This window comes from Streptomyces parvus, assembly GCF_014648875.1.
Classification (GTDB): Bacteria; Actinomycetota; Actinomycetes; order Streptomycetales; family Streptomycetaceae; genus Streptomyces; species Streptomyces parvus.
The window spans coordinates 1-57,113 of the sequence record NZ_BMRY01000012.1; the positions used below are offsets into that span (position 1 = coordinate 1).

The 57,113-nt window shown below is 70.3% G+C and carries 48 protein-coding genes, 1 rRNA gene, 3 pseudogenes and 1 riboswitch; of the genes and pseudogenes, 30 read left to right on the plus strand and 22 right to left on the minus strand.

Annotated features, from left to right (window positions below; translation table 11 throughout):
• The 11 genes from rrf to IE140_RS29745 form a co-directional block, all read left to right on the plus strand.
• Positions 1-77, plus strand: a 5S ribosomal RNA gene (gene rrf / locus IE140_RS29695); the annotation flags it as partial.
• 168 nt (positions 78-245) lie between these two features.
• The gene (gene clsA, locus IE140_RS29700) at positions 246-854 is read left to right on the plus strand and encodes a cardiolipin synthase ClsA (protein WP_150198312.1); all 609 of its coding nucleotides are present in this window, start codon (positions 246-248) and stop codon (positions 852-854) included.
• 112 nt (positions 855-966) lie between these two features.
• Positions 967-3,462 carry a mannose-1-phosphate guanyltransferase gene (locus tag IE140_RS29705; protein ID WP_032765831.1) on the plus strand — a complete coding sequence of 832 codons (2,496 nt, stop codon included), beginning with the start codon at positions 967-969 and terminating at the stop codon, positions 3,460-3,462.
• Positions 3,463-3,560: 98 nt separating this feature from the next.
• Positions 3,561-4,475, plus strand: coding sequence for a DUF881 domain-containing protein (locus IE140_RS29710; protein ID WP_189460854.1), 915 nt, complete (start codon positions 3,561-3,563; stop codon positions 4,473-4,475).
• Complete coding sequence (locus IE140_RS29715) at positions 4,472-4,804, plus strand: small basic family protein (RefSeq protein WP_003970459.1); 333 nt, start codon at positions 4,472-4,474, stop codon at positions 4,802-4,804. The genes IE140_RS29710 and IE140_RS29715 overlap by 4 nt, the downstream gene beginning before the upstream one ends.
• Before the next feature lie 20 nt (positions 4,805-4,824).
• Complete coding sequence (locus IE140_RS29720; protein ID WP_189460884.1) at positions 4,825-5,637, plus strand: DUF881 domain-containing protein; 813 nt, start codon at positions 4,825-4,827, stop codon at positions 5,635-5,637.
• A 190-nt stretch (positions 5,638-5,827) separates the two neighbouring features.
• On the plus strand, positions 5,828-6,607 hold the full coding sequence (locus IE140_RS29725; protein ID WP_109177857.1) for an FHA domain-containing protein: 780 nt from the start codon (positions 5,828-5,830) through the stop codon (positions 6,605-6,607).
• A gap of 42 nt (positions 6,608-6,649) precedes the next feature.
• A complete protein-coding gene (gene ftsR, locus IE140_RS29730) occupies positions 6,650-7,393 on the plus strand; it encodes a transcriptional regulator FtsR (RefSeq protein WP_150195527.1) in 744 nt (247 codons plus the stop codon).
• A 53-nt stretch (positions 7,394-7,446) separates the two neighbouring features.
• Positions 7,447-7,920, plus strand: coding sequence for a bifunctional nuclease family protein (locus IE140_RS29735; RefSeq protein ID WP_006123076.1), 474 nt, complete (start codon positions 7,447-7,449; stop codon positions 7,918-7,920).
• Positions 7,921-8,090: 170 nt separating this feature from the next.
• Complete coding sequence (locus IE140_RS29740; protein ID WP_093436060.1) at positions 8,091-8,717, plus strand: MerR family transcriptional regulator; 627 nt, start codon at positions 8,091-8,093, stop codon at positions 8,715-8,717.
• A gap of 146 nt (positions 8,718-8,863) precedes the next feature.
• On the plus strand, positions 8,864-10,312 hold the full coding sequence (locus tag IE140_RS29745) for a DNA polymerase IV (protein ID WP_093436062.1): 1,449 nt from the start codon (positions 8,864-8,866) through the stop codon (positions 10,310-10,312).
• Here IE140_RS29745 and IE140_RS29750 read toward each other — a convergent pair.
• Positions 10,231-10,605 (minus strand): PRC-barrel domain-containing protein, encoded by a 375-nt coding sequence (locus tag IE140_RS29750; protein ID WP_032778678.1) that lies wholly within the window; start codon positions 10,603-10,605, stop codon positions 10,231-10,233. The two genes, IE140_RS29745 and IE140_RS29750, sit on opposite strands and share 82 nt — an antisense overlap.
• 132 nt (positions 10,606-10,737) lie before the next feature.
• Positions 10,738-10,835: riboswitch (glycine riboswitch) on the plus strand.
• A 194-nt stretch (positions 10,836-11,029) separates the two neighbouring features.
• Here IE140_RS29750 and gcvP point away from each other — a divergent pair.
• Positions 11,030-13,915 carry an aminomethyl-transferring glycine dehydrogenase gene (gene gcvP / locus IE140_RS29755; RefSeq protein WP_150195529.1) on the plus strand — a complete coding sequence of 962 codons (2,886 nt, stop codon included), beginning with the start codon at positions 11,030-11,032 and terminating at the stop codon, positions 13,913-13,915.
• A gap of 119 nt (positions 13,916-14,034) precedes the next feature.
• Here gcvP and IE140_RS29760 read toward each other — a convergent pair whose 3' ends face one another.
• Together IE140_RS29760 and IE140_RS29765 are read right to left on the minus strand one after the other, a co-directional pair.
• Complete coding sequence (locus tag IE140_RS29760) at positions 14,035-14,241, minus strand: DUF5999 family protein (protein ID WP_032778489.1); 207 nt, start codon at positions 14,239-14,241, stop codon at positions 14,035-14,037.
• A 330-nt stretch (positions 14,242-14,571) separates the two neighbouring features.
• A complete protein-coding gene (locus tag IE140_RS29765; protein WP_006123068.1) occupies positions 14,572-15,156 on the minus strand; it encodes a hypothetical protein in 585 nt (194 codons plus the stop codon).
• Between the two features lie 482 nt (positions 15,157-15,638).
• Here IE140_RS29765 and IE140_RS29770 point away from each other — a divergent pair, with 482 nt between their 5' ends.
• Complete coding sequence (locus IE140_RS29770) at positions 15,639-17,144, plus strand: glutamate-cysteine ligase family protein (RefSeq protein ID WP_093436068.1); 1,506 nt, start codon at positions 15,639-15,641, stop codon at positions 17,142-17,144.
• Between the two features lie 200 nt (positions 17,145-17,344).
• Here IE140_RS29770 and IE140_RS29775 read toward each other — a convergent pair whose 3' ends face one another.
• The gene (locus IE140_RS29775; RefSeq protein ID WP_229826947.1) at positions 17,345-19,138 is read right to left on the minus strand and encodes a substrate-binding and VWA domain-containing protein; all 1,794 of its coding nucleotides are present in this window, start codon (positions 19,136-19,138) and stop codon (positions 17,345-17,347) included.
• 164 nt (positions 19,139-19,302) lie between these two features.
• Here IE140_RS29775 and IE140_RS29780 point away from each other — a divergent pair, with 164 nt between their 5' ends.
• Positions 19,303-20,103 carry a CPBP family intramembrane glutamic endopeptidase gene (locus tag IE140_RS29780; protein WP_150195532.1) on the plus strand — a complete coding sequence of 267 codons (801 nt, stop codon included), beginning with the start codon at positions 19,303-19,305 and terminating at the stop codon, positions 20,101-20,103.
• Positions 20,104-20,167: 64 nt separating this feature from the next.
• Here the strand turns inward: IE140_RS29780 and IE140_RS29785 are convergent, their stop codons facing one another.
• Both IE140_RS29785 and IE140_RS29790 read right to left on the minus strand, forming a co-directional pair.
• Positions 20,168-20,989: a PhzF family phenazine biosynthesis protein gene (locus tag IE140_RS29785; protein ID WP_150195534.1), complete on the minus strand. Its 822-nt coding sequence runs from the start codon at positions 20,987-20,989 to the stop codon at positions 20,168-20,170.
• Positions 20,990-21,290: 301 nt separating this feature from the next.
• A complete protein-coding gene (locus IE140_RS29790) occupies positions 21,291-21,686 on the minus strand; it encodes a RidA family protein (RefSeq protein WP_150195557.1) in 396 nt (131 codons plus the stop codon).
• Positions 21,687-21,803: 117 nt separating this feature from the next.
• Between IE140_RS29790 and IE140_RS29795 the strand changes: the two genes are divergently transcribed.
• Positions 21,804-22,775 (plus strand): helix-turn-helix transcriptional regulator, encoded by a 972-nt coding sequence (locus IE140_RS29795; protein ID WP_093810608.1) that lies wholly within the window; start codon positions 21,804-21,806, stop codon positions 22,773-22,775.
• Positions 22,776-22,868: 93 nt separating this feature from the next.
• Here IE140_RS29795 and IE140_RS29800 read toward each other — a convergent pair whose 3' ends face one another.
• Together IE140_RS29800 and IE140_RS29805 are read right to left on the minus strand one after the other, a co-directional pair.
• A complete protein-coding gene (locus IE140_RS29800; protein ID WP_150195536.1) occupies positions 22,869-23,987 on the minus strand; it encodes an NADAR family protein in 1,119 nt (372 codons plus the stop codon).
• Positions 23,988-24,063: 76 nt separating this feature from the next.
• Complete coding sequence (locus tag IE140_RS29805) at positions 24,064-24,633, minus strand: DinB family protein (protein WP_150195538.1); 570 nt, start codon at positions 24,631-24,633, stop codon at positions 24,064-24,066.
• Between the two features lie 34 nt (positions 24,634-24,667).
• Here IE140_RS29805 and IE140_RS36245 point away from each other — a divergent pair.
• A pseudogene (locus IE140_RS36245) lies at positions 24,668-24,775 on the plus strand (PadR family transcriptional regulator); the annotation flags it as partial.
• On the opposite strand, the gene IE140_RS29810 reads toward IE140_RS36245, so the two are convergent.
• Together IE140_RS29810 and IE140_RS29815 are read right to left on the minus strand one after the other, a co-directional pair.
• Positions 24,775-25,206 (minus strand): type II toxin-antitoxin system Rv0910 family toxin, encoded by a 432-nt coding sequence (locus IE140_RS29810; protein ID WP_093436088.1) that lies wholly within the window; start codon positions 25,204-25,206, stop codon positions 24,775-24,777. The pseudogene IE140_RS36245 and the gene IE140_RS29810 overlap by 1 nt on opposite strands.
• A 79-nt stretch (positions 25,207-25,285) precedes the next feature.
• Positions 25,286-25,480 (minus strand): hypothetical protein, encoded by a 195-nt coding sequence (locus tag IE140_RS29815; protein WP_093436091.1) that lies wholly within the window; start codon positions 25,478-25,480, stop codon positions 25,286-25,288.
• Between the two features lie 246 nt (positions 25,481-25,726).
• On the opposite strand from IE140_RS29815, the gene IE140_RS29820 reads away from it, so the two are divergent.
• The 3 genes from IE140_RS29820 to IE140_RS29830 all read left to right on the plus strand — a co-directional run bounded on the left by IE140_RS29820 (position 25,727) and on the right by IE140_RS29830 (position 28,565).
• Positions 25,727-26,269 carry a Clp protease N-terminal domain-containing protein gene (locus tag IE140_RS29820; protein WP_006123050.1) on the plus strand — a complete coding sequence of 181 codons (543 nt, stop codon included), beginning with the start codon at positions 25,727-25,729 and terminating at the stop codon, positions 26,267-26,269.
• Positions 26,270-26,414: 145 nt separating this feature from the next.
• On the plus strand, positions 26,415-27,440 hold the full coding sequence (locus IE140_RS29825; protein ID WP_150195540.1) for an EamA family transporter: 1,026 nt from the start codon (positions 26,415-26,417) through the stop codon (positions 27,438-27,440).
• A 165-nt stretch (positions 27,441-27,605) separates the two neighbouring features.
• On the plus strand, positions 27,606-28,565 hold the full coding sequence (locus IE140_RS29830) for a DMT family transporter (RefSeq protein ID WP_150195542.1): 960 nt from the start codon (positions 27,606-27,608) through the stop codon (positions 28,563-28,565).
• A gap of 71 nt (positions 28,566-28,636) precedes the next feature.
• Here the strand turns inward: IE140_RS29830 and IE140_RS29835 are convergent, their stop codons facing one another.
• Positions 28,637-29,347, minus strand: coding sequence for a pyridoxamine 5'-phosphate oxidase family protein (locus IE140_RS29835; protein WP_093436099.1), 711 nt, complete (start codon positions 29,345-29,347; stop codon positions 28,637-28,639).
• A 36-nt stretch (positions 29,348-29,383) separates the two neighbouring features.
• Here IE140_RS29835 and IE140_RS29840 point away from each other — a divergent pair, with 36 nt between their 5' ends.
• On the plus strand, positions 29,384-30,715 hold the full coding sequence (locus IE140_RS29840) for an aminotransferase class I/II-fold pyridoxal phosphate-dependent enzyme (protein WP_150195544.1): 1,332 nt from the start codon (positions 29,384-29,386) through the stop codon (positions 30,713-30,715).
• Here the strand turns inward: IE140_RS29840 and IE140_RS29845 are convergent.
• The gene (locus IE140_RS29845; RefSeq protein ID WP_189460859.1) at positions 30,706-31,782 is read right to left on the minus strand and encodes a DMT family transporter; all 1,077 of its coding nucleotides are present in this window, start codon (positions 31,780-31,782) and stop codon (positions 30,706-30,708) included. The two genes, IE140_RS29840 and IE140_RS29845, sit on opposite strands and share 10 nt — an antisense overlap.
• 74 nt (positions 31,783-31,856) lie before the next feature.
• Here IE140_RS29845 and IE140_RS29850 point away from each other — a divergent pair, with 74 nt between their 5' ends.
• Entirely contained in the window at positions 31,857-32,771 is a 915-nt protein-coding gene (locus IE140_RS29850; protein ID WP_093436104.1) for a LysR family transcriptional regulator, read from the plus strand.
• Between the two features lie 67 nt (positions 32,772-32,838).
• Here IE140_RS29850 and IE140_RS29855 read toward each other — a convergent pair whose 3' ends face one another.
• A complete protein-coding gene (locus IE140_RS29855) occupies positions 32,839-33,309 on the minus strand; it encodes a pyridoxamine 5'-phosphate oxidase family protein (RefSeq protein WP_093436106.1) in 471 nt (156 codons plus the stop codon).
• A gap of 118 nt (positions 33,310-33,427) precedes the next feature.
• Here IE140_RS29855 and IE140_RS29860 point away from each other — a divergent pair, with 118 nt between their 5' ends.
• A complete protein-coding gene (locus IE140_RS29860) occupies positions 33,428-34,099 on the plus strand; it encodes a cysteine hydrolase family protein (protein WP_150195548.1) in 672 nt (223 codons plus the stop codon).
• On the opposite strand, the gene IE140_RS29865 is transcribed toward IE140_RS29860, so the two are convergent.
• From IE140_RS29865 to IE140_RS29885, 5 genes are all read right to left on the minus strand, one after another.
• Positions 34,086-34,541: a Rieske (2Fe-2S) protein gene (locus IE140_RS29865; RefSeq protein WP_032765797.1), complete on the minus strand. Its 456-nt coding sequence runs from the start codon at positions 34,539-34,541 to the stop codon at positions 34,086-34,088. The genes IE140_RS29860 and IE140_RS29865 overlap by 14 nt on opposite strands.
• A 128-nt stretch (positions 34,542-34,669) precedes the next feature.
• Positions 34,670-35,659, minus strand: a complete 990-nt coding sequence (locus IE140_RS29870) for an alpha/beta hydrolase (protein ID WP_150195550.1) — start codon at positions 35,657-35,659, stop codon at positions 34,670-34,672.
• A gap of 53 nt (positions 35,660-35,712) precedes the next feature.
• Entirely contained in the window at positions 35,713-36,426 is a 714-nt protein-coding gene (locus IE140_RS29875; protein WP_189460861.1) for a C39 family peptidase, read from the minus strand.
• Positions 36,427-36,561: 135 nt separating this feature from the next.
• The gene (locus tag IE140_RS29880; protein WP_150197102.1) at positions 36,562-37,584 is read right to left on the minus strand and encodes a winged helix-turn-helix domain-containing protein; all 1,023 of its coding nucleotides are present in this window, start codon (positions 37,582-37,584) and stop codon (positions 36,562-36,564) included.
• A 159-nt stretch (positions 37,585-37,743) separates the two neighbouring features.
• Entirely contained in the window at positions 37,744-38,583 is an 840-nt protein-coding gene (locus IE140_RS29885; RefSeq protein WP_150197101.1) for a LysR family transcriptional regulator, read from the minus strand.
• 92 nt (positions 38,584-38,675) lie between these two features.
• On the opposite strand from IE140_RS29885, the gene IE140_RS29890 reads away from it, so the two are divergent.
• On the plus strand, positions 38,676-39,413 hold the full coding sequence (locus IE140_RS29890) for an SDR family NAD(P)-dependent oxidoreductase (RefSeq protein ID WP_093436121.1): 738 nt from the start codon (positions 38,676-38,678) through the stop codon (positions 39,411-39,413).
• A 20-nt stretch (positions 39,414-39,433) separates the two neighbouring features.
• On the opposite strand, the gene IE140_RS29895 is transcribed toward IE140_RS29890, so the two are convergent.
• Positions 39,434-41,374, minus strand: a complete 1,941-nt coding sequence (locus IE140_RS29895; protein ID WP_150197100.1) for an ATP-binding cassette domain-containing protein — start codon at positions 41,372-41,374, stop codon at positions 39,434-39,436.
• A 297-nt stretch (positions 41,375-41,671) separates the two neighbouring features.
• On the opposite strand from IE140_RS29895, the pseudogene IE140_RS36760 reads away from it, so the two are divergent.
• Positions 41,672-41,782, plus strand: a pseudogene (locus IE140_RS36760) (HipA family kinase); the annotation flags it as partial.
• 534 nt (positions 41,783-42,316) lie between these two features.
• On the opposite strand, the pseudogene IE140_RS29900 reads toward IE140_RS36760, so the two are convergent.
• Positions 42,317-42,919 (minus strand): annotated as a pseudogene (locus IE140_RS29900) (IS701 family transposase); the annotation flags it as partial.
• Between the two features lie 968 nt (positions 42,920-43,887).
• On the opposite strand from IE140_RS29900, the gene IE140_RS29905 reads away from it, so the two are divergent.
• The 6 genes from IE140_RS29905 to IE140_RS29930 all read left to right on the plus strand — a co-directional run bounded on the left by IE140_RS29905 (position 43,888) and on the right by IE140_RS29930 (position 50,052).
• Entirely contained in the window at positions 43,888-44,763 is an 876-nt protein-coding gene (locus tag IE140_RS29905) for a cupin-like domain-containing protein (RefSeq protein WP_268252799.1), read from the plus strand.
• An 83-nt stretch (positions 44,764-44,846) separates the two neighbouring features.
• Complete coding sequence (locus IE140_RS29910) at positions 44,847-46,658, plus strand: non-ribosomal peptide synthetase (protein ID WP_150197098.1); 1,812 nt, start codon at positions 44,847-44,849, stop codon at positions 46,656-46,658.
• 36 nt (positions 46,659-46,694) lie between these two features.
• Positions 46,695-46,892, plus strand: coding sequence for an MbtH family protein (locus tag IE140_RS29915; protein WP_093436133.1), 198 nt, complete (start codon positions 46,695-46,697; stop codon positions 46,890-46,892).
• 41 nt (positions 46,893-46,933) lie between these two features.
• Positions 46,934-47,773, plus strand: coding sequence for a DUF6071 family protein (locus tag IE140_RS29920; protein ID WP_150197097.1), 840 nt, complete (start codon positions 46,934-46,936; stop codon positions 47,771-47,773).
• An 86-nt stretch (positions 47,774-47,859) separates the two neighbouring features.
• On the plus strand, positions 47,860-48,852 hold the full coding sequence (locus IE140_RS29925; RefSeq protein WP_167533559.1) for a TauD/TfdA family dioxygenase: 993 nt from the start codon (positions 47,860-47,862) through the stop codon (positions 48,850-48,852).
• 171 nt (positions 48,853-49,023) lie between these two features.
• Positions 49,024-50,052: an SAM-dependent methyltransferase gene (locus IE140_RS29930; protein WP_150197095.1), complete on the plus strand. Its 1,029-nt coding sequence runs from the start codon at positions 49,024-49,026 to the stop codon at positions 50,050-50,052.
• Positions 50,053-50,181: 129 nt separating this feature from the next.
• Here the strand turns inward: IE140_RS29930 and IE140_RS29935 are convergent, their stop codons facing one another.
• Together IE140_RS29935 and IE140_RS36470 are read right to left on the minus strand one after the other, a co-directional pair.
• Complete coding sequence (locus IE140_RS29935) at positions 50,182-50,940, minus strand: GNAT family N-acetyltransferase (RefSeq protein ID WP_093436141.1); 759 nt, start codon at positions 50,938-50,940, stop codon at positions 50,182-50,184.
• 65 nt (positions 50,941-51,005) lie between these two features.
• A complete protein-coding gene (locus tag IE140_RS36470) occupies positions 51,006-56,852 on the minus strand; it encodes a non-ribosomal peptide synthetase (protein WP_189460863.1) in 5,847 nt (1,948 codons plus the stop codon).
• Positions 56,853-57,113 lie beyond the last annotated feature (261 nt).

Genomic DNA, 57,113 nt, shown 5'->3' on the forward strand with positions numbered 1-57,113 from the left:
CGAACCCGGAAGCTAAGCCTTTCAGCGCCGATGGTACTGCAGGGGGGACCCTGTGGGAGAGTAGGACGCCGCCGAACAATCATTGCGGGAAGCCCCGTGCCCTTGTGGCACGGGGCTTTTCTGCGTTTCCGGACCCGGAGGGCCTTTCCCCTAGGTCTACCCCTCCACCCCCCTGCCCCCGACTGTGGAAGCTGAGGGTAAGGTCAGGGGGCATCATTGGCACGTTCTTCACAGGAGGCTCCCGGGTGGAGGTTCAGGAGACCCGGGTCCAGACGGACCGGGTCCTCACCATCCCCAACATCCTCAGCATGGCTCGCCTTGTCGGGGTACCGCTCTTCCTGTGGCTGATTCTTCGCCCCGTCTTCGGAGGGCCCAACAGCGACAACTGGGCGCTGCTGGTACTGATGCTCAGCGGCATCAGCGACTACCTCGACGGGAAGCTCGCCCGCAAGTGGAACCAGATCAGCAGCCTCGGGCGGCTCCTGGACCCGGCGGCCGACCGTCTCTACATCCTTTCCACCCTGGTAGGCCTCACCTGGCGGGAGATCCTGCCGCTCTGGGTCACCGCGCTGCTTCTGGCCCGGGAACTGATGCTTCTCGTGATGGTGGCCATCCTGCGCCGTCACGGCTATCCGCCGCCGCAGGTCAACTTCCTCGGGAAAGCTGCAACCTTCAACCTGATGTACGCGTTCCCCTTGTTGCTGCTCAGCGACGGGAGTGGTTGGCTGGCCACAGTGGCCGCCGTTTTCGGATGGGCGTTCGCAGGATGGGGTACAACGCTCTACTGGTGGGCAGGGATCCTCTACGTGGTTCAGGTCCGCCGGCTCGTGAAGGCGGACGCAGTAGCCGATTGAGCTCGTTGATGCGGTGCCGTGCAATGTGGCCGGTCCGCGGCAGATGGTGTGCATGATGCCCCGACGGGCGAAGTCGGCTGACCGTCGTCTCTTCTAGGAGGACGTTTCCGACATGAAGGCCGTCGTGATGGCTGGTGGCGAAGGCACACGTCTTCGCCCCATGACCTCGAGCATGCCCAAGCCGCTCCTGCCCGTGGCCAACAGGCCGATCATGGAGCACGTCCTGCGGCTGCTCAAGCGGCATGGGCTCAGCGAAACCGTAGTGACCGTCCAGTTCCTCGCCTCCCTCGTCAAGAACTACTTCGGGGACGGCGAGGAGCTCGGAATGGAGCTCACCTATGCCAACGAGGAGAAGCCACTCGGCACCGCTGGCAGCGTGAAGAACGCCGAGGAGGCGTTGAAGGACGACACGTTCCTCGTCATTTCCGGCGACGCGCTCACCGACTTCGACCTCACCGACCTCATCGCCTTCCACAAGGAAAAGGGCGGGCTAGTCACGGTCTGCCTCACCCGGGTTCCCAATCCGCTGGAATTCGGCATCACCATCGTGGACGAGAACGGTCAGGTCGAACGGTTCCTGGAGAAGCCGACCTGGGGACAGGTCTTCTCGGACACCGTGAACACGGGCATCTACGTCATGGAGCCCGAGGTCTTCGACTACGTCCAGGCCGACACGTCGGTCGACTGGTCCGGAGACGTCTTCCCTCAGCTGATGAAGGAGGGCAAGCCCATCTACGGCTATGTCGCCGAGGGCTACTGGGAGGACGTCGGCACCCACGAGAGCTATGTGAAAGCCCAGGCGGACGTCCTGGAGCGCAAGGTCGACGTGGAGATCGACGGGTTCGAGATCTCCCCCGGTGTGTGGGTCGCCGAAGGGGCTGAGGTCCACCCCGACGCGGTGCTGCGCGGGCCGCTGTACATCGGCGACTACGCCAAGGTCGAGGCCGACGTCGAAATCCGCGAACACACGGTGGTCGGGTCGAACGTCGTCGTCAAGACCGGGGCCTTCCTCCACAAGGCTGTGGTGCACGACAACGTCTACATCGGACAGCACAGCAACCTGCGCGGCTGCGTCGTCGGCAAGAACACCGACATCATGCGTGCGGCCCGTATCGAGGACGGCGCCGTCATCGGTGACGAATGCCTGGTCGGCGAGGAGTCGATCATCCAGGGCAACGTCCGGGTGTACCCCTTCAAGACCATCGAGGCCGGCGCGTTCGTCAACACCTCGGTCATCTGGGAGTCCCGAGGGCAGGCACATCTCTTCGGCGCACGCGGGGTCTCCGGAATCCTGAACGTCGAGATCACCCCCGAACTGGCCGTACGCCTGGCCGGTGCCTACGCCACGACCCTCAAGAAGGGTTCGACGGTCACGACCGCCCGTGACCACTCCCGAGGGGCCCGCGCCCTCAAGCGGGCCGTCATCTCGGCGCTCCAGGCCAGCGCCATCGACGTACGCGACCTGGAGAACGTACCGCTGCCCGTCGCACGTCAGCAGACCGCGCGAGGCAGCGCCGGCGGCATCATGATCCGTACGTCGCCCGGTGTGCCCGACTCCGTGGACATCATGTTCATCGACGAGCGGGGCGCGGATCTCTCGCAGGCGCAGCAGCGCAAGCTCGACCGGGTCTACGCACGCCAGGAGTACCGCCGTGCCTTCCCCGGGGAGATCGGGGACCTGCACTTCCCGTCCAGCGTGTTCGACTCGTACACCGGATCCCTCCTGCGGAACGTCGACGTCGAGGGCATCGCGGAATCCGGGCTCAAGGTCGTCGTCGACGCGTCCAACGGCAGCGCCGGGCTCGTTCTGCCCAGCCTCCTCGGACGGCTCGGGGTGGACGCGCTGACGATCAACCCCGGGCTCGACGAGGCGCGGCCCACGGAGTCCGCCGACACCCGGCGGGCCGGTCTGGTGCGGCTCGGGGAGATCGTGTCCTCCGCGCGGGCGGCCTTCGGGGTGCGCTTCGACCCAGTGGGCGAGCGGCTCTCCCTCGTTGACGAACTGGGCCGGATCATCGAGGACGACCGGGCTCTCCTGGTCCTCCTCGATCTCGTCGCCGCCGAGCGGCGCAGCGGCCGGGTCGCCCTGCCCGTGACGACCACGCGCGTCGCCGAGCAGGTGGCGGCCTACCACGGCACCCAGGTGGAGTGGACGACCACCTCGCCCGACGACCTGACCCGGGTGGGCCGTGAAGAGGACACCATCTTCGGAGGAGACGGGCGCGGCGGGTTCATCGTTCCCGAATTCAGCAGCGTCTTCGACGGGACCGCCGCCTTCGTCCGGCTCATCGGGCTCGTCGCACGCACCCAGCTCACCCTGAGCCAGATCGACGCGCGCATTCCCCGGGCACACGTCCTGCGCCGCGACCTGGCGACGCCGTGGGCCGTCAAGGGGCTCGTCATGCGCCGGGTCGTCGAAGCGGCCGGAGACCGCAGCGTGGACACCACCGACGGAGTCCGGGTGGTCGAGGCGGACGGCCGGTGGATCATGGTCCTGCCCGACCGGGCGGAAGCCGTCACCCATCTGTGGGCGGAGGGCCCGGACGACGCCTCGGCCCAGGCGCTCCTCGACGAGTGGGCCGCGGTCGTGGACAGCGCGGGAGACTGATCCGAGAACGGTGCGCCGCGATGCCCCGGGCAGGGGGGCCGCGGCGCACCGGTGGGGCCATTCGGCGGCAGCCTTGATGACGTGCGACGATGTGCGGCATGTCGCAGCAGTCCCCCGATCGGAGCACCGCCCCGCCGCCCGCACGCCCCGACGCCTCCATGTCGCTGCTGAACAACGTGATGGACCACAGCCTCGACGACGGGTACGCGGAGGCCTCGGCGCGGCGCAAGGTCGACGGGAGCGCGGGGCTGCCCCGGACGCTCAAGTCGAAGCTCGGCCTCGCCGCCGGACTGGTGGTGGCCGCCTTGGTGGTCACCCTCGGTGCCGCCGAGGCGCGGATCTCGGCTCCGGTCGTGGCCAAGGAGCGCGAAGAGCTGATCGACCGCATCAATGCCGAGACGGAGGCCGCGGACACCCTGGAGTCGAACGTCGACAAGCTCCGCGCCGATGTGAGCGAACGTCAGCGCAAGGCTCTCGAGCAGCACGGCGGGGACCAGGGGCAGCTGGTGGCCCTGCTGGCCGGGGCGACCCCGGTCGAGGGCCCCGGTGTGAAGCTGATCGTCGACGACGCGAAGAACACCGACCAGGGAGGCGGCGGGCCCCGGGAGTCCTCGGGCTTCGCCGACACCGGACGGGTGCGCGACCGGGACATGCAGCGCGTCGTCAACGGTCTGTGGGAATCCGGCGCCGAGGCCATCGCCATCAATGGGCAAAGGTTGACGGCCCTGTCGGCCATCCGTGCCGCCGGCGACGCCATACTGGTCGACAACAGACCGCTCGTACCGCCGTACACGGTGCTCGTGGTGGGGGACGGGAAGAAGCTCGCGACCGCGTTCCAGGACAGCGCCGACGGCCAGTACCTGCAGGCGCTCAAGGAGAGCTTCGACATCCGCACCAGCATCTCCGACCAGGCGAAGGTCCAGCTTCCGGCGGCGCCGAGCCTGATCGTCCGTACAGCAGAGCCGAAGGCCGCCGGCAGTGGTGCGGCAGACACAGGGAAGGGCACATCGTGATCGCCGTACTGGGCCTCGTCGTGGGAGTCGTGGTCGGACTGTTGGTCCGGCCCGAGGTGCCGGCGGTGGTCGAGCCCTACCTGCCGATCGCGGTGGTCGCCGCGCTCGACGCCGTGTTCGGCGGACTGCGGGCCATGCTCGACGGCATCTTCGTCGACAAGGTCTTCGTGGTCTCCTTCCTCTCCAACGTCGTGGTGGCCGCGCTGATCGTCTTCCTCGGCGACAAGCTGGGCGTCGGCGCCCAGCTCTCCACGGGTGTGGTGGTCGTGCTCGGCATCCGGATCTTCTCCAACGCCGCCGCGATCCGCCGGCACGTCTTCCGGGCGTGAGGCCGATGAACAACGAGCCGATGAACAACGACGAGAACCCCCGCAGCCAACAGCCCGAGGGCGGCGCGTCCGCCGTCCCGGACGCCCCCGTGCCGCCGTCCCCGGCCAAGGAGGCGACCGGTCGGCAGCGGCTCAAGGCGGGCCTGTGGCCGCCGCGGCTGAGCCGTGCCCAACTGATCGTCGCCGTCCTGCTGTTCGGGCTCGGCCTGGGGCTCGCCATCCAGGTGCGGTCCACCAACGACGACAGTGCGCTGCGCGGCGCCCGGCAGGAGGATCTGGTCCGCATCCTCGACGAGGTCGACGACCGGACCCAGCGCCTGGAGGACGAGAAGCAGCGCCTGGACGACCAGCGCACCGAGCTGGAGAACAGCTCCGACCAGGCCGAGGAGGCCCGGAAACAGACGCTGGAGAAGGAACGCCAGCTCGGCATCCTCGCGGGCACCGTCGCGGCACAGGGCCCCGGCATCACGCTGACGATCACCGACCCCGCGCGTGCGGTCGCGCCCGACATGCTGCTCGACGCCCTTCAGGAGCTGAGGGCGGCGGGGGCCGAGGCGATCGAGGTCAACGGGGTGCGGGTGGTGGCCAACACCTACTTCTCCGGGGGCGCCGGGGACGTCCAGGTCGACGGGAAGAAGATCGAAGCGCCGTACGAGTTCACGGTGATCGGCAAGCCGCAGGATCTGGAGCCCGCCCTCAACATCCCCGGCGGCGTGGTCCAGACGCTGGAGAAGGAGCAGGCCACCGTGCTCGTGGAGCGGTCCGACGACATCGTCGTCGACGCCTTGCGACCGGCGCAGCGGCCTGACTACGCTCGGTCGTCCTCCCCGTGATCGGGGCGGGCGTGGGGGCCGGTCGACCGGGTCGGGCGGTTGCGGGGGGTCGCCGCACCGGATTGGTGGTGCGTGGTGGAAACTGTCGGGTGGATACGGACGTTGTGAAGATGTCCGGGTCGGCAGGTGTGTTCAATCAGGGTTCGTCCTGCCCCACGGGCGGGTCTATGTCGGTCAAGGGGAATCGCCCGTGAAGTTGTTTGCGAAGTTGTTCGGGAAGAGTGCACGCGAGGACAGCAACAGTGCTGCCCGCCACCGCGCTCCGCGCCACGCTCAGGGCGAGGAGCAGGAGGCGGAGCGTCCGCTCTTCCGCGACGAGGTGTCCGGAGCCCCGGGGGGTGACGGCGTGTCGGCTGTTGACCCTGCCGGTGCCGGACGCATAGGTTTCGGCGCACCATCAGCCTCGAGTACGGGTGGAGGGTTCACCCCGGAGGGCTCGTCGATGCCGGTCTGTACGAGGTGCGGTCACCGCAACGCGGAGGCCAGCAAGTTCTGCTCCAACTGCGGCACGCCGCTGCGGGGCGGCGTTCCCGAGCGTCCCTCGGAGACGACCTCCACGATCTCCATCTCCGGTCTCGAGGCGTACGAGGCGGAGGCGACCGGTCAGACCTCTCTGCCCTCGCTCTCCCCGGAGGCCCAGGCCGCGGTCGACGCGCTGCCCGCGGGCTCGGCGCTCCTGGTCGTGCGGCGCGGCCCGAATTCCGGCAGCCGCTTCCTGCTCGACAGCGATCTGACCACGGCCGGCCGTCACCCGCAGAGCGACATCTTTCTCGATGACGTGACCGTGTCGCGGCGTCATGTGGAGTTCCGCAGGAGTCCGGAAGGTAGCTTCACCGTGGGTGATGTCGGCAGCCTCAACGGCACCTACGTCAACCGTGAGCGCATCGATTCGGTCCCGCTGTCCAACGGCGACGAAGTCCAGATCGGAAAGTACCGCCTGGTCTTCTATGCGAGCCCGCGGGGCGTGTGACCAGCCCCCGGACTCCGTCCGGGGGGACCCCCAGGAAGGCCCATGCTGCGAACACCGACAGGCGGTGCCGGACACGGCACCGCCACCGCGGAAGCGCGACCGATGAGCATCGGAACGGTGCTCATCCAGCTGCGCGAGGAGTTTCCCGAAGTCACCATCTCCAAGATCCGGTTCCTGGAGGCCGAGGGGCTCATCGAGCCGCAGCGCACTCCTTCCGGATACCGGAAGTTCGCCCCGCGTGATGTGGAGCGCCTGGCCCAGGTGCTCCGGATGCAGCGGGATCACTACCTCCCGCTGAAGGTCATCCGGGAGCACCTGGACGCGCTGGCCCGGGGGGAACAGCCCGTTCTGCCCTCGCCCGGTGCGCAGCGGGACCTCGCCGACGGGGTGTGGGAGGCCGGCCCCGGTGCGCCGACCGCCGCCCGGATCGGGCGGGCCGAGCTGCTCGCGGCCGCCGAGGTCGACGAGGAGCGGCTGACAGAGTGGGAGTCCTACGGGCTCATCGTCCCGTCCCCTGACGGCGGCTACGACGCCGAGATAGTGACCGTCGCCAAGCTGGTGGCGGATCTGGGTCGTTTCGGTCTGGAACCACGTCACCTTCGGGCCATGCGGGCCTCCGCCGACCGGGAGGCGGGACTGGTGGAGCAGGTGGTCGCACCCCTGCGCCGGCACCGTAATCCGCAGACCAGGGCCCATGCCGAGGCCACCGCGAACGAGCTCGCCGAGCTGTCCGTACGGCTGCACGCGGCGCTCGTGCAGAGCGCTCTGCGCACCCGTCTGCACTGACCTCGGCGGTGCCCGACTACCCAAACATGGCGAGCACGTCCTAGGGTTGCTGTGTGAACGAGCTCGACGTTGTCGGTGTCCGGGTGGAAATGCCCTCCAACCAACCGATCGTTCTCCTGCGTGAAGTGGGAGGCGACCGGTACCTCCCCATTTGGATCGGTCCGGGGGAGGCGACCGCGATTGCCTTCGCCCAGCAGGGCATGGCTCCCGCCAGGCCGCTGACCCATGACCTGTTCAAGGATGTCCTCGAGGCCGTGGGCCAGGAGCTCACCGAGGTCCGCATCACGGACCTGCGCGAAGGGGTCTTCTACGCGGAGCTCGTCTTCGCCAGCGGAGTCGAGGTGAGCGCCCGGCCCTCCGACGCCATAGCGCTCGCCCTGCGGACCGGCACGCCGATCTACGGCAGTGACGGCGTGCTGGACGATGCGGGCATCGCGATCCCCGACGAGCAGGAGGACGAGGTGGAGAAGTTCCGCGAATTCCTCGACCAGATCTCTCCGGAGGACTTCGGTACGAACAGCCAGTGACCGTCCCGCAAGGGGGTGCCGTCAGCGCATCCGACAAGCCTTTCCCGGAAACAAGACACGGGAAACCACCCTCAGGGTGATTATCACTCGGCGTGCCGAGTGTGGCGATCGTTGACGCACCCCGAGTGACTGCCTACCTTCGAGTGGGCAGGTCAAGGACGGAGGTCGGCGTGAGAAGCAGCGGCGACGGAGCGGCGGCGGGTGGGCCGTATCCGCAGCACGGCAGTGGAGCCGACCACACCATCAGGCAGCCGGTTCAACCGGCGGCGGTGGCAGCGGGCGGTACGGCAGCGGCGAGCAGTGGCGACGACATCGGCTATCGCGGCCCGACGGCGTGCGCGGCGGCGGGGATCACCTACCGCCAACTGGACTACTGGGCGCGCACGGGGCTGGTCGAGCCCAGTGTGCGCCCGGCCTACGGGTCGGGGACCCAGCGTCTCTACAGTTTCCGGGACGTGGTCCTCCTCAAGATCGTAAAGCGGTTCCTGGACACCGGGGTAGCGCTGCAGAACATCCGCACCACGGTCCAGCATCTGCGGGACCGGGGTTTCCAGGACCTCGAACGCATGACGCTGATGAGCGACGGGGCCACGGTCTACGAATGCTCCTCGCCCGACGAGGTCGTCAGCCTGCTCCAGGGCGGGCAGGGTGTCTTCGGCATCGCCGTCGGCGTCGTCTGGCGCGACGTGGACGCGGCGCTCTCGCAGCTGCACGGCGAGCGGGTCGACACCGGCGAGACGCTCATCGGCCACAACCCCGCGGACGAGCTGGCCCGGCGGCGTAACCGCGCGGGCTGAGCACCCCGGGCCGAGGAGCCCGACGCGACTGTACGACGTGACAGCGCGACCGTACGACGTGACAGGACGACGGACACGGGACGGTCCGATGCCCCACGGGGTGCCGGACCGTCCCGTTGTCAGTGCCGTAGGGCAGCATCGAGGGTGTGAGACCCGCGCCCACCATCCTTCACCTGGACATGGACGCCTTCTACGCCTCGGCGGAGCAGGCGGCCAAACCGAGTCTGCGCGGCAAGGCGGTCGTGGTGGGCGGCCTCGGCCCGCGCGGAGTGGTCGCCACCGCCTCGTACGAGGCCCGGCGCCTGGGCGTGCACTCGGCGATGCCCACCGCGCAGGCCCGGCGGCTCGCACCCAACGCTGCCTACCTGGTGCCCCGCTTCTCGCTGTACCGGACGGTGAGCGACCAGGTGATGGAGCTGCTGGGGCGGCTGTCCCCCCTGGTGGAGCCGCTCAGCCTGGACGAGGCCTTCGTGGACCTGGAGGCCGGCGGGACGGCGGACGACTCGGCCTCGGCCCGTGCCACGGGGGAGGGGCTGCGGGCCGCCATCCGGGCGGTGACCGGCCTCAGCGGATCCGTCGGACTCGCGGGCTCCAAGATGCTCGCCAAGATCGCCTCCGAGGAGGCCAAGCCCGACGGGCTGCTCCTCATCGAGCCGGGTACCGAGCGCGAGCTGCTCGCCCCCATGTCCGTACGCATCCTGCCGGGGGTCGGCCCGGCCACCGGCGACCATCTCCGGCGCGCGGGGATGACCACCGTCCACGACCTGGCCGAGGCAGGTGAGGCGGAGCTCGTACGGCTGGTCGGCAAGGCCCACGGCCACGGGCTCCACCGGATGGCGCTGGGCCTCGACGACCGGCCGGTGGTCGCCGAACGGGACGCCAAGTCCGTATCGGTGGAGGACACCTTCGACGTGGACCTGCACGACCGGGTGCGGGTGCGTGCCGAGGTCGAGCGGCTGGCCGTGCGGTGCGTGGAGCGGCTGCGCGCCGCCGACCGGTCGGGCCGCACGGTGGTGCTGAAGGTGCGCCGCTACGACTTCTCCACCCTGACCCGCTCCGAAACGCTCAGAGGCCCCACGGACGACCCCACGGTGGTCCGCGAGGCGGCGGCGCGGCTGCTGGAGTCCGTCGACACCACGGGCGGCGTACGGCTCCTGGGGGTCGGGGTCACGGGGCTCGCCGACTACACCCAGGAGGACCTGTTCGCCCAGGCCGCCGATGCCCGGGAGCTCGCGCAGCGGGACCGGGAGCACTACGCGCCGGCCGCGGAGGAGCCCGTTCCGGAGCCCGAGGCGGACAGCGCCGATCAGCTCGCCGCGCGGCGCTGGCCGGCCGGACACGACGTGCACCACGAGGAGCACGGGCACGGCTGGGTGCAGGGCAGCGGGATCGGCCGGGTCACCGTCCGGTTCGAGGAACCGTGGAGCGCGCCCGGCCGGGTCCTCACCTTCCGGATCGACGACCCGCTGCTTCGGCCCGCCGATCCGCTGCCGCTCGTCCGCGAGAGTCCTGACTACTCCTCCTGGCCGGCCAGCCTGCCGAAGTCCCGGTCGTCGGGGGCCGCGGCCTCCGGGGGCGGGGAGTCCAGCCCGTAATGCCGGTAGAGCTGCAGTTCCTGTTCGGGCGAAAGGTGCCGGCCGACGCCGAAGTCCGGCGCGCCCTTGATCAACGCCCGGTCGAAGGGGACGCGCAAAGCGTCCTCGACGAATTCGCTGGGCTCCAGCGGGACGAAGGCGTCCCTGCTGAACAGGCCGGTGCGCACGGCAGCCCACTCGGGCACCCCGGTCGCGTCGTCGAGATAGACCTCATCCACCGTTCCGATCTTGGCGCCCTTGCGATCGAAGGCCTTGCGGCCGATCAGGCGGCGCGGATCGATGTCCGTCTGCACGGTGCCTCCCACTGGTCGCGGACTGCTCACGGCGGTCCTGTCGCTCCACCAGCACCAGACAAATGCAGATCCGTGGTGTCGGCCACTCGAGAGCTCCGGCGCGGAGGCCGCTGGTACGCTGGCAGTGGCTGCTGACCCCGTGCGGGAGAGTCCTCCGGTGGAGAATCCGGAGGCGCCGAAGGAGCAACTCCTCCCCGGAATCTCTCAGGCCCCCGTACCGCACGGACGAGGTCACTCTGGAAAGCAGGGCGGATCCGTGCGGGCGCAGGCCCGGGTGGACCCTGACCCTCACCGACGGTGAAAGTCGGCACGCCCCCGGGCGGGCCGGTGAAGCTCTCAGGTTGAGATGACAGAGGGGGAGGCCGTCCGGGCACCCGCGCCGTGGTGCCCCTCGCAGGTCGTGACAGACCAGGAGGCCTCCACCATGACCCCCCGTCGCACTCCGCTCTCCCAGCTGGAGCAGGGCATTCCGTTCGAGCAGCGCCACATAGGGCCCGATGCCGAGGCCCAGGCGAAGATGCTCGCCCAGGTCGGCTACGGCTCCCTCGACGAGCTGACCGCCGCCGCGGTGCCCGACGTGATCAAGAGTGCGGAGGCCCTGAACCTTCCCTCGGCGCGCACCGAGGCGGAGGTGCTGGCCGAGCTGCGCTCGCTGGCCGACCGCAACGAGGTGCTGGCCCCGATGATCGGCCTCGGCTACTACGGCACCTTCACCCCGCCCGTCATCCTGCGCAACGTCATGGAGAACCCCGCGTGGTACACGGCCTACACGCCGTACCAGCCGGAGATCTCCCAGGGCCGCCTCGAAGCCCTCCTGAACTTCCAGACGATGGTCGCCGAGCTGACCGGGCTGCCCACCTCCGGCGCCTCCCTGCTCGACGAGGGCACCGCGGCCGCCGAGGCGATGGCCCTCGCCCGGCGCGTCGGCAAGGTCAAGAAGGGCGTCTTCCTGGTCGACGCCGACACCCTGCCCCAGACCGTCGCGGTCATCGAGACCCGCGCCGAGCCCACCGGTGTCGAGGTCGTCGTCGCCGACCTGAGCGAGGGCATCCCCGCCGAGATCGCCGAGCGCGGCATCTTCGGCGTCCTGCTCCAGTACCCGGGTGCCTCCGGTGCCGTCCGCGCCATCGGGCCCGTCATCGAGCAGGCCCACGAACTGGGCGCGATCGTCACCGTCGCCGCCGATCTGCTGGCCCTCACGGTGCTCACCTCGCCCGGCGCGCTCGGCGCCGACATCGCGGTCGGCACCACCCAGCGCTTCGGCGTGCCGATGGGCTTCGGCGGCCCGCACGCCGGCTTCATGGCGGTCCGCGAGAAGTTCGCCCGCTCCCTGCCCGGCCGCCTCGTCGGCGTCTCCGTCGACGCCGACGGCAACAAGGCCTACCGCCTGGCCCTCCAGACCCGCGAGCAGCACATCCGCCGCGAGAAGGCCACCAGCAACATCTGCACCGCGCAGGTCCTGCTCGCCGTGATGGCCGGGATGTACGCCGTCTACCACGGCCCCGAGGGGCTGCGGACGATCGCCCGCCGCACCCACCGTTACGCCGCGATCCTCGCCGACGGTCTCCGTAGCGCCGGGGCCGACGTCGTGCACGGCGCGTTCTTCGACACCCTGACCGTCCGGGCCCCCGGCAAGGCGGCCGGCATCGTCGCCGACGCCCGCGAGCGCGGGGTCAACCTCCGCCTCGTCGACGCCGACCACGTCTCCATCGCCTGCGACGAGACCACCACCCGCTCCCAGATCTCCGCCGTCTGGGCGGCCTTCGGCGCCGAGGGCGATGTCGAGGCGCTGGACGCCACGGTCGCCGACGCGCTGCCCGAGGCGCTGCTGCGCTCCGACGACATCCTGACCCACCCGGTCTTCCACCAGCACCGCTCCGAGACCGCGATGCTGCGCTACCTGCGCAAGCTCGCCGACCGCGACTACGCGCTGGACCGCGGCATGATCCCGCTCGGCTCCTGCACCATGAAGCTGAACGCGACCGCCGAGATGGAGTCGATCACCTGGCCCGAGTTCGGCGCACTGCACCCCTTCGCACCGGCCGAGCAGGCGCAGGGCTTCCTCACCCTCATCCGTGAGCTGGAGGAGCGCCTGGCGGAGGTCACCGGCTACGACGCGGTGTCCATCCAGCCCAACGCGGGCTCCCAGGGCGAGTTCGCCGGTCTGCTGGCCGTCCGGGCATACCACCGGGCCAACGGCGACGACCAGCGCACCGTCTGCCTCATCCCGTCCTCCGCGCACGGCACCAACGCCGCCAGCGCCGTCATGGCGGGCATGAAGGTCGTCGTGGTGAAGACCGCCGACGACGGCGAGGTCGACATCGCGGACCTGCGCGCCAAGATCGAGCTGCACCGCGACGAGCTGGCCGTCCTCATGATCACCTACCCGTCCACGCACGGGGTGTTCGAGGAGCACGTCGCCGACATCTGCGGCGAGGTGCACGACGCGGGCGGCCAGGTGTACGTCGACGGCGCCAACCTCAACGCGCTGGTCGGGCTCGCCAAGCCCGGCAAGTTCGGCGGCGACGTCTCCCACCTGAACCTGCACAAGACCTTCTGCATCCCGCACGGCGGCGGCGGCCCCGGCGTCGGCCCGGTCGGTGTCCGCGCCCACCTCGCCCCGTACCTGCCCAACCACCCGCTCCAGCCCGGCGCGGGCCCGGAGACCGGTGTGGGCCCGATCTCGGCCGCCCCCTGGGGCTCCGCGGGCATTCTGCCGATCTCGTGGGCGTACGTCCGTCTGATGGGCGGCGAGGGCCTCAAGCGGGCCACGCAGGTCGCCGTGCTGGCCGCGAACTACATCGCCAAGCGCCTGGAGCCGCACTTCCCGATCCTGTACAACGGCCCGGCCGGACTGGTCGCGCACGAGTGCATCGTGGACCTGCGCCCGATCTCCAAGGCGACCGGCGTCTCCATCGACGACGTCGCCAAGCGCCTGATCGACTACGGCTTCCACTCGCCGACCATGTCGTTCCCGGTGGCCGGCACGCTGATGATCGAGCCGACCGAGAGCGAGGACCTCGCGGAGCTCGACCGGTTCTGCGACACCATGATCGCGATCCGCGCCGAGATCGAGAAGGTCGCGTCGGGGGAGTGGAGCGCGGACGACAACCCGCTGACCAACGCCCCGCACACCGCCGCCGCGCTCGGCGGTGACTGGGAGCACGGCTACAGCCGCGAGGAGGCCGTCTTCCCGGCCGGCGTCTCCGCCGCCGACAAGTACTGGCCGCCGGTGCGCCGCATCGACGGGGCCTTCGGCGACCGGAACCTGGTCTGCTCCTGCCCGCCGCTGGACGAGTACGACAACTGAATCAGCCTGTCACAGGGCGTGCGCCGGGAGCGGCGCGCGCCGGACATGCGTCGGGGCCGGTGCGGAGATCTCTCCGGGCCGGCCCCTTTTTCCGTATGGCTTCTTCCGTACGGCCGCTCTCAGGCGGCCTTCACCGCGCGGCCGGCTGCCAGCGGCCGGTGCGGGGCGATGATCTGCCCGTCGGGCAGCAGTTCGCCGGTGTCCTCGAAGAGCAGGACGCCGTTGCACAGGAGGCTCCACCCCTGTTCGGGGTGGTGGGCGCTCAGGCGGGCGGCCTCCCGGTCGGGCGAATCAGCGGTGGGGCAGGGTGGCTGGTGCTGGCACATGGATGGGTTCTTTCGCTGCGTCGAGTCGAATGTCCTGCGGCTGGATGAGTCGTTCATGGCCGCCCCCGTATCAGTCGGTCCGGTCCCAGTGTTGCCCTACGGGGAAGATTCCGCAGGGATTTCGCTGCAGCACCCGTACTCCTCCCATGACGCATCACCCGCGCGGACGGTTCACCGCAACTGCACGGTCCCTTTGGGTGGTTCGGGGTGGCCGGATGGGGCTAGTCCGAGCGGGCAGCACAGCGCCCCCGCAGTGCCCCCCTTCCGTCGCCCGGCGTGCTGAGGGCGGATGAGGGGCGCCACGGGGGCGCTGTGCCGGGCCGGCGTCGGTCAGGCCGAGCTGAGGAGCGGCCCGGGGGCCACCCGCAGCGAGATGACGGGCAGCAGATCGGCGACCCGGTGCGGGCGGTGCGCGGCGATGCCCGGCGGGGCCGGAGCCAGGGGCACCAGGACGTCCGTCGGAGCGAGCACCCCGCCGGAGGGATCGGCCTCGGTGTCGCCGTGCAGCCACAGGGTGAGCATGTACAGCTCCGGGATGGACAGCAGCCGCGCCTGGCAGCCGGTGGCCGACGCCTCCGCCTGCCGGACGGCCAGTTCCGTCGAGGCGAGGTAGGGGCCTTCGAAGAAGTGCGAGAAGGTCCAGCCGTCGGGGGTGAGCACGGTGTCCGCCGCGGCGACCGCGCGGCCCTCGCTCCGGATCAGGAAACGCCAGGCCGCCAGGCGGGTCAGCGGCGCGGCCCCGGTGGGGGCGATCCGGTCCAGCACATGGACGGGAAGCGGTAGTTCGGGGCTCAGCGGTCCCTGGACGGACCGGAGAGCGGAGGTGCGGGCTTCGCGGACGGCGGTGGGAGAACCGAGGGCCGCGAGAACGCTGCGCAGGGCGGGCGCGGGAGCCGAGGGAACATGCAGCGGCATAGTGGGTCGCCTCTCACTTCGGAGACACGGTGGAGCTTGGGCGGGTGCAGACGGCGCTGTCGGCGTGCGGGCCAGAGGAGGCCGGTGACGGGCGAGTCGTATCAACTCTCTGCCTCGTTGAGCGGAGTTTATATGACGCGTGTTCACACAGTGTTTCCGCTAGCAGTCGGGGATATGCCACGCAAGGCGTCATCCGGCCTTCGAAACGCGGTATTCCTGAGGATTTGATCTGCCGCGGCCGACTCCGACCTGGCACCCTTCCGGTGGTACGGACGGCCGAAACTCATCGGTGTTTTCACCACGCATGATCCAGCTGAAAATGCCCCGTGCCGCATGCCTTGGGAATGTGCCCCCGGTCTCCTGCAACCAGACTATCGGGTATCGGAGGCCCGTGGGGGCGTTACGGATCACTCTCGCTGGGCATTATCGATCGTGATGCGCGGCCTGGGCCGCGGGCCGCCCACTGGAGGAGGGACCCCTCGATGGGGGAGAAGGTCGTGGCGGGAGCCGTTGACCTGTCCGATCGACAGGAGTACCGGACGAAGCTCAACCGGTGCCTGGAGGGGCTGGGGAGGCTTCTGGAGGAGCGGAGGTTCGACCGTCCGCGGAACCTGATGGGGCTGGAGATAGAGCTGAATCTCGCGGGTTCCGACGGGCTGCCCCGGATGATGAATCAGCAAGTGCTCCGACGCATCGCGAGCCGGGATTTCCAGACCGAACTGGGGATGTTCAATCTCGAAGTGAATATCGTTCCGCACCGCCTCGGCGGCCGGGTATTCGATCAGCTCTCGGAGGAGTTGCGGACCGGCCTCGCCTATGCGCACCGGAAGGCGGGGGAGGTCGACGCGGGGATCGTGATGATCGGAATCCTGCCCACCCTGGGGGAGCACGACGTGGTGTCCGCGAATCTCTCGGACGTGGACCGCTACACCCTGCTCAACGACCAAATGGCGGCCGCCCGGGGGGAGGATTTCGCCCTGGATATCGAGGGCGTCGAGCGATTGGTCTGCACCTCGCCCTCGATCGCCCCGGAGTCGGCCTGCACCTCGGTCCAGCTGCATCTCCAGGTGACACCGGCCCGGTTCGCCGACGTCTGGAACGCCGCGCAGGCGATCACCGGCGTCCAGATCGCGCTGGGAGCCAACGCCCCGTTCCTGTTCGGCAAGGAGCTGTGGCGCGAGTCCCGGCCGCCCCTGTTCCAGCAGGCCACCGACGTACGGCCGCCGGAGCTGGCGAACCAGGGCGTACGCCCCAGGACCTGGTTCGGGGAGCGCTGGATCAGCTCCGCGCACGAGCTGTTCGAGGAGAACCTGCGGTACTTCCCCCCGCTCCTGCCGATCTGCGACGACGAGGACCCCCTGGAGGTGCTGGACGGGGGCGGGGTGCCCGAGCTGGGCGAGCTGGTGCTGCACAACGGCACCGTCTACCGCTGGAACCGCCCGGTGTACGGGATCGCCGACGGTGTTCCCCATCTGCGGGTGGAGAACCGCGTCCTGCCCGCCGGGCCGACGGTCACCGACGTGATCGCCAACGCCGCGTTCTACTACGGGCTCGTCCGGGCGCTCGCCGAGGAGTCCCGGCCGGTGTGGAGCCGGCTGCCGTTCGAGGCCGCCGAGGAGAATTTCACCGAGGCCTGCCGGCACGGCATCGAGGCCGAGCTGCTCTGGCCCCGGCCGGGCCGTTCCGGCGGGCTGGCCAGGGTCCCCGCCGTACAGCTGGTTCTGGAGGAACTGCTGCCGCTGGCCGCCGCCGGTCTGGACGCCTGGCACATCGAGCCCGCGGACCGGGACCGCTATCTCGGCGTGATCGAGGAGCGGTGCAGGCGGCGCGTCAACGGGGCCTCCTGGCAGGTCGCCACGTACGACCGGGCCCTGGACGCCGGGCTCGGGCGGGAGGCGGCACTCGCGGCCATGACGCGGCGCTACGCCGAGCTGATGCACGCGGGGGAGCCGGTGCACACCTGGCCGGTGGGCTTCCCGGCGCCCTGAGGGCGGTCATACGCGGGGAGCGACGGGACCGGACCGGCCGGTGGACCCGTCGCTCCGGTGCGGTGCGGTGCGGCGGGTCGGGACCGTTGTCACGCTGCGGTCGGTCAGGACCTCGTTCCGGTGCGGTCGGTCGGGACCCTCGTTCCGGTGCGGTGCGGCCGGGCCCGCAGCGCCGGTGCGGTGTGGCCGCTTCGGGCCCCTCACTCCTGGGCGGCGCGTCCGTTCTGACCCGCCGCCATGATGGCCTGGAGGATCACCGCCTGGATCTCCGCCGGGTCGCTCACCTCGTAGCCGTCGCCGCCGGTGACCCGGGCGATCTCGGCGACCTCGTCGCGGTCCGCGTCCGGGCCCACCGCGATCGCGATGACCGGGACGGGGCGCTCCGGATCGACGAGCGCCTTCAGCTCCGTGATGAGGCCGCTCCGCGAGATGCCGTTCGTGTCCTGGTTGGAGCCGTCGGTGAGGATCACCAGGGCGTTGAACTTCCCTTTCACATACGTCGACCTGGCCTCCTTGTACGAGGCCAGCGTGGTGTCGTACAGCCCGGTGGCGCCGCCGGGCACCGGCTGGAGCCCCGCGAACGCCGCTGTGAGTTTCTCGCGGTGGGTTCCGCCGCCCGCCGCCGGGTCGCCGAGCCGCTTCGTCTCCATGAGCCGCCGGAAGTCCTTCTCGCCGTCCAGCGTGGTGGCGAACTCCCACAGCCCGATCTCGTCGTCGGGCGTGAACTGGTCCAGCGCCTGGATCAGCGAGTCCTTGGTGACGTCCATCCGGGACTGGTTCCGCCCCGGCACGAGCGTCGCCATGGAGCCCGAAGCGTCGACCACCGTGGTCAGCCGGGCGCTCTGCACGGTGATCGTCCACATCCCCAGCGTCTCCTGGAGCGCCTCGGCCGAGGGCGCCTCGGCGGCCGGTTCCGCGTACGGCTGGGGCTTCCTGCCGCCGGCCGCCGCGACGAGGGAGTCCTCCGCACTGCCGTCACCGGCCCGGAACCCGTGCTCGGCGAACGTGGCCCGAGCCTCCCGGTCGCCCAGCAGGTTCATGAAGCGCAGGGCCGCGCGGGACTCCGCGGTGCTCAGCCGTGGCTCGTTCACCAGCGTGTACGGGTAGTCCAGCAGCGGAGTGCCGTCCTCCGGGTAGAAGAGGTCCAGCTTGCCGGCGCCGGTCGCCTCCGCGTTGTGGGCGAAGGCAGCCTGTTCGGAGATCAGGACCGCCTGGTTGCGCTTCGGATTGCCCTCCTCGGCCCCGGACGTGCTCCGCGCCAGGGTCTCCAGCACCTGTGCATCGCCGTCCGACATCCGCTCGGCGAGCACCTTCGCGGTCTGGGCGACCCGGGTGTCGCTGTCCCCGCCCTGCCGTGCGGACGAGGCGCCGATGCCGGCGAGCGCCAGCAGCCCGGTGGCGCTGCGCGCCGGGTCGGCGGCACCGAGGCGTACCCGGTTCGAACCGAGCGCCCCGGCGACCAACTCGGCCCAGGTGTACGCCTTACGGGGCCAGCCCAGGGCCCGTGAGGCGGACGGCACCATGGCGAGGGCCACGGGGGAGGAGGCCACCGAGTCGGACGGCGAGACGGGGATGCCCTCGCCCAGCCCCTTGGCCCGCTCCAGCCACAGATCGGAGTCGGGCAGCCAGACCTGGAAGTCGGGTTCCGCGTCTCCTGCCGCGAGGGCTTCGGCGACCTTGTGCGCATCGCGGGCCAGCACCTCCACGGCGAGGCAGCGGCCGTCGGCCTTCACCTCGTCGGCGCGGGCCTGCTCGGCTATGGAACGTACGGCGGGGGCGATGTCCGGGGACGCGACCACGGACAGGTGCACCGCGGAGTCCTCGCAGGACTCGGAGAACGACAACAGGCCGCCCTTGGCCGCGACAGCCGTTCCCGTCGCCACGGCGAGGACGAGCAGGGTGGCGATGGCGACCGTACGACGTCGGCGCCGGGTGCTCGGGTGGCCCCGGCGTCCCTCCGCCGCGTGGCTGTCGGGCAAGCTATGACGTCCCATGTCGGTGGTACCCCTCCTTGAGGATCAAACAAGGAAAAGGGGGACCCGACCATCAGTGATGGTGGTCGTCCCCCGGCCTGTCGCGCATGATCTTCGTACCTGTATTCGAGACCCTGGCGGGACGGTCGGTGGGATGAGACGCGATTGCAGAACAAAAGGCAGGTGTGCAGGTGGAGGCCGGGCGCGTGGCTGAATATTGTCCCCAAGAGGCCGTGTCACGAAGGATCCTGCGGTCCGAGGTGGTGCTGGTCCTGGCGCTCTCCCTGGGCGCCAGCGCACTGTCGGCCCTCATCAGTTTCATCGGATCCCTGACGAAACCGGGAGGATTGAAGGACCAGGCGGCGACGCTCAACGGCTCGTACGCTCCGGGCCGCCCATGGCTTGATCTGGCATGGCAAATGTTCGGGATCGCAACGGCTCTGGTGCCGGTCGCGCTGGTCGCGCATCTGCTGATCCGGGAGGGGGCGGGCCTGCGGGCCATTGGCTTCGACCGTACGAAGCCCTGGTTCGACCTCGGCCGGGGAACCCTCGTCGCGGCCGGCATCGGCAGCGCCGGCCTCGCCTTCTACCTCGTGGCCCGTGCCACCGGATTCAACCTGACGGTCGTTCCCGAGTCCCTGCCCGACGTCTGGTGGAAGTTCCCCGTACTGATTCTCTCGGCGATCCAGAACTCCGTGGTGGAGGAGGTCATCGTCGTCGGGTATCTGCTGCGCAGGCTCGGGCAGTTGGGCTGGACGCCGATGGCCGCCCTGGTGGCCAGCTCCGTACTGCGCGGGTCCTACCACCTGTACCAGGGGATCGGCGGCTTCATCGGCAACGTGGTGATGGGCGTCGTCTTCGTGCTGCTCTACCGGCGCTGGGGCCGGGTGGGCCCGCTGGTCGTCGCGCACGCGCTCCTGGACATCGGGGCGTTCGTCGGGTACGCGCTGCTCGCGGGCCGGGTGGACTGGCTGCCGACGCCGTAGGGGAACGCCCCCGGGGCCGGAGCCGCTCCGGGGGCCGGAACCCCGTAGGGGGCGCTTCGGGGGGTCAGAAGGTGGTGAGCAGTTCGCCGTCGATCACCGTGACCGCGGCACCGGTCAGCAGGGTGCGCTCACCGCGCAGCGCGGTGCGGACCAGCCCCGAGCGGGCGGACGCCTGGAGCCCGGTGAGGTCGTCGCGGCCGAGGCGGGCCGACCAGAAGGGGGCCAGCGCGGTGTGGGCGCTGCCGGTGACCGGGTCCTCGTCGATGCCGACGCCGGGGAAGAAGCCGCGCGAGACGTAGTCGTAGCCCCCGGTGGGGGCCTCGGCAGCGGCGGTGGCGATCACGCCGCGCCGGGAGTGGGCCGCCAGGGCGGCGAAGTCCGGGGCGAGCGCTCGTACGGTCGCCTCGTCGCGGAGCTCGACGAGCAGGTCGCCGATGTGCTCGCCGGTGTCGTGCACCGAGACGGGGTCGGCCCCGAGGGCATCGGCGAGTCCGTACGGCACCGGCTCCTCGGACAGCGGGGAGGTCGGGAAGTCCAGGGTGAGGGAGCCGTCCGGGTGGGCGGTCGCGCTGAGGATCCCGCAGCGCGCGGTGAAGCGCACCGGGCCCGTGGCCAGGCCCGCGGTGTGCAGGACGTGGGCGGTGGCGAGCGTCGCGTGCCCGCACATGTCGACCTCGGTGACCGGGGTGAACCAGCGCAGCGCCCAGTCGGCCGTGCCGCCCGGCGGCAGCGGGTGGGCGAAGGCCGTCTCGGAGAGGTTGACCTCTGCGGCGATCTCCTGAAGGCGTTCGGCGGCCGGGAACGCGCCGCCCTCCAGCAGGAGCACGCCGGCGGGGTTGCCGGAGAAGGGGCGGTCGGTGAACGCGTCGACGATGCGAATCCTCATGTGCCGACCGTAGGGCGGCGGCGCGGGGAGCGGCCAAGGCCAATTCGCGGTGTCTGGCTCCTGCGCCGTCGAACGGACCGGTTCAGACGGGCCGGGGGGTGTCCGTACGGAGGCGCCGACGGCGGTCCGGGCCGCGCGTGGCCTTGTGGCACACGTCAAAGCGGGAGCCCTTCGGTGGGCTGGTCCCAGGAGTCGCAGGAGTCGCAGGAGTCGAGGGAGTCGCGGGAGTCGCAGGGAACGAGCGAAGGCGTCGCGTCCGCCGGTCCGGCCCTGTTCGTGCCGGACCGGCGGCGAGGCCGCGTCAGGCGACGGCGGTGCCCTCCAGCTCGACCATCAGCCCGGGGAGCGCGAGCCGGGTCACCCCGAGCATCGTGCTGGCCGGGGCCACCCCGGCCGCGCCCAGCCGTCCCGCCAGCGTGCCGTAGTGCTGGAAGAGCAGATCGACGTCGGTCGTGTAGACGTTGAGCCGGACGAGGTTCGCGAGAGACATGCCGGCCTCGCCCAGGACGGCCTCCAGATTGTCGACGCTCAGCGCCAACTGGGCCGCCAGGTCGCCGTCGTGCCGGGGCTTGCCGTCTTCGCCGGTCGCGGTCTGCCCGGCGATGTACAGGGTCCGGGACTGTCCGGAGACGAGCTCGCCCTGGTTGAAGCCCAGGTCGACTGACCAGGTCACCGGGTTGACGGCTGTTCGTTCCACTGCCACTTCAGCTCCGTTCGATCGAGGGGGTGCGCACATGTCCGCGTGCGTACGTCGCGAGGGGAGCCTCCCAAGCAATGACGACACCCTCGGTCAGGTATTCGCTAGGGTTCCCGCATGCGTGCCGACCGACTGGTCTCGCTGGTCCTGCTGTTGCGTCAGCGCGGCCGGCTGACCGCCGACACCCTGGCCCGCGAGCTGGAGGTGTCCACCCGCACGGTGCTGCGCGACATCGAGGCGCTGTCCTCGGCCGGCGTCCCGGTCTACGCCGAACGCGGCCGGCACGGGGGGTTCGCGCTGCTGCCCGGGTTCCGGACCGAGCTCACCGGGCTGAACCACGACGAGGCCCTCGCCCTGCTGGCCGCCGGATCGGGGCGCGGGGAGCAGGTGTTCGGGCTCGGGGCGGCGCTCGCCTCGGCCATGCGGAAGGTGGTCGACGCGCTGCCCGAGAGCCATCAGGCCGCCGCGGGCGACGCGGCCCAGCGGTTCCTCGTCGATCCGGAGACCGATCTGCTCTCCCGCCGCACGGTCACCGACGAGGTGCCCGACGCCACCATGATGGCGGTCCGCCGCGCCGTGCTCGCCGGGCGCAAGCTGCGTATCCACTACGCGGCCACGGGCCGGGCACCGCAGTGGCGCACGGTGGACCCGATCGGCCTGGTGACCGTACGGGACCGGGGATATCTGCTGGCCACGCGATCCGGCGAGGACCGCACCTACCGCCTGTCGCGCGTGCTGGCGGCGGAGGAACTGCCCGAGGCGGCGGAGCGGCCGGACCGCGTCGACCTGGACCGGATCTGGCGGGAACGTTCCGCGCGGTTCCTCTCCGACGACCACATCACCGCGCTGGTACGGGTGAGCCCGCTGCGACGGGAAGAACTGCTGCGTACCGTGCGGGCCGTCCGCGCGGAGGGCCCCGAAGCGGACGGCTGGTCGCGGCTGGAGGTGACTTTCCAGGACGCCCGGCACGCCGAATGGGCGTTGTGGCAGCTCGGTACGGACGCGGAAGCCCTGGCTCCGCAGTCCTTGCGCAGCGCCTTGCGCGACCGGGCGGCCACGATCGTGGACCGCTACGGGGACGCGCCCTGAGGGAAGGGGCGTGCACGGGGCCGTCTCATGAAGGCCCGGTCTGCCCGGTCTGCCGGTCCCGCCTGTCTTCCCCGGTCTGCCCGGTCTGGCCGGTCACAGTCCGGGGATTCCGTTTCGCCGCAGGTGCAGTTCGGATCGGACGAGTTCGAGGAGACGGCCGGCCCAGTTGCGGCCGCGGCCGCCGTTGTCGCCCCAGAAGGCCGACTCCATGTCGTCGTAGATCAGGGTGGCGTCGTCCGTCGCCAACAGGATCTCGGCCAGCTCGAAATGCTGGTCGTACTTGGCGCGGAGCAGGCCGGTCATGACGGCGGCCCGGCGGTGCTCCCAGCCCTCACGGCGGGGTGCCGCGGCCGCGAGCCGGCGTGCCGCGGCAGCGGTGTCCGCCGCGGTGATCGCGCTGCTGACCTCCGGCTGCGCGACCGACAGGGCCCAGTAGGCGTGGGCGACAGAGGGGTGGAGGACTTCCCCGACGGTGATGGGGGCGGGGTAGTCGTTACGCAGTCCGCGGTGGCCGGGGTCGGCCACCGGCTTGTTCGGATACGACTGGTAGAGGTGGATCGGGGGTGCGTGCGGGGTCGCCGGTCCGTCCGCCGGGACGCGCTTGTCGTGTTCCCGCCTCCAGTGGGCGCGCTCCTCGAAGTACGCGAGGGCCCTGTCGTAACTCTCCTGCGAGACCGGAGGGTCGCCCGGCAGGTAGGTCCGGCCCCCGAGCCCGGCCACCAGAACCCGCAGCGGCCAGTCCTTGCTGTCCATGTCGCCCAGCGCCGAGCGGCGCCGGGAAGCCGGGACGGCGAGGAACGCGGCCTCCGCCGCGGCTCGGTTCTCCTCGGTCCGGTCTGCGAGGAAGACGTCGACGGCTGCCAGGCAGCGGCCGGTCGAGTCGGGCCGTTCGTTCAACTGGTCGATGGTGTCGCGGACTTCGGCGATGACCAGTTCCGGGGTGAGCCGGCTCCGCGGCTCGCCGAACTTCCAGCTCGCCAGATGGTGCGCGGATGCCTCCGCACCGTCCGGGAGGGTGGTGGCCACCCAGCCGGTCCGCAGCTTCTCCTCGAACTCCTCGATCGTGACCAGGCCCCAGCAGTCGATGAGTCCGTCGGCGTAGATGAAGAGGTCGGTGAGGAAGTACCTGCCGTTGCGGATGAAGGCGTGCCGCCAGGTTCCGGGTATGCGGACGCCGTCCGCGACGCGATAGGTGATCCGTCTGCCGATCATCCCGCGATTGTGCCGCAGGGGTCGTCGGGCGGACCTTGATTTCCGGCGCCGAAGCTCGATCGCCCGTTGCCGGACGTCATGTGCGGCGGGGCATGGCTCCGTCCCGCCGGAGGTAGAGGTCGCGCAGCAGGGAGATCTCGGCGCCGTGGTGGATCAGCTCCCTGTTGACGTGCAGGACCCTGTTCTCCATGGGAAACCGCTCGGGACCCACCGCGGGCGGGTCGTCCAGGTCGGCGTCCGAGAGCTTGCGGACCCCCGTGTTCCATCTCCCGTACATCTCATCGAACTGTTCCAGGGCCTCGTCGGCGGTCCCCGCGTAGGCGAATGTCCGGGAGTCGACGTCCTGGCCGCCGAAATACCATCCGACCCGATAGCCCAGGCACGAGACGATGATGTGCGCCAGCCGCCAGGCGATCGTGGTCACCGGCGCGGGCGTCGGCACCAGGTCGGGGGGCGCGGAGTCCATCGTCCATTCCCCCGAGCCTGCCGGCATCGGTGCGGCCGACGTACCACGTGGCCGGATGCTCCAGCAGTCACGCACCGGCTCCCAGAAGTACTCCTCGTCGGTGAGGCCGTCCAGCCGTGGCCGCAGGTTCTTGTGCCAGTACCAGTCCAACTGGTCCGCGAGCTGCTCGCTTCGTGTCATCGCCGCACACTACAGACCCGCCGAGCGGAGTGATCGTCGCCGTCCGCGGCGTGGTGACGTGCGGGCGTCGATGCCGGCTCTGCTGAAGGACCGCCCGATGCACGGTTACGAGATGATCCAGGAGATCGGTGCGGGAGTGGGTCAGGGAGTGACGAGCCCGCCGAGCTTTCGCAGCGACTCCTGGAGCGCCGCCGTCGCGGAGTCCGTGAGCTTGCCGCCCATCAGTGAGACCGCCGCGCCGGTGAACTCCCCGTCGATGCGCACCGTTGTGGCGTCGCCCTCCGGAGTCAGGGCGTACCGCATGGCCAGGCTGACCCCCATCGGGCCCTTGCCGCGGGTCGCCAGCAGGCGGCCCTGCTCCAGGGCGTCGACCGTCCAGGTCACCTCGGCCGGGAAGCCCATGAGCTTCATGTTCTCCTCGTAGGTGGCCCCGGCCTTCAGCTCGGCCGGGCCGCCCCCGGGGAAGCCGGTGTGGGTGGCGTTCCACTCCCCGTACGACGAGAAGTCCGTCAGGCGGTCCCAGACCTTCTCGGCGGGTGCCTCGATGCGTGCCTCGGCGCTGACTTCGGCCATGCGACCACCCCTGGTTCGTCCGGTATCGGTGTCGCGGAACGTAGCGGGGGGTGCGCCAACATTCAATACTGATGAATCATCAGATCTGCTGGGGTTGCCGGTGCCGCCAGATCACCGCGGCGTCGAAGCGGTCCGACGCGCGGGGGTGGGGTCCGTCGTCGTGGCAGTGGAACGCCGTCCAGAAGAGATCGGCGGGCAGGGCGTCGCCGGGTGCGTACACGCGGTAGACGTACTGCAGCCCGTCCTGGGCGAGCAGGGCGACCATCCAGAACACCCGTTCCTCCCCTCCCGTCCCTGCTGTGTGCGTTGTGGCGTGAGGGACGTGCGCGCGGGGGGCCGCGGTTGCCGCGGGGGCGTGCGATGCAAGGCGGCGCGCGCCCCGGGAGCCCGATGGTTGCCTCCCCCGGCACGATCTCATCCGCAAGGATGACGGACCGTGCCACTGTCCCCAACTTCGGTGGGATGCCCAATGGGTCGTCCCGGCGATGCCTTCCGGCTTCGGGACTGATGGGGTAGAGGTGTGCAAAACCGGACGCCGCGGATACCTGAGCAGCCCGCACCGAACCACCCCGGACCCGATGCCCGCTTCACCGACGAACAGGCGGCGGTGCTGACCGGTGCGCGCAGGCGTGCGCTGCGGGACGGGGACCGCCAGATCGACACCGCCCATCTTCTTCACTCGCTGATCGAGACGGACCCCGATGTCCGTGAGGCCTTCGACGGCGGACCGCAGCTCGCCAGGGTGCTCGGCTATCTCGTTCAGCGCAGCATCGGTTACGGGCTCCGATGGCAGGGCTCCGTCGAGGACTCCGGGGCCGTTCCCGTGGTGCGCGACCCGGCCGCCGACGGCTGGTCGCCCTCGGCGCTGGCCGCGATGGACGACGCGCTGTACCGCGCGGCGTCGCGTGGCGAGGACCGGGCCCGCGGTCTCGACCTGCTCGCCGCGCTGGCCGCCGACGCCGAGTCGCGCGCGGTGGAGGTGCTCACCCGCGGGGGCGTGGACGCGCGGTGGCTGGCCGACCGCGCGACGGTGCTCGCGGCCGAGGGGGCGCGGCGCGGCTGAGGCGCCGTGGCTCGCCCGCGAAGGTGTCCTCGGGCGAGGTGGGACAACGGGTCGGCCGTCATCCCGTGGCGCTCGCCCGCAGGGGCGTCGTCTCGACAGGTGTCACGAGGGTGACGGTGCTGTCGACTGCTGCCATGATGTGCCGATGCACGCGTCTTCGAGGTTTCAGGGCAGAAGCGCCGGGCTGGGGCTCGCCCTGCTCTCGGCCTTTGCGTTCGGCGGTTCCGGGGTGGCGGCCAAGCCGCTGATCGAGGCGGGGCTCGACCCGCTGCACGTGGTCTGGCTGCGTGTCGCGGGCGCCGCCGTCATCATGCTGCCGGTCGCCTGGCGCCACCGGAACCTCGTACGCGAACGTCCCGCCCTGCTCGCCGGGTTCGGCCTCTTCGCGGTCGCCGGGGTCCAGGCGTTCTACTTCGCCTCGATCTCCCGCATCCCGGTCGGAGTGGCGCTCCTGGTCGAATATCTCGCACCCGCGCTCGTCCTCGGCTGGGTCCGCTTCGTGCAGCGCAGGCCCGTCACCCGGGCCGCCGCTGTCGGGGTGGTGCTGGCCGTCGGCGGACTCGCGTGTGTCGTCGAGGTCTGGGCCGGGCTCGGCTTCGATCTCCTCGGACTGCTGCTCGCCCTCGGTGCCGCCTGCTGCCAGGTGGGGTACTTCGTCCTGTCCGACCACGGCGGGCAGGACGGCGGTTCCGGGGACGGCACCGAACCGCCGAACCCCGTCGGTGTCATCGCGTACGGACTGATCGTCGGCGCGGCCGTCCTCACGGTCGTCTCCCGTCCCTGGGGCATGGACTGGGCGCTGCTCGGCGGCAGTGCGGGCATGAACGGCAACGAGGTCCCCGCCTGGCTGCTGCTCGGCTGGATCGTGCTGCTCGCCACCGTGCTCGCGTACGTCACCGGGGTCGTCTCGGTCCGGATGCTCTCGCCGCAGGTGGCCGGGGTCGTCGCCTGCCTCGAAGCGGTCATCGCGACCGGGCTGGCCTGGGTGCTCCTCGGCGAGCATCTCTCAGCGCCGCAGCTCATTGGCGGATTCGTTGTGCTGACCGGTGCGTTCATCGCCCAGTCCGCCGCCCCGAAGCCTCCCTCGGGTCCGGTGGCCGCCGGGGCCGGCACCGGGGCGGTGGCCGGGCCGGTCGAGGGCGAGTTGTCCCACGGCCGGGCCCCGCACTAGTGTGCCCACCATGCATCTGACTGTGCTGCCGCCGCCTGCCGCCTAGCGCGCGCGGCCACTCCTGACGAAGACCGGGCTCGGGCAGTCCCCGAGCGGTTCGTCGCTGCCCGCGTGCGGAGCCGAGCGACCCGTCACCCCGCCTTCGTCTTCCGCTGGAGAAGTCATATGTCCTTGCCTGCCGCATCCGCCCTGCCCGTCGGGCGGAGCCTGCTGTATCTCGTCGTCGCCGGAGTCGCCTGGGGCACCGCCGGCGCGGCCGCGTCGCTGATCTTCCGGGTCAGCGACCTCGGCCCCCTCGCCCTGTCCTTCTGGCGCTGCGCGGGCGGTCTCGTCCTGCTCGCCGGGGCGCTCGCGCTGCGCCCCCGCCGTGCGCCCCGGGAGCCCGAACCCCGGCGTCGCCGGCTGCTGCGCATCCTCGGCACCGGCGTCGGGCTCACCGTGTTCCAGAGCGCGTACTTCGCCGCGGTCGAGGTCACCGGCCTCGCCGTCGGCACCGTCGTGACGCTCGGCGCCGGGCCCGTCCTGATCGCCGTCGGGGCGCGCCTGCTGCTGGGCGAGCGCCTCGGCCGGGGCGGTCTGGCCGCCGTGACCGGGGCGCTGACCGGGCTCGCCGTGCTGGTCCTGGGCGGCGAGGGCGGCGACGTCGTACCGGCCGGGGTGCTCCTCGCGCTGCTGTCCGCCTCCGGGTACGCCGCGATCACCCTGCTCACCCGGTGGCTCGGGCGGGACGGTGGCGGCGGTGACGCGCTGACCACCAGCGCCTGGGCGTTCGGCATCGGAGCGGTCGGCCTGCTGCCCATGGCCCTGACCGAGGGGCTGGTGCCGCACACCGCCGAGACCGGGCAGGTGCTGTGGCTGATCGTCTATGTGGCGGCGGTCCCCACCGCCCTCGCCTACGCGCTGTACTTCGCCGGGGCCGCCGCCGTCCGGGCGGCCATCGTCTCCGTGATCATGCTTCTGGAACCGGTGAGCGCGGCCGTCATCGCGGTGACCGTCCTCCGGGAGCGGCTGACGGCGGCCACGGTCCTCGGCACGCTGCTCCTCCTGGCCGCCGTGGCCGGACTGGCCCTCGCGGAGGCGCGCGGCGCGACGGCCGCCCGGCGGAAGGAGCCCGTGGCGGTGTGACGGGGGCTGCCGGACCCTGATGGACATCGGTGGAGGCCGCGCGCCCTTGTGGTGGCCGGCCTCCGCCTCCGTCAGAGCGCTGACAGGTAGTCCGGTACGCCGATGGCCGGGTCCAGGTCGTCCGCCGCGACCGGCGGAGCGTAGCCCCGGGTGAGCGGGACGATGCCGGTCCAGTGCGGAAGGGTGGCGTCCTCGGGCTCGTCGTTGGGGCCGCCGGTACGGACCTTCGCGGACACCTCGTTCAGGTCCAGCCGGATCACCGCGGTCGCGGCCAGCTCCTTGCCGTTGGCGGGCCGGGAGTCCTGGGAGCGGCCGGGCACCACCTGGTCCACGATCGCGTCCAGGGCGAGCCGCAGCTCCTCGGGGTCCGTCACCGTCACGGCAGTGCCGTGCACCACCACCGAGCGGTAGTTCATCGAGTGGTGGAAGGCGGACCGGGCCAGCACCAGGGCGTCGACATGGGTGACCGTCAGGCAGACCGGCAGCCCCGGATCCGTGCCCTTCGCCGCCCGCAGCGGTCGCGAGCCCGTCGAGCCGTGGACGTACAACCGCTCACCTGTCCGGCCGAACAGGGTCGGCAGGACGACCGGGGCGCCATCGCGCACGAAGCCCAGATGGCAGAGGTAGGCCTCGTCGAGGATCGAGTGGACCAGCTCCCGGTCGTAGGAGGCGCGCTCCCTGGCCCGGGTGGGGACCGTGCGGTCGGTGGGCGCGTAGGGGGCGGCGACGCCGGAGTCCGGGGCGTCGGAAGCCGTGCCTTCGGGCGTTGCGGTGCGCTGCATTGGCGATCTCCATTGCAATAGTGCATAATGTTGTTTGTGCTAGGAGAGTATCGGATCAGTGGGCGGCGTGCATCGGAGATTGCCGCCAGCGTCGAGCGCGGGGTCGGCTCCGGAGACCTCCCGCCGGGCCATGTGCTGCCCCCCATGCGGGAGTTGGCCGCACGTCTGGAGGTCAATCCCAACACCGTGGCGGCCGCCTACCGGACGCTGCGCGAACGCGGGGTGATCGAGACGGCGGGCCGTCGGGGCAGCCGGGTGCGCCACGCCCCGGCCAGTACCTCGCGCGGATCCCTGCGGATCGAGGCGCCGCCGGGAGTCCGGGACCTCGGTGAGGGCAATCCCGATCCGGAACTGCTGCCCGACCTCGGGCCGGCGCTCGCCGCGGCCGCGGCCGCCGATGCGGAGTGCCACGGTCTGTACGGGCAGCCCCCGGTGGTCGCGGAGTTCGCCGCGTACGTCCGCGCCGCCCTGGATGCCGACGGGGTACCCGCCGGGCCGGTCGCCGTCGCGTCCGGCGCGCTGGACGCGATCGAGCGGGTTCTCGCGGCGCACCTCAGGCCGGGCGACACGGTGGCCGTGGAGGACCCCGGCTGGGGCAGCGTGCTCGATCTCGTGCCGGCGCTCGGGCTCCGTGCCGTACCGGTCGGCGTGGACGACTCCGGGCCGCTGGCCGTGGATGTGGAGCGGGCGCTGGGGTCCGGGGCGCGGGCCCTCGTCGTCACGTGCCGGGCGCAGAACCCGACCGGTGCGTCGCTGGACGCCCGCCGGGCCGGGGAACTGCGCGCGGTCCTCGCCCGCCACCCGGACGTGCTGCTGATCGAGGACGACCACGGGCACGCCATCGTCGACCTGCCGCTGCATCCGCTGGCCGGGGCGACGGCCCACTGGGCGTTCATCCGCTCGGCGGCCAAGGCGTACGGGCCGGATCTGCGGGTCGCCACGCTCGCCGGGGACGCCCTCACGGTCGACCGGGTGGAGGGGCGGCAGCGGCTCGGGCCCGGCTGGGTGAGCAGGCTGCTCCAGCGCGCCGTGCTCCATCTCTGGACCTCGGGTGCCGTCGACACCCGTACGGTCGCGCGGTCCTACGGTGATCGCCGGAACGCGCTCATCCGGGCACTGGAGGAGCGCGGTGTCAGCGCCCGGGGGCGCAGCGGGATGAACGTGTGGGTGCCCGTGAGCGACGAGACCGGGGCGGTCGCCCGGCTGCTCCACGCGGGCTGGGCGGCGGCCCCGGGGGCCCGCTTCCGGCTGGACACGCCCCAGGCGGTCCGGCTCACCGTCTCCCCGCTGACCGCGGCGGACATCGGTCCCCTGGCGGACGCGGTGGCCGCCGCCGCCGGGCCGGCGAGGCCGGTCGGTTACGGCTGAGGCAGGCGGGGGTCACGTCCGGCGGGCTCGATCGAAGGTGAACCCGGGGCTGGAGGAGGCACCGGGGTCGCGGCGGCGCTTCGGCGCGGGCGGCTCTGGGTGAGGGCCGCCCCGACAAGGACGACCAGGGCCCCGACCGGGGTGTTCCAGCTCAGCTGTTCGCCGAGCAGCGCGACGCCGGCCGCCGTCGCGATCACCGGGATGAAGTACGTGACCATCTGCGCCGTCGTCGGGCCGACCTCCTGGACCAGGCCGTACTGGAGCAGCACCGCGAGGCCCGTGCCCAGCGCCCCCAGGGCGAGGACGGAGAGGGTGGGCAGAAGTGGGAAGGAGGTGGGGGCGGAAGTGAACAGCGGTGTCACCGCGGCCAGTTGCGCCGTGGCGAGGCCGAGCTGGCTGCCCGTCAGCGCCAGCGTCGACGAGCCGGTCCCGGCGAGGGTGCGCCGGACGTAGATCCAGCCGACCGGGTAGCAGAACGAGGCGAGCAGCGCCATGCCCGTGCCCGGCAGGTCGAGACCGGAGAAGCCCTGCCAGGCGCCCAGTACCGTGAGGACGCCGAGGAAGCCGACGCCCAGACCGGCCACCCGGCGGCGGGTCGGGCGGTCCTCCGACAGGGCGACCACCGAGAGCACCATGCCCCACAGCGGCGAGGTCGCGTTGCAGATCCCGGCCAGGGTCGAGGGGATCGTCAGCTCCGCGTAGGAGAAGAGCGAGAACGGCAGCGCGTTGAGGAGCAGCGCCGCGACCGTGAGGTGCCCCCAGGTGCGGGCCGAACGCGGCAGCCGCTCCCGGCGCATCACCATGGCGGCGACCAGCACCGCCGTACCGGCCAGCAGGCGGCCGAAGGTGACCTGGAACGGGGCGTACCCCTCGGTCCCGACCTTGATCAGCAGAAAGCTGAACCCCCAGATGAGCGAGAGCCCCGCGAACCGGATCCGCCAGTCGAGAGCCGGTCGCCGGGCGGCCGGGGCCGATGCCGTCGCCGACGCCACCGGCGGAGCGGGTGGAACGGGAGGGGGTGGGGCTGATGCCGGGGCCGTGGCCCTCGGCTCGCAGGGAGCGCTCATGAAGTACACCCTGACGAAGATGACGTCGTAGAACAAGCGAATGTTTCTGCGGTCGATCGCGTAGCATCGCTTACATGTTGAACCTGGAGCGGCTGCGCACCCTGGACGCCCTCGCCCGGCACGGCTCGGTGAGCGGGGCGGCCGACGGGCTGCACGTCACGACGTCGGCGGTCTCGCAGCAGATGGCCAAGCTGGAGCGCGAGGTGGGGCAGCGGCTGCTCGCCAAGAACGGCCGCGGTGTCCGGCTCACCGATGCCGGGCGGCTGCTCGCGGACCATGCCGCGCGGATCCTGTCGCAGGTGGAGCTCGCCCAGTCCGACATCGAGGCCCAGCGGGGCGAGGTCGTCGGCGAGGTGCGGATCTGCGCCTTCCCGACCGCGGCCCGGGGGCTGTTTCCCGCGATGCTCACCTCACTGCGCGCTGACCACCCCGATCTCGCCGTCAGAACACGGGAGTTGGAGCCCGAGCAGGGCTTGCGTTCGGTGTTCCGCGGAGACGTCGACATCGCGGTCGTGCTCGACTGGAGCAACAAGCGGCTGCCCGTGCCCGGTGGGCTGACCAAGGCCGAACTCCTCGACGACGCACCGGACATCGCCATGCCGGCCGGGCATCCGCTGGCGGACCGCGACGAGGTGGACCTGGAGGACTTCGCGGACGATCCGTGGGTGTCCTGGCCCGAGGGCGAATTCTGTTACGACTGGTTGATGTTCACCCTGCGCTCCCGGGGCATCGAGCCCCGCATCGCCCATCTGGCCGGTGAGCACCATACGCAACTGGCCCTGATCGCCGCCGGGTTCGGTGTCTGTGTGGCCCCGCGGCTGGGGCGCGGCCCGGTACCCGACGGGGTGCGCCTGGTGCCCGTGCGGCAGACCATGCGGCGACACGTCCACGCGGTCTGGCGCACGGACGCGGACCGCCGCCCCTCGGTCCGGGCGGCGGTGGCGGCGCTGTGTGCGGCGGGCGCGGGCGTGGCGGCCGACGGCGGCTGAGCCTCCGAGGGGAGCCCCGAAGAGCAGCGGCCCCGGGCGCCGGCCCGGTCCCGGTGCTCTTCGGGGCTCACGTGAGGTGGGCGAGCTTGCGGAAGTCCCAGGAGGTGATCTTCTCAGGGGTGAGCCGCAGCCAGGCGTGCCGCCCGTCGTGCGGCATCTCCGTCATCCCGAAGTACTTCACGGGGAACAGCCGCTCCGGCTCCACGAGTTCGGGGCAGGGTTCGCCGGTCCGGGGTGCCTCGCCGACGAACTCCGCCCGGCCGGTGAGCTCCACGCCGCGCAGCTCCTCGTACCCCTCGCCGTCGTCCACGACCACGGCGATCCTGGTGTCCCTGCGCAGCTGGGACCAGCGCAGGCTGCGCGTGATGGAGTACAGCCAGAGCGAGCCGCCGTCCCAGACGAACCACAGCGCACCGATGTGCGGAGCGCCGTCCGGGCCGAGCGTCGCCACCCGGCAGGTGCGCCGTTCGCCGAGATAGGCGTCCCGCTCCTCGGGCGTCATCATGATCCGGCGGCCTCGTCGCTGGGTGTCGGTCATGGCCGCCCTCTCCTGGAAGTCCGCGATACTGACTGAGTGTCAGAAATCATGGACGCTCTTCCTTCGCGACGCAATGGCCGCTACTCTCGCGCGCCCGGAGATCAGGAGAGGAGTGCCCGTGCCGTCGAGGGAATCGCACGAGCGGCTCACCGCGCTGCTCGACCCCGCCACCACCGTTCTTCTGACCGTCGAGTGCCAGCAGGGCGTCGTGGGCCCGGACAGTGCCCTGCCCGAACTCGCCGCCGCCGCGCGCTCGTCGGGTGCGCTGGCCAACATCGCCCGGCTCGTCGCCGCCGCCCACGAGAGCGGGGTCCAGGTGATGCACGCGGTCGCCGAGAGCCGGCCCGACGGACGCGGCGGCAACCGCAACGCCCGGCTCTTCCAGGCCGCCGCCCGGCTGCCCGTCCAGCAGCACACCGGCAGCACCGCCGTCCGCGTCGCACCCCCCATCGAGGTCGCCGACGAGGATCTCGTCGTCCGCCGGCTGCACGGACTCTCGCCCCTGGCCGGCACCGACGTCGACCCGCTGCTGCGCAACCTGGGCTGCCGCGCGCTCGTCGTCACCGGCGTCTCGGCCAACATCGCCATCCCCAATGCCGTCTTCGACGCGGTCAACCTCGGCTACACGGCCGTCGTCCCGGCCGACGCCATCGCGGGGGTGCCCGCCGAATACACCCCCGCCATGGTCCGTAACACCCTCGCCCTGGTCGCCACCGTCACCACCACGGACGCCGTCCTCGGCGGCTGGAAGCGACCCCGCAGACCGGGGGCGGCGGCTACGCCAGCCTGATCGAGTCGCCCTCGACGGTGATCTCGCGGGCCGGCAGCGGCTGGGTGGCGGGACCGCCTGTCGGGCTGCCCGTGGCGGCGTCGAAGGTGGAGTTGTGGCAGGGGCAGGTGATCGTCCCGGCCGAGACGTCCTTGACCGCACAGCCCTGGTGGGTGCACGTCGACGAGAACGCCTTGAACTCGCCCGGTTTCGGCTGGGTCACCACGACTTTCTGCGCGGCGAAGACCATTCCGCCGCCCTCCGGAATGTCCGCCGTGGCGGCGAGCACCGCACCGCCCTGCTTCTCGCCTCCGCTGCCGGGCTGCTCGACCGTGCCGGAGCCTCCCGCATCGTCCGATCCGCCGCCGCACGCGGTGAGGGCGGCAGCCGCTCCGGCCGCTCCCACCGCGGCGACGACCGTGCGGCGTCCGAGGAGGCTCCGGTGCTCCTGCGTTGCGCTCATCGCGGCATTCCCTTCGTCGGTGTCCCCGTCTCGGGCACGTCGGTCAGAGGTACGTGCCCGGGGACCGCGATGTTCACGCCGACGACCACGCCGTACGCCGGTGGCCCGGCTGGTCGGGCCTCAGCTCGTCAGGCCTTACGGAGGCGGGCGACGATCCCGTCCAGGTCCCGCCGGAACAGATCGGGCCGGACGAAGTGGCCGCCGGGCACCTCGTGCCACTCGTGCGGAATGCCCGCCACGCCCAGAGTGCCCCGGAACTCCCGCTGACCGGCCAGGACCTGGGTCTCGTTGACCGTGTCGAACCAGTTGACCGGGTCGGGGCTGGTGCCGGCCACCAGGAACACCCGCTTGTTCCGGTAGCTCTCGACGCGCTGCACCGGATTGTCGGCGCTGACCCGCGCCTCGTTCCACAGCGGCGCCCCGTAGACCGTACCGCCGCCCAGCTCCACGGCGGCCGAAGAGAGGTTGGCCCAGTGGGTGACGAGGCCGGCGTCGCGGCGCAGGCTGGCCGGGCCGGAGTGGGAGCTGACCGAGGCGAAGTGACCGTAGTACTTTGCCGCGTACTTCAGCGCGCCGAACCCACCCATCGAGAAGCCGGAGACCGCCCGGCCGTCGTACTCCGCGTACGTACGGAAGTTGGCGTCCACCCACGGGAGCAACTGGCCGATGTGGAAGGTCTCCCAGTTGCGGGGGCCGACGTTGGAGGAGACCGGGTTGGAGTACCAGCCCGCGGCACCGCCGTCCGGCATCACCACGATGAGGGGCTTCCCGGCGGTCCAGGCGCGGATGCCCATCCGGTCGAAGGTGATGAAGTCCTGTCCGGTGCCGCCTCCGTGGAACAGGTACAGCACCGGATACCTGCGCCCGCCGGAGTGGTAGCCGTCCGGCAGCAGGACGTTGACGCCGGGGTTCCAGCCGATCGCGTCGGTCGCGAAGCGGAAGTAGCGCATGCGGGGGTCGCGCTCGTCCCGCTCCACGATGCGCAGACCGAAGCCGTCGCCCGCCGCATGGGCGGCCGACGCCGACGCCAGGACGCCTCCCGCGCCGAGCACGGTGGTCGCGGAGATTCCGGCGGCGGCCTTCAGGACGCCTCTGCGGGTGGGCCGTTGGGTGCTCAACGTGACCTCCTGGTCAGGGGAGTGAGGGTGGGGTGCGTGCGTGGTGCGGGGTGTCAGGCGGAGTAGCCCTTCGGCGGGATGAGGGTGGCCAGCTGGTTGAAGGAGATCCAGTAGATCTGGTTGCCGCCGAAGGACGCGGGGTCGGCGATGAGGACCGTACGGTCGACCGCGTCGTAGCCGAAGACGGTGAAGTAGTGGTAGATCGTCTGGTCCGGCGGGTAGCCGGGCGGCTGGTTGCCCGGCGGGGCCACGATGTTGGCGACCAGCGGATAGTTGCGGTCGATGTCGAAGACGATGTCGTGCCACAGGAGATCCCGCTGTGCCTGGGTGGGCGGGTCGTTCGGCATCTCCTTCGTCTCGTACCAGCCGCCGCCCAGACGGGCGTTGAGGACCGCGGTGATCTGGCCGATGTGATCGGTTCCCGCCTCGGTCGTGCCGAGCTGCGCCGCCAGCTCGCCCTGGCTCGGTGCGGCGGTGCGGGCGGAGAGAGCGATGCGGGTCGCGGCGGGGCCGCACCAGTAACTGGTCTGCTGGACCTGGTAGTCGATCTCCAGCCAGCGGGCGTTGCCCGTGCGCCCGGCGTCGACGCGCAGCCTGGTTCCCGGCTCGTCGTATCCGGAGGCGAGGGCCGTGCCGGCGGTCGAGCCGTGGGCACGTACGTCCACGACAGGGACGGCGGGGGCGGGGGCGGCCTGGGCGGTGCCGGGGAGAAGAAGTGCTCCGACCGCGAGTGCCGCGATCGTGCCGGGGACAAGTCTCGCGCGCATGAGGGCTCCTGTGGGGGACGGTGCCGTACGGGAACGTCACCGCGCGGGAGACGCGGTGGGGCCGTCCGGCCGGGCGGTGACAGGGGACAGCGTGGTGGCCCGGAGGCGACGGGCACAAGCGCTGTAAGTCCAGGCTTACGGGCGCGGGTTGACGTCGGACCCGCGTCCCGCCCGGCGGTCCTCCGCGGCCAGCAGCGCGCGCCCCTCGGCGGTCGCCACGTGAAAGGCGCGACCGGCCGTGCGGACGGTGGTGGTCAGGCCCGCCGCGCGCAGGACGTTCATGTGCTGGCTGATGGCCGGGTGGGTCACCTGGAGCATCCGGGCCGCCTCCACGGTCGAGCACCCCTCGCGGGTGGCCCGCAGCAGATCGGCTCGGGTCTGCCCGAGAAGACGGCCGAGAGGGCCCGGGCCCGCTGCCCGTTCCGGGGCCGCCGCGGCGTCCGCCCAGTCGGCCGCGTGGTGGATGGGGTGCACCAGGACAGGCGGCAGGTCGCCGTCCGCCAGGGTGGTCGGGGTGGGCCAGCAGAAGAACGACGGCTGGAGCACCAGGCCCCGCCCGTTCAGCCGCAGGCGCTGCTCGACCGGGTAGGTGACCTCCAGCACCGGCGGCCGCCAGTGGACGTCGGGCCCGAGACCGGCCAGCAGCGCCTCGGTGCCGCCGTCCACCAGATGCCGTGTCCGCAGCGCCCGATCGGCCTCCAGGGCCGCGCGGACGTGCCGCCAGTGCGGTACGAGCACCTCCGCCTGGTAGGCGTGGAGCGCCTTGCCCAGCCGTGCGAGCGCGTCCGGGTCGCCCTCGGCCAGGGCGGCGGCCCAGCCGGGCAGCCGCCTCGTCCCGGCCAGCCGGGTCAGCTCCGCACGCAGCCTCGGCCGCGGCGTACCGAGCAGGGTGTCGACGGCTGCCCGGAGCGTGGTGCGGTCACCCGAGGTGGGGGTGAGGAAGTCGGGGGAGTACCCGCGGGGCGGCAGGAGCGGGGAGAGCAGCCGGCGGCTCTCCGGGAGCCGGGGCCGCACCCAGCGCCGCCAGGCGCCGAACACCCGCTCCCCGTCCTTCCGTTGCAGGGTCTGCACGCTGTTGGTGATCTCCCACAGGAAGTCCGGCCCCGGGGCCACCCTGACCCGCGTCAGGTCCTCGGGTGTGAAGTGGATCCGCAGCATGGACGCTCCAGGGAAGGCGGGCCGGGCCACCGCACGCGCGGCCCGGCCCGCCCCACGTCGCGCGAACACCGTTGCGGAAACGGACCACTTGCCGCTCGCCGCTCGCCGCACCGGCGGAGAACTGGCCACTACCCGTCACCGGGACGGGATATGCCGGGCTCAGGCCGTCGCCGCCACCCGGACGAGATCGGCGACGGGCCGCGACCGGCTCTCCGGCAGCCAGGCGAGCACCGTCGTCACCGGCGGCGCGTCCGTCACCGGCACGGCGACCAGGTCCCGGCGCAGGTCGACGGCGGCCGAGGCGGGCAGGACCACGGTGGCCCGGCCGAGGGCGATCAGCTGGAAGAGCTGGGTCAGGTTCCGCACGGCGACCCCGGGGCCCTCGGGGCAGCTGCCGTCCGGGGCGGGCCAGCGGGCCGGGGGAGGGCCCGGCGCGGCGGTCACCTCGGCCTGCGACACCGCCGTCCGGCCGGCCAGCGGGTGGTCGCCGGGCAGGACCGCGACCTGCCCCTCGGTCAGCAGCGCCTCCGTGTCCAGTCCGGTGACGGCGTCGAACGGCAGATGCAGCAGCGCCACGTCCGCCCGCCCCGAGCACAACAGCTCCCGCTGCTCGTGCGCCTCGCACAGCAGCAGATCGACCGCGCACGCGCCGGGGTGTGCGGCGTACGCGTCGAGCACCTTGGCCAGCAGTTCGCCCGCCGTACCGGCCTTGACCGCCAGGGCGATGCGAGGCCGCCGCTCGGCCGCTTCCCGGGTACGGCGCTCGGCCGCCTCCGCCGCCGCGAGGATCGCACGCGCCTCCGTGAGCAGCACCGCTCCCGCGTCGGTGAGCCGGACCCGGCGGCTGGAACGCTCCAGCAGCACCACCCCGAGCCGTCGCTCCAGGCCGGCGAGCGTACGGGACAGCGCTGGCTGGGCGATCCCCAGCCGCTCGGCCGCTCTGCCGAAGTGCAGTTCCTCCGCGACCGCGACGAAATACCGCAGCTCACGCATCTCCATGTCGGCACCGTAACCCGCCCGGACCACGATCGATGCCGGGAACGCATCGCTGCCAGGCCCGTACGGTGTTGGTCCCCGGCGCCCCGCCGCCGATGCTGGCGGCCATGAGCGAACAGACGATCGCGCTGGTCACCGGCGCGAACAAGGGAATCGGATACGAGATCGCGGCGGGCCTCGGCGCACTCGGCTGGAGCGTCGGCATCGGCGCCAGGGACCGGCTGCGCGGCGCGCAGGCCGCCGCGGCGCTGTGCGCGAGGGGGGTGGACGCCTTCGCCGTCCCGCTCGACGTCACCGACGACGCCGACGTGAGCGCCGCCGCCCGGCTCATGGAGAAGCGCGCGGGCCGGCTCGACGTACTCGTGAACAACGCCGGTGAGGCGGGTGGTTGGCCCGACGAGCCGACGTCGCTCGACCCCGCCGCCCTCCTGCGGCTGGTCGACACCAACGTCGTCGGCGTCGTCCGGGTCACCAACGCGATGCTGCCCCTGCTGCGCCGCTCCCCGCATCCGCGGATCGTCAACCAGTCCAGCCACGTCGGCTCCCTGACCCTGCAGACCGACCCCGGCGCGGATCTCGGCGGGATCAGCGGGGGCTACGCGCCGACGAAGACCTTCCTCAACGCGGTCACCGTCCAGTACGCCGCGGAGCTGCGCTCCACCCCGATCCTCGTGAACAACGCCTGCCCCGGCTATGTGGCCACCGACCTGAATGGTTTCAGCGGGACCCGCACCGCGGAGGAGGGGGCACGGGCCGCGATCAGGCTCGCGACCCTCCCCGACGACGGGCCGACCGGCGGCCTCTTCGACGACGAGGGCCCCGTGCCCTGGTGAAGAGGCACACCCCGAGTCGGTCAGGCGGTGCCGCCGCTCATGTGACGCTGCAGCTCCCACAGGGACCGGAAGAGCCCCGGCTCCCGGGTGAGCTGGGCGTAGGTGCCCTCCTGGACGATCCGGCCCTCGTCCAGGACGACGATCCGGTCGGCGACGGCCACGTTGGTGAGACGGTGGGTGATCAGCAGGACGGCGCGGTCCTTGGCCAGTTCGCGCAGGCCGGTGAAGATCCGGTGCTCCGCGCGGGCGTCGAGCGCGGCCGTGGGTTCGTCCATCACCAGCAGCGCGGCCCGCCGGTGGAAGGCCCGGGTGAGGACCAGGCGCTGCCACTGTCCGCCGGAGAGCTGCTGCCCGCCGAACCATTCGCTGGTGAGGAGGGTGTTCAGGCCGGAGCGGAGCTCCGGCAGGATCTCCGAAGCACCGGACGACTCGCACGCGGCGAGCACGGCCGCATCGCCGGTGTCGCCCTGGCCGAAGGTGATGTTGTCGCGCATCGTCAGCGGCAGATACGTGAACTTCTGCGGCACCAGGGCGACATGCTCCCAAGCCGTCCACGGATCGAGGTCCACGGTGGAGGCGTGGTCCCAGGCCACGTCGCCCTCGGTGGGCAGCAGCAGCCCGCACAGCAGGCGGGAGAGCGTGGACTTGCCGGAGCCGTTCTCCCCGACCAGCGCCACGATCTCGCCGCGCTTCACATGCAGCGAGACGTTGCGCAGGCTGTCCTTGGGGGCGCCGTCGTAGCGGTAGGTGGCATCGCGGACCTCGAAGCGCTGCGGAGCCGCGGCCGGGGAGGCGGTGCCACGGGAGTCGGTCATGGCCTGGCCGTGGGCGTTGTCGAGGAAGTTCTGCCAGTCCTGCACATACCAGCCGGTGCGCACCAGGCGGGCCCCGCCACTGATGATGCCGCGCACCGAGCCGGTCGCGGTCTGGAGGGCGAACACAGCGCCGCCGCCCGCCGCCAGGTCCATCCGCCCCGAGGCCAGGAGCCACAGCAGCGCCGCCCACACAGCGATCGAGGCGACTCCGCCGGCCGCGGCCCCGGCCAGTCCCATCCAGGCACCGGTGTTCGCGGCAGTGCGCTCGGCCGCGTTGACGGTGGCGGCCAGCTTTCGGTAGCGGCCGGTGAGGAAGGGACCGGCCAGACAGGCCCGCATCTCCTCGCTGGACTCCATGTAGGCCATGTGCCAGCGCAGTTTGCTCAGCATCCGGCGCCGCCCGGAGGTCTCCAGCCCGGCGAGGTAGATCACGCGTGCGGAGCGGACGTAGGCGGCGGCCTGCGGCAGGCACGCGAGAAGGAGAAGCGGAAGGAGCAGCGGGTGCAGGACGGTCAGCACGGTCGCCCCGGCGGCGAGGGTGGCGGTGGCCGCGAGGACGTCCTGCGCCTCCTCGACGAGATCGGGGGTGACCTGCGCGCCACGGTCGGCGATGTCGTAGGCGTCGTTGTAACCGGGCTTGTTGTTGGCGGCCAGCTCCGCGCCGAGCGCTGCCTCGATCATCGTCAGCTCTGCCGCCCGGCCGAGCACCGGGCGCAGCCGGCCGGTGAGCCAGACGACGGCGATGCCCAGCAGCGCGCGCAGACCGGCGGCCGCGGCGATGACGGCGAGCTGAGGGGCGGCGTCCCACAGGCGCTCGGTGATGTCGCCCGAGGCGACGAGCGCGGTGATCGTGCCCGTGACGGCCAGGAGACCGAGGGCCGCGAGGACGCCGGTCCCGATCTGGCACACCAGCAGGCCGACGGTCGCGCCGCGATCCACCTGCCAGGCCATCCGCACCGAGCGCCGGACCAGGGAGGGCAGACGCCGTGCCATGGTCCGTGAGGTCAACTGGGATCCGGCCCGGAGCCGGGACTCGTCGCGGTAGAGATACTCCTCCTCTCGAACACCGGCCTCCTCCGGCGCGTCGTCCGGCGAGCCCCCTGGCGGTCGTTGCGGCGGCTGCTCCTGCGTGATCGCCGACGTCATCGGTCCCCCTTGAACGGTCGCTGCGGCAGAGTCACGAGGCCCAACGAGGCGGCCGGGATATCGAACACACGTCATCCGGTCGTGCTGTGAGGCCCGCAATCCCCGGCGTCGGGAACCCCGCAGACGCGGGACCCCTGGTGGGGCCCGGAGCGGGCCCGGGCACGAAGTGGCCGAAACGCCGACACCACCGCGCGGCACGAACCGTTCGGCTGGGGCTCGCTGCCGACGGGGGGCCGGCCTGCCGGTGATCACCCCCGGTTAAGACGCTCACTTCACGAGGGGTGGGTGGCCCGGAAAATGCTAGAAGAGGTCATTGTGACCCGCTACGTCACGCCCCTGCGTGAAGGCGGCTCGCTCCCCGGCATCGTCGAGGCCGACGATCTCGGTACGTACGTCATGAAGTTGTCTACCTGGTGGCGCTGACCTGCGGATTTGTGATCCTATGGGCCCTTGGCCTGCGTGGATGTGTCTTTCGCTGACTTTCAGTTTCGTGCTGCGCTATGTAGCCGATTCTCCCCACGCGCTCCCCAAGCCTTCGAATACTCCCCAGATTCTCCAATTCAGGCGCGTCGACCCTGTTGGTGAGATGCGTGTGAGAGGGAACGCTCACTCGCGTGAGACGGGACGAACCCCCGTCGGCCTCAGGCGGCGGGGGATTTCAGTGCGGTGGTGGGTCCCCGGGTTTCAGCGTTCGGGCACCGGCAGTTGGCTCTCAGGCAGGCGTTGGTAGAGGCTTTCGCCGGGCCGCGTAGTCGTTGCGGTCTGCCGTGTAGTGCGTCAGCCGCATGCTCGGACGTCGAGAGAAGCGAACCTGGATTTCTCCAGGGTTGCCGGTCGGGCTGCATGCGTAGAGCCTGCATGCGTACCCGGCATCGGCGGGTTGCTGACAGGTGCAGTCGAAATCCGTCACGACGAGTACTCCAGCTGTAGATCGTGATCGTCATGCCTGGGTGGCTTGTCGCTGGTAGTGGCTTGTGTGGGATCGGGCCTGGTGGAGGCGTCGCCAGGTGGACCAGCGGACTTGGCCAGGGTGTCTGCGCGGAACTTCTCCGCGCTGGTGGCGGCTTCGTGCGAGCAGGCCACCGCGAGGACGTAGCCGGTGCCGTGTTCCTCCAGCGTGCTTCGTAGCTTGGGGTTGCCGCCGTAGACCTCGTCGCCCGCCACCCACGCGGCCCGGTGGCCGGCGTCCAGGAACCGGGCGACCATGTACGCGGCCAGCTCGGGGTTGGTGGCGAAGGCGGTCTTCTCACCCAGTCCGGCGGCGCGGCAACGGTCGTGGTCGGTGGTCCAGGAACGCGGAACATACAGTTCCCGGTCCACTGCGGCGTGCCTGCGCTGACCGGCGTAAACCAGGTAGACGGCAACCTGGGCGTTCTCGATTCTGCCCGCGGTGCCGGTGTACTGGCGCTGGACACCGACCGTGCCGATGCCCTTCTTCACATCACCGGTCTCGTCGACCACCAGCACCGCCCGCTCGTTGTGCAGGTGCTCCAGTACGTATCCACGCACTTCGTCGCGGACGGCGTCGGCGTCCCACTTCGCCCGGCTACAAGGATCGAGCGACGCCAAGAGTCGGCGCTGCAGTCGTGTCATCGCTGCGCGTGGGGGCAAAGGCTGTCTGAGCCGGTTGGGAATGCCATTACCAGCGTGTCGTTCTCACGGCCTACGGGGCGGCTTGACGGGGGTGCGTCGGCATCCGAGTGAGGCGTCTGTCATGCAGGTGTTGACAAGATGGTCCGACGATGGAGCCAGAAGACCGCCGTCGGCGAGGGGCATCGCCCAAGTCGGCAGGAAGATGACGACCGGCCGCGGGAGCAGCCCGGCGACGCGGGGACGCGTCGGGGGGCGCAGCACAGCGGGACGCGTCCCCACCGGCGCTTCTCGTGCGGCCGGGGACTGTTCAGCATCGTCCCTCGAAACCGTTCTGAACATGTCTGTCGTGACGGTTCGAGTGGGCATCAACCGGACAGAGATCTTGCCGCCAGCTTGTTTGCGAGCCAGTATGGTGCCGGTCATGATCGATCCGTCAATACCCCTGCATTTAAACGTTTTTCGCGGTATCGCGGCGCCGTCGAACTCTTACCCGTGGAGAGCTCCGTCCCCGACGGCATACGGCGTACTCACCCATGGCCCCGAGCGGCCACTCGACCCTGAGCGCGGGCGAACGGGAGCGGTGGTCCCATCACTTGTACATGAGTCATCGCCCTGATGCCCGGGGCGGGACCGAAAGCGGGGCCGGAGACGGAACTGCGAACGGAGCCGAGGACGGAAGGGACAAGCCGCCCGAGCGCCGCGGCGAGCAGCGATCACGCCACAACTAAACCGGTCGCATTCACACCGGCTCAGCATTATGTTGCACTTCAACTGTAGGAGGACACCCAGTGACCGCGGTTCCCGCTAGCGCCGGCCCTGCACAGCGCAGTGATTCCGACCAGGACCCGAGAGAGGCGCTCCGACAGGCCGGACTCGACGTACGGCCGATTCCTCGGGCCGCTGAGCACACCCCCGCCGGACTGCAACGGGCCGTCAAGCAGCGCGCGGTCCCGATGATCTTCAATGGGCTGACCGACGAGTGGCCCGCCCGGAAGTCCTGGCAACCCGAGCACCTGCGCCGCACGCGCGGGCACCAAGAGGTCACGGCGCTGATGGGCCTGCCCACCGACGGCGTGCTCTACCCGCAGGACCAGCAGTTGTACGAACGCACCCTGCCGCTGGCCGAGTTCATCGACGTGATGATGGACGAGACCGCGGTCGCGCCGAGCTACCTGGCCTACCAGCGTGCCGCGGACCTCCTCGACCTCTCCGACTGCGACCTGGCCTCCCTGCTCGGACCGGCCGACGGCCCCGGCAGTGACACCAGGGTGTGGATCGGCTCTGCGGGCACCCGTTCCATGCTCCACGCGGACCTCAAGGACAACCTGTTCTGCCAGATATGGGGACGCAAGACCGTCACGCTCCTCTCCTGGGAGGACAGTCGATCCGCGTACCCCTTCCCGGACAATCTCGTCAACAGCCAGCTCGACCTGGCGCATCCGGACCTGGCGCGCTTTCCCCGGCTGCGTGACGCCACGTTCTACAGCACCACCGTCAACCCCGGTGACGTGGTGTTCATCCCGCGCGGCTGCTGGCACGACATCCGCTCCCACACGCCGTCGGTCTCGGTCAACCACTGGTTCGGACCTGCCCAGAGCTTCACCGAGTACCTGGCGCTGCTGGCCCGCCTGGGCCCGGAGTACTGGCGGCGGACCGCCAGTGACTTCATCGGCCACGGCCTGTTCGGCCGCCGCGAGGAGACCCGGTTCTTCTTCTCGCCGCCGTCCACCGGCAAGCGCCTGTACCACGCGCTGCGGACCGGCAACTTCAACCATGACAACGATCCTTCGGCCTGACACGGAGCCGGGATCAGGACAGCCGTCCAGCGGCGGACGAAGGTCCTCCGCAGACCATCCACTTCTGCTGATGGGGAGTTCCCTTGCAAGAGCGCGTCCACGAAGTCATAGCCGGGCACGCGACAACTCGGCCTGACGCACTGGCGATCGCGTCCAGGGGACGCTGGACGACCTATGGCGAACTCCGCGAGCTGGTGCTCGCCACCGCGAGGACTCTGGCGACCACCGTCCGGCGCGCCCAGGAACTCCCCGTCGTCGTCGTCACCGACCGCAGCGAATGGGCCGTCGTCGCCATGCTGGGCATCTGGCGGGCCAACTGCCTGTACGTGCCGCTCGCCGAGGACACCCCCCAGCAGCGTCTGCGCGACATCCTCACCAGCGTGCGGCCCGGCGCGATCCTGACGGACAAGAAGAACGCCGATCACCTCCGGAGCGCGTGGGGCGACTGCCCCGTGGTGGAGATCGAGCAGGCGGCAGAGCCTGGCGGGCCCGACGTCCCGATCGTGGCGCCTCACGATCCGTCGGGGGCGCAGCTGGCCTGCCTGGTGCACACCAGTGGGTCCAGTGGGCCGGCCAAGGGCGTGATGATCGACCATCGCGCACTGAGCAACCTCATGACGGCCGTCTCCCTCCCCTACGCACCGGACGCGGCCGATCGGGCGCTGCACTTCGGCGCCTTCGGCTGGGATTCGAGCATCGAAGAGGTCATCCTCCCCCTGTACAAGGGAGCCTCCCTGGTGATGCGCACCGACGAGGCCGACTTCGGGGTTCCGCACTTCTTGCAGGAACTGCAGAACCAGTCGGTCTCCCACCTTTACCTGCCGACCTCGTACTGGCACGAGATCTGTCTGGAGCTGAGCCGCAGCACCGTGCCCTTCCCGCCGTCCGTGCGGAGCGTGCTGATCGGCGGTGAGGGCGCGTCCGCCGCCGACCTTGCCACCTGGCGCGGCGCCGTGCCCGCGGAGGTGGAGCTGTGGAACTGCTATGGACTCACCGAGACCTGCGTGACCTCCACGATCTACCGTGACGACAGGGGAGTTCCCGCGGAGCAGTTCCGGGGGATGCCGCTGGGCGGCGCCTGCCCCAGCGTGAGCACGGCCATCCTCGACGACGACATGCAGCCGGTTCCGACCGGAGAGATTGGCGAGCTCTACATCGGGGGCCCCGGCGTGGCCAGGGGGTACTGGCGCGACCCCGTGGGCACCGCAGCGTCCTTCATCCCGGCCGTCGGCGGCAAGGGCCGCCACTACCGGACCGGCGACCTGGCCCGGGAGGACGCCTCCGGCCTGCTGCACTACGAGGGCCGTGTGGACCGACAGGCCAAGATCAACGGATTCCGGGTCAACCCCAACGAGGTCGAGGGGGTGCTCGCGGCGCATCCGCGGGTCCGCAGGGCGTGCGTGATCCCGCGACGGGAATCCTCGGGGCTCACTGGAATGGTCGCGTTCCTCGAACTCGTCACGGACGACGGCGACATCCAGCAGATCAAGGACCACCTGAAGGCGCGACTGCCGGGCTTCATGGTGCCCACAACGGTGGAGGTCCTCCAGGAGATGCCGTTGCTGCCGAATGGCAAGATCGACGTCAGCTCCCTCACGAGCAGGGCGTCCGCTGCTGCCGGCACGCCCGCGGGCGTGCCGGAACTCCGGCAGGAACACCACCGCGACGACGAGGTGAAAGCCGTCTGGTGCGAGGCGCTCGGCATCGCTGAGAGCGAGCCTGAAGACGACTTCCTTGAGCTCGGCGGGAACTCGCTCTCCGGAATGCGCATCGCCGCACGCCTCAATGAGGCATTCGACGTGGACATCCGGTTCAGGGACATCTTGGAAGGCCGCACGCTCGCCGGGCTCGTCGCTCGCGTGACGGAGTTGCGGGCCCGCGCTCAGACCAGCTGACCGCGAGTGCTACCGCTTGTGAAAGGGAGACGACTCATGGATGGAACCGTGGAAAATGCGCAGGCGTACGTCGTAGTGGTGAACGCCGAGGGACAGCACTCGATCTGGCCGGCCCATCGTGACGTCCCGGAAGGCTGGCAGGACATCAACGTGCGTGGCAGTCGGGAAGAGTGCCTCGACCACATCGAGCGGGAATGGACGGACATGCGCCCCCTGAGCTTGCGCGGTCAGTAGACGCAGGTCTGACGGCAACGGCTGTTTGGTTTTTCGAGGGGATGACTGACGTGATCAAAACGCTCTACGCCAACGGATGCAGCTTCACCGAGGGGAAGGAGCTGGAGGAAGAAGACCCCGAGTTGCGCCTCGCGGGCAGCAGCAAGGACATCAAGACCCAACTGCTGGTCCGCGACTATCGCAACAAGAAGGCGTGGCCCAGCCACCTGGGAAAGATCTTGGGCGTCGACACGGTCGTCAACGCAGGTCGCAGCGGCGGATCCAACGCCCGCGCGGTGCGGATGGCGTACGACTACGTGTGCAGCTACCTCGCCGCCGGCGGCGAGGCCGATGAACTCCTCGTCTGCCTGGGATTCACGGACCTCGTCAGGACCGAGCGCTTCGAGAGCATGCCCGGAGTGGACGTCAGGTCCGACGCGCCGTTCGACGACGGCTGGGGACTGATGAAGACCAACCTCTCCCCGCAGAAGCACGGCGCCAACCGCGCCGCCCTACGTGCCAACAGGCTCTACTACCGACACCTGTTCCGCGAGGAGCAGGCAACGGTCACCTATGTGCACCAGATATTGAACATGCAGTTCGCACTGTCCTCGATGGGGGTGCGATTCCACTTCCACGACGCCTTGGCGACCAACGCCGAGCCCATTGCCCGGTTCTCGTTCCTGACGCAGCATCTGCTCCGATTCATCCGGCCGGGTGTCCACCGATCCGTGTATTCCATCGGGCACGGCGAAATGGGCTTCAAGGACGGACACACCTTCGAGGAATGGCTGGTGCGTTCTGGGGCGCCCCGCGCATCCGCCCAGCATCCGCTTTCCGAAGCGCACCAGATCTGGGCGACGTTGCTCCATTCGGAGATGAAGGAATCCGGCATTGTCTAGCCGGGGGACGACGGAGACTGCAGAATTCAGGAAGGGTGCTTCGAAACATGTCGCAAGCGTATTCTCACGCAACTGATCACGAGTTCGTGGTCGCTGGAACGGACGATCCTGGGCTGCCTCAGGTACGGGAGTCGTGGGCCGCGCCCGGACAGCACCTGCCGCTGATCCTCGAACCCGAGGTGGCGGGGCTGGACCTGATCGAGCTCGCCGCACGGCACAAGGAGGAGATCCGGGGCCGGATGCTGCGTTACGGCGGGGTGCTGTTCCGCGGCTTCTCCGGCGTCACGACCGAGACGTTCCGCAGCCTTATGACCGAGCTGTCCGGCGAGCCGCTCCAATACCTTGAACGGACCTCACCGCGCCATGAGGTGGGCAACAAGGTCTACACCTCGACGGACTACCCCGCGGCGCAGGAGATCTTCCTTCACAACGAGCAGTCGTACAACACTTCGTGGCCGCTGCGCATCTTCTTCCACTGCGTGGTGCAGCCGGCCGCGGGTGGCGGCACGCCGATCGCCGACTCCCGCAAGATCTACCACCGCATCTCCGAGGCCACCCGCACCAAGCTCGAAGAGCGGAAGTACCGCTACGTGCGCCACTTCGGCGGCCGGCTCGGCCTCAGCTGGCGCGAGGCCTTCCAGACGGAGGACCGCAGTGAGGTGGAGGAGTACTGTCGGCTGAACGACATCAGCTACGCCTGGGGTGAGAACGACGCGCTGACTACCCATCAGGTACGCCCGGTCGTCGCGCGGCACCCTGTCACCGGTGAGGTCACGTGGTTCAACCACCTGGTCTTCTTCAACGTCCAGATGTTCGACCGCGCCACCGTGAAGGCCCTGATGTCGATGGGGAAGGACCAGCTCCCCAACAACACTTACTACGGCGACGGCGCCGACATCGAGCCGGAAGTCATCGAGGAGCTCCGCGCGGCGTACTTGGCGGAGAAGGTGGTCGTCCCCTGGCGCGAGGGTGACGTCCTGATGCTCGACAACATGTTCGTGGCCCATGCCCGCGAGTCGTTCACTCCGCCCCGCCAGATCATCGTCGGGATGACGGAGCCGCGCACGGCTGACCTCTGACGGCCGCCCGCGCACCGTGTCCTATGCACGTTGGGGACTCCTGGATGCCCCTGACCATCGCACACGCCTCATCACCATCCCGCATGCCTCATAACCGCCTGCCGACTAAGAGCACGGTTCCGGTCGCCCGGGCGGGCCGGATTGCACCAGCTGATTGAAGGGTATGACCAGATGTCTTCTTCCCATGCCGGCGCCCTGTCCCCGTCTGACTGGACCCGTGGCCCGGTCGCCGACCTGTTCTCCTCCTACGTGGCCTCCTCCGCGATGTCCACAGCGTGCCAGCTGGGACTCCTTGACCGGTTGGCCGAGAAGGGCGAGGCACGCCTCAGAGACAGCGCCGAGGACCGACTCGACGTGAACGTCGTGCGGAACGTCTACCGCGCGCTCCACTGGGCCCAGATCGTCCAGGTCAAGGACAACGACCTGGTCATACCAGGACCGCGCTTCGAGGAGGCCTACGCCGCACGCGGCTACTTCTACTGGCTGGTCAAGGGCTGTGGCGAGCTCTTCAGCCTCGCACCGGACGTGGCCCGCGAAGACCAGCGGGTGGGCGACTTCTACCATCGCGACATGCGCGCGGTGGCCATCGGGTCGCGGCTGATCGGTGAGGAGGAGGTCGAGCGGCTCTTCGACACGGTCCTGGCCGACCTCCCCGTCAAGAAGGTTGCCGACCTCGGATGCGGGTCGGGGCAGCGCCTCATCCGCATCGCCGGAAACCACCCAGGCGTCAACGGCGTCGGAGTGGACCTGTCGACCGCCGTGGTCCAGCTGGCCACCGAGTCGGTCCAGGAGGCCGGTCTCGCGGACCGGATCGCCGTGCTCCAAGGGAATGCTCTAGAGCTCGAACCGCTCCCCGAGTTCGCCGACGTGGACACCATCACCTGCGTCTTCATGGGGCACGACTTCTGGCCGTACGAGAGCTGCGTGAACACCCTGCGCAGGCTGCGGACGGCGTTCCCCGCGGTCGAGCGGCTGTTCATCTGCGACGTCGTCCGCACCAGCGAACTGCCCGGCCCCGACACCACCATCTTCACCCTGGGCTTCGAGTCGGTCCACGCGCTGATGGGCGACTACCTGCCGACGTACGTCCAGTGGCAGGAGGCCTTCGTGGAGAGCGGCTGGAAGCGCGCGGCGGTCCACCAGATGACCACTCCGCCCAACGGCTACTTCTTCGAGCTGGTTCCCGTGACGGAGGCGTGAGCGGGACCGTCCACGCCTGCTGCGCGTAGCGCACACCGGGGGCGGGTCACCGGGCAGCTGCCCGGTGACCCGCCCCCGCTTGCGTGCCCGCCCGGTAATGGGGGGCACGCGGCGCCGACGCCGTGCCGATCAGGAAAGACGCTGGTACACCCACACGTTGGGCTCGACGTAGACGGCGAAGTCGTTGAGCAGGTCGCAGTGAACGGGCGTCAAGGCGTCCGGAACGATCACCGGGCCGCTCTCGTCGAAGGGCAGGCCGGTCCACTGCCGCCACTGATCCACCGATCCGGGGATGACCATCGAGGCAGGGGCTATCCCGACGATGTCGGAGCCGAGCTTGACGTGTGCGCGCAGCAGCGGGTCCGCCGGCAGCCCTGCCTCCGTCGACCGCGCCACGTAGTCGCTCATGGAGACGTGCGGGGCATCCGCCTTCCCCGGCGGCCGGACCGGCGCGATGAAGTGGCGGAAGCCCTTGTCCCTGGCGTTCGCGTGAGCTTCGCGGAGCATCCGGGTCCCGAGCCCCGACCCCCGCAGTTCCGGGCGCACCATGATCTCCAGACCGCAGACGGCGTCGCCCCTGTAGCCGGCCAGCCGCGTGAGATGGGCCTGACGCACCATGCCGTCCCATCCGGTGTCGGGTAGCCCGTCCGGCGGGACGTCGGCCAGGCCGACGGGTATCGAATGCGCCCGTGCAAGCACTCTGTCGGGTGCATCGGCCGAGAAGGCGACGAGCGTGAACTCGGCGTAGTGCCGGGCCGCGTCGATGTAGAACCTCTCGCCGATCGGCTCGTGCGTCATGAACTCGGGCCAGCTGCCTTTGAGGGCTTCGGCGCGTCCGGTCAGCTCGGGTCGCTCCGCCAGGGTCGTCAAGCGAAGGTTCTCGATCATGATGTTCCTCTGCTCTGTTGCCAGTTGGCCGCGACCGGCCTGCTCGGGCGTCACTTCGCGCAGGCTCATTCGCTGTCTCCGGCGGAGGAGATGGGGTGGATATGGGCTGCCAGCGCGGCGATGGTCGGGTGGTCGAAGACCGCCTGCAGACTGGCCTCGCTGTCAAGCGCCTCGTTGACCCGGGAGATGACTTGGATGGCGAGCATGGAGTGGCCGCCGAGTTCGAAGAAGTCGTCGTGGATGCCGATGGGGGTGATGTCGAGGAGCTCGGACCAGATGGCCGAGATGGCCTCCTGGGTGGGATTGCTGGGCGCCTGGAAGGCTGCGTCCAGGTCGGGGCGCGCCCCGTCGGGTTCGGGCAGGGCGCGGCGGTCGAGCTTTCCGCCGGGGCCGACCGGGAGCTCCTCCAGACCGACGATGACCGAGGGGACCAGGTAGCTCGGCAGGCGACGAGCCAGGTCCTCGCGGAGCTGCGGGTCGGGGAACTCCTGGCCGGCCGTACCTGCCAGTCGCCCGTGCCCGGGAGCGGGCGTGACGTAGGCGACGAGCCGTAGGGCTTCGGGTCCGTTCCCCCGTGCCACGACGACTGCCTGGCCCACGCTCGTGTGGTCGCGCAGTGCGGCCTCGATCTCGCCCGGCTCGATGCGATAGCCGCGGATTTTGACCTGGTCGTCCATTCGGCCGAGGAACTCCAGGTCTCCCGACGGCAGGTAGCGCACAAGGTCGCCGGTGCGGTAAAGGCGGTCGCCGGGCCCCCCGAAGGGGTCGCGCACGAACCGCTCGGCGGTGAGCCTGGGGTTGTTCCGGTAGCCGTTGGCCACGCCGGCGCCGCCGATGTAGAGCTCGCCGGGGACGCCGGCGGGTGTGAGGGCCTGGTGGGCGTCGAGGACGTAGAGCCGGGTGTTGGTGATCGGCTTGCCGATCACCGGGCGGTTGCCTTCCACCCGTGCCACGGTGGCGTCGACCGTGCACTCGGTCGGGCCGTAGAGGTTGTACGCCTCGTGCCCGTGGCGCGCGGACAGTGCGGTGAGCATCAGCCACAGCTCGGGATCGATGGCCTCGCCGCCGATCAGACTGAAGCGCGGCGCGTACTCGCGGCTGAATACGCCCGAGTCGATGAGGCCGCGGAGGAGGGACGGGGTGCAGCTGAACGCATCGATCCGCTGCTTCCGCATGTAGCGGACGACCGCGGAGGCATCGCGTCGTGTCGCCTCGTCCAGCACGTGCAGGGTCACGCCCTCGCACATCAGCAGCAACAGTTTCACGGCGGAGTCGAACGACAGGGAGGACAGCAGCAGGCTCTGCATGCCGGGCGCGTAGACGTTCCGCTCGCCCCACTCCTTGCGGAACGCCATCGCCAGGTTCGCCACGGAACCGTGGGTGATTTCTACGCCTTTGGGTTGTCCGGTGGATCCGGAGGTGTAGATGACGTAGGCGAGGTCGTGGGGTTGGGGTGTGTGGGGTGTGGTGGGTGGGGTGGTGTGGGTGGGTTGGGTGTGGATGGGGATGTGTGTGGCGTGGTGGTTGGTGGGGGTGGGGGTGGGGGTGTCGGTGCCGGTGAGGATGTGGGTGGTGCCGCTGTCGTTGATCATGTGGTTGAGGTGGTGGGTGGGGTAGGTGGGGTCGAGGGGGAGGTAGGCGGCTCCGGTGTGGAGGGTGGCGAGGATGCCGATGATCATTTCGTGGGGGTGGGTGGCGGTTATGCCGACGATGTGGCCTGGTTTGACGCCTGCGGTGTGGAGTTGGTGGGCGGTGTGGCGGGCGGTGTTGTCGAGTTGCTGGTAGGTGAGGGTGGTGGTGCCGGTGGGGGTGTTGGCGGTGAGTGCGGGGGCGTGGGGGGTTTGGGTGAGTTGGGTGTTGAAGAGTTCGGTGATGGTGGTGGGGCCGGTGTTCGGGGTGGTGGTGTTGTTCCAGTGGGTGGTGAGTTGCTGGTGTTCTGCGGGGTCGATGTGGGGGAGTTCGGAGAGGTGTTGGTTGGGGTCGTGGGTGATGGCGTTGAGGGTGTTGAGGTAGGCGTTGGTGATGCGTTGGATGGTGGTGGGGTTGTAGAGGTCGGGGTTGTAGACGATTTGGCCGGTGAGGGTGTTGTCGGTGTTTTCGGTGAGGTGGAGGGAGAGGTCGAAGCGGGTGACTTCTTCGTTGGGTGTGAAGGGGGTGGTGGTGAGGTTGGGGAGGGTGAGGGTGGGTGGGTTGAGGGTGTTGAGTTGGAACATGATCTGGACGAGGGGGTTGTGGCTGAGGTCGCGGGTGGGGGCGAGTTCTTCGACGAGGTGATCGAAGGGGAGGTCTTGGTGTGCGTAGGCGTTGAGTGCGGTGGTGCGGACGTTGCGGAGGTGGGTGGTGAAGGTGGGGTTGTCGGTCAGGTCGGCTCGGATGATGAGGGTGTTGAGGAAGAGGCCGATGAGTGGTTCGAGTTCGGGATGGGGGCGTGCGGTGATGGGGGTGCCGATGAGGACGTCGTTGGTGGCGGTGTAGCGGGCGAGGACGGTGTGGAACGCGGCGAGGGTGACCATGAACATGGTGGCGTTGTGTTCGTGGCCGAGGGTGCGCAGTGCGGTGGTGGTGTGGTGGGGGATGTCGAAGGTGGTGGTCGCACCTCGGTGGGAGCTGATGACCGGGCGGGGTCGGTCCAGGGGCAGTTGGAGGATGGTGGGAGCGTCTGCCAGCTCCGCACGCCAGAACTCCATCTGAGACGACAGTTTGCCGTCCTCGAACCAGCGTCGCTGCCAGGCGGCGAAGTCGGCGTACTGCACCGGAAGATCCGGCAGTGTAGCGTTCCGGCCCTCGACCAACGCGGTGTACAGCAGCTGGATTTCATCGAACAGCACCGTCCGGGACCAGGCGTCGGCCGCCACGTGGTGCATCGTCACCATCAATACGTGGTCGTCGGCCGCCAGTCGCAGCAGGCCCGCGCGAAACATCGGTCCGGTGGAGAGATCGAACGGCGTGAGCGCCTCGGCCGCGACCATGCGACGAGCCGCGGATTCCGGTTCCGGTTCCGCCGATATGTCGGTCACCGGCAGATCCACCGGCTGCGGCGCACTGACCGACTGCCACGGCCGGCCGGCCTCGTCGTGAAGGGTCGTCCGCAGGACTTCGTGCCGCGCCACCACACCGCTCAGCGCCGCGCCCAGCGCGTCCACCTCGAGCGCGCCGTTCAGCCGCACCGCGTCGGGGATGTTGTAGAAGGGGTTGTTCGGCATCAGCTGGTCGAGGAACCACAACCGCTGTTGGGCGAACGACAGCGGGAGCTGCTCGGTCCTGGGCACCGGCTGGAGTGCTTCCCAGGTCCTGTCGACGGTGCTGGTCAGGCTGTTCACGTGTTCTGCCAGCGCGGTGATGGTGGGGCTGTCGAAGATCACCCGCAGGGTCATGTCCGTGTCGAAGGCCTCGTTGACCCGGGAGATGACTTGGATGGCGAGCATCGAGTGGCCGCCGAGTTGGAAGAAGTCGTCGTGGATGCCGATGGGGGTGATGTCGAGGAGCTCGGACCAGATGGCCGAGATGGCCTCCTGGGTGGGATTGGTGGGTGCCTGGAAGGCTGCGTCCAGCTCGGGGCGCGCCCCGTCGGGCTCGGGCAGGGCGCGGCGGTCGAGCTTGCCACCGGGCCCGACCGGGAGCTTGTCCAGCGCCATGATCACGGAGGGGACCATGTGGTCGGGCAGCAACTGTGCGAGGTCGTCGCGAAGCTGGGGGCCGGCGGAGTCCTGCCACGTCTGCCCCGGGGCGGAGGTGACGTAGGCGATGAGCCGTAGTGCGTCGGGCGTGTCACCGTGGACGATGACGACAGCCTGGTCCACGCCGGTGTGCTTGCGCAGGGCGGCCTCGATCTCGCCCAATTCGATGCGGTAGCCGCGGATTTTGACCTGGTTGTCGACCCGGCCGAGGAACTCCAGGTCTCCCGATGGCAGGTAGCGCACGAGGTCGCCCGTGCGGTAGAGCCGGTCGCCCGGCTCCCCGAACGGGTCGGGTACGAACCGCTCGGCGGTGAGCCGTGGTCTGTTGAGGTAGCCCCTGCCCACGCCGGCGCCGCCGATGTAGAGCTCGCCGGGGACGCCCGCGGGTGTGAGGGCCTGGTGGGCGTCGAGGACGTAGAGCCGGGTGTTGGTGATCGGCTTGCCGATCACCGGGCGGACGCCCTGCACCGGCGCCACGGTGACGTCGACCGTGCACTCGGTCGGGCCGTACAGGTTGAACGCGGTCACGTCGCCCTGCCCCGCGAGCTGCTGCCACAGCGCGGCCGGGAAGGGTTCGCCGCCCGCCAGGATGCGCAAGGGGGAGGGAGCTGGGCCGGCCGCGAGCAGGGCGGCGAGTTGGGACGGAGTGCAGCTCACCGAGTCCACGCCGTGCTCGCGCATGTACCGCGAGACGGCGGGGAGGTCCCGGCGGTTCTCGGGGACGTGCAGGCAGCCGCCGGTCAGCAGGATGCCCAGCGCGCGCCACGAGGCGTCGAAGCTGAGGGAAGCAAGAAGTAGGACATGGGATCCGAAGTACTGCTGAAGGTCGTTGAGCGCACCCGTGAGGTTCGCGTGGGTGATTTCTACGCCTTTGGGTTGTCCGGTGGATCCGGAGGTGTAGATGACGTAGGCGAGGTCGTGGGGTTGGGGTGTGTGGGGTGTGGTGGGTGGGGTGGTGTGGGTGGGTTGGGTGTGGATGGGGATGTGTGTGGCGTGGTGGTTGGTGGGGGTGGGGGTGGGGGTGTCGGTGCCGGTGAGGATGTGGGTGGTGCCGCTGTCGTTGATCATGTGGTTGAGGTGGTGGGTGGGGTAGGTGGGGTCGAGGGGGAGGTAGGCGGCTCCGGTGTGGAGGGTGGCGAGGATGCCGATGATCATTTCGTGGGGGTGGGTGGCGGTTATGCCGACGATGTGGCCTGGTTTGACGCCTGCGGTGTGGAGTTGGTGGGCGGTGTGGCGGGCGGTGTTGTCGAGTTGCTGGTAGGTGAGGGTGGTGGTGCCGGTGGGGGTGTTGGCGGTGAGTGCGGGGGCGTGGGGGGTTTGGGTGAGTTGGGTGTTGAAGAGTTCGGTGATGGTGGTGGGGCCGGTGTTCGGGGTGGTGGTGTTGTTCCAGTGGGTGGTGAGTTGCTGGTGTTCTGCGGGGTCGATGTGGGGGAGTTCGGAGAGGTGTTGGTTGGGGTCGTGGGTGATGGCGTTGAGGGTGTTGAGGTAGGCGTTGGTGATGCGTTGGATGGTGGTGGGGTTGTAGAGGTCGGGGTTGTAGACGATTTGGCCGGTGAGGGTGTTGTCGGTGTTTTCGGTGAGGTGGAGGGAGAGGTCGAAGCGGGTGACTTCTTCGTTGGGTGTGAAGGGGGTGGTGGTGAGGTTGGGGAGGGTGAGGGTGGGTGGGTTGAGGGTGTTGAGTTGGAACATGATCTGGACGAGGGGGTTGTGGCTGAGGTCGCGGGTGGGGGCGAGTTCTTCGACGAGGTGATCGAAGGGGAGGTCTTGGTGTGCGTAGGCGTTGAGTGCGGTGGTGCGGACGTTGCGGAGGTGGGTGGTGAAGGTGGGGTTGTCGGTCAGGTCGGCTCGGATGATGAGGGTGTTGAGGAAGAGGCCGATGAGTGGTTCGAGTTCGGGATGGGGGCGTGCGGTGATGGGGGTGCCGATGAGGACGTCGTTGGTGGCGGTGTAGCGGGCGAGGACGGTGTGGAACGCGGCGAGGGTGACCATGAACATGGTGGCGTTGTGTTCGTGGCCGAGGGTGCGCAGTGCGGTGGTGGTGTGGTGGGGGATGTCGAAGGTGGTGGTCGCACCTCGGTGGGAGCTGATGACCGGGCGGGGTCGGTCCAGGGGCAGTTGGAGGACGGCGGGAGCGTCTGCCAGCTCCGCACGCCAGAACTCCACCTGGGACGACAGATCGGTCTCGGGCCCCTGAGCCGTCACCCACAGCATGTGGTCGTCAGGGGCCAGTCGCACCAGGCCGGCACGGAGCAAGGGCTCGGCTGCGGAGCCCGAAGACCCTGAAGAGTCGAGTGCGAGGTCGAACGGCGCCAACGCTTCCTGCGTGACCCGCCGAAGCGCGGCGGCCTCGGGGTCCGGTTCCGCCGACACGTCCACGACCGGCAGGACAACCGGCGGCCGTTGGCCACCCGGGTGGCCTCCTGCGGACCTCAACGTCGCTCCCAGCGCTTCGACGTCCAGCTCGCCCCTCAGTCGGACAGCGCCAGGTATGTTGTA

Excerpts from the sequence above, each read along its gene's own strand:
- IE140_RS29880 (WP_150197102.1), bottom strand. The coding sequence starts at position 37,584 with ATGCTGCGGATCCACTTCACACCCGAGGACCTGACGCGGGTCAGGGTG.
- IE140_RS29765 (WP_006123068.1), bottom strand. The coding sequence starts at position 15,156 with ATGCCGCTGCATGTTCCCTCGGCTCCCGCGCCCGCCCTGCGCAGCGTT.
- IE140_RS29935 (WP_093436141.1), bottom strand. The coding sequence starts at position 50,940 with ATGATCGAGAACCTTCGCTTGACGACCCTGGCGGAGCGACCCGAGCTG.
- IE140_RS29835 (WP_093436099.1), bottom strand. The coding sequence starts at position 29,347 with ATGCAGCGCACCGCAACGCCCGAAGGCACGGCTTCCGACGCCCCGGAC.
- IE140_RS29710 (WP_189460854.1), top strand. The coding sequence starts at position 3,561 with ATGTCGCAGCAGTCCCCCGATCGGAGCACCGCCCCGCCGCCCGCACGC.
- IE140_RS29810 (WP_093436088.1), bottom strand. The coding sequence starts at position 25,206 with ATGGCCGAAGTCAGCGCCGAGGCACGCATCGAGGCACCCGCCGAGAAG.
- IE140_RS29705 (WP_032765831.1), top strand. The coding sequence starts at position 967 with ATGAAGGCCGTCGTGATGGCTGGTGGCGAAGGCACACGTCTTCGCCCC.
- IE140_RS29920 (WP_150197097.1), top strand. The coding sequence starts at position 46,934 with ATGACTGACGTGATCAAAACGCTCTACGCCAACGGATGCAGCTTCACC.
- IE140_RS29770 (WP_093436068.1), top strand. The coding sequence starts at position 15,639 with ATGGGGGAGAAGGTCGTGGCGGGAGCCGTTGACCTGTCCGATCGACAG.
- IE140_RS29720 (WP_189460884.1), top strand. The coding sequence starts at position 4,825 with ATGAACAACGACGAGAACCCCCGCAGCCAACAGCCCGAGGGCGGCGCG.
- IE140_RS29885 (WP_150197101.1), bottom strand. The coding sequence starts at position 38,583 with ATGGAGATGCGTGAGCTGCGGTATTTCGTCGCGGTCGCGGAGGAACTG.
- IE140_RS29825 (WP_150195540.1), top strand. The coding sequence starts at position 26,415 with ATGCACGCGTCTTCGAGGTTTCAGGGCAGAAGCGCCGGGCTGGGGCTC.
- IE140_RS29795 (WP_093810608.1), top strand. The coding sequence starts at position 21,804 with ATGCGTGCCGACCGACTGGTCTCGCTGGTCCTGCTGTTGCGTCAGCGC.
- IE140_RS29785 (WP_150195534.1), bottom strand. The coding sequence starts at position 20,989 with ATGAGGATTCGCATCGTCGACGCGTTCACCGACCGCCCCTTCTCCGGC.
- IE140_RS29850 (WP_093436104.1), top strand. The coding sequence starts at position 31,857 with ATGTTGAACCTGGAGCGGCTGCGCACCCTGGACGCCCTCGCCCGGCAC.
- IE140_RS29875 (WP_189460861.1), bottom strand. The coding sequence starts at position 36,426 with ATGCGCGCGAGACTTGTCCCCGGCACGATCGCGGCACTCGCGGTCGGA.
- IE140_RS29830 (WP_150195542.1), top strand. The coding sequence starts at position 27,606 with ATGTCCTTGCCTGCCGCATCCGCCCTGCCCGTCGGGCGGAGCCTGCTG.
- IE140_RS29800 (WP_150195536.1), bottom strand. The coding sequence starts at position 23,987 with ATGATCGGCAGACGGATCACCTATCGCGTCGCGGACGGCGTCCGCATA.
- ftsR (WP_150195527.1), top strand. The coding sequence starts at position 6,650 with ATGCTGCGAACACCGACAGGCGGTGCCGGACACGGCACCGCCACCGCG.
- IE140_RS29890 (WP_093436121.1), top strand. The coding sequence starts at position 38,676 with ATGCTGGCGGCCATGAGCGAACAGACGATCGCGCTGGTCACCGGCGCG.
- gcvP (WP_150195529.1), top strand. The coding sequence starts at position 11,030 with ATGACCCCCCGTCGCACTCCGCTCTCCCAGCTGGAGCAGGGCATTCCG.
- IE140_RS29895 (WP_150197100.1), bottom strand. The coding sequence starts at position 41,374 with ATGACGTCGGCGATCACGCAGGAGCAGCCGCCGCAACGACCGCCAGGG.
- IE140_RS29775 (WP_229826947.1), bottom strand. The coding sequence starts at position 19,138 with ATGGGACGTCATAGCTTGCCCGACAGCCACGCGGCGGAGGGACGCCGG.
- IE140_RS29930 (WP_150197095.1), top strand. The coding sequence starts at position 49,024 with ATGTCTTCTTCCCATGCCGGCGCCCTGTCCCCGTCTGACTGGACCCGT.
- IE140_RS29855 (WP_093436106.1), bottom strand. The coding sequence starts at position 33,309 with ATGACCGACACCCAGCGACGAGGCCGCCGGATCATGATGACGCCCGAG.
- IE140_RS29760 (WP_032778489.1), bottom strand. The coding sequence starts at position 14,241 with ATGTGCCAGCACCAGCCACCCTGCCCCACCGCTGATTCGCCCGACCGG.
- IE140_RS29845 (WP_189460859.1), bottom strand. The coding sequence starts at position 31,782 with ATGAGCGCTCCCTGCGAGCCGAGGGCCACGGCCCCGGCATCAGCCCCA.
- IE140_RS29915 (WP_093436133.1), top strand. The coding sequence starts at position 46,695 with ATGGATGGAACCGTGGAAAATGCGCAGGCGTACGTCGTAGTGGTGAAC.
- IE140_RS29805 (WP_150195538.1), bottom strand. The coding sequence starts at position 24,633 with ATGACACGAAGCGAGCAGCTCGCGGACCAGTTGGACTGGTACTGGCAC.
- IE140_RS29865 (WP_032765797.1), bottom strand. The coding sequence starts at position 34,541 with ATGAGCGCAACGCAGGAGCACCGGAGCCTCCTCGGACGCCGCACGGTC.